The following is a 52,424-nucleotide window of genomic DNA, read 5'->3' on the forward strand; positions in this document are numbered from 1 at the left end:
GTCATCCTCTTCCTGCGCATGAAGGGCGGTGCGGTTTTGACGGAAGAGCTGGAAAAAACGATCCGCAGCCGCATCCGTTCGGGTGCGACGCCGCGGCATGTGCCGGCAAGGATCATTGCCGTCAGCGCCATTCCCCGCACGCGTTCGGGCAAGATTTCCGAAATCGCGGTGCGTGACACCATCCATGGCCGGCCGGTGAAGAATGCCGATGCGCTCGCCAATCCCGAAGCGCTCGAACTTTTCCGCAACCTGCCGCAGCTGAAGGACTAGGCCGATGGAGGATCAACCGAAAACCGTGCTCGTCACGGGTTCCACCAGCGGCATCGGGCTCGCCATCGCCAAACGTTTCGCCGAGGCGGGGTATCTGGTTGCGGTGCATGGCATAGAGACGGCCGAGGAGGCGACGCAGGCGCTGGAGGCGGTCGCGAAGGTGGCGCGGCACAGGCCGGTCTATTTTGCCGCCAACCTCGCCAATTATGATGAAAGCGCCCATCTGCCGGAAACCGTCATCGCCGAATTCGGTCATATTGACGTCCTCGTCAATAATGCCGGCATCCAGAAAGTCGCGCCGATCGACGAGTTCGATTTTGCCGATTTCTCCCACATTGTCGCTATCTCGCTCGACAGTGCCTTTCATACGATCCGTGCGGCTTTGCCGGGCATGAAGGAAAGGGGTTGGGGCCGCATCGTCAACATCGCTTCCGCGCACGGCCTGCGTGCTTCGCCCTTCAAGGGACCCTATGTGGCGACCAAACATGCAGTGGTGGGCCTGACGAAAAGCGTGGCGCTGGAAGTGGCCGAACTCGGCATCACCTGCAACGCCATCTGCCCCGGTTATGTCTGGACGCCGCTTGTCGCCGCCCAGGTTGCCGATCAGGCGCGTGTGCATGGCATGAGCGAGGAGGATGTGGTGAAAAAGGTGATGCTTGCGCCGCAGCCGACCAGGCGGTTTGTGCAACCGGAAGAAGTGGCGGAAATGGCGCTTTATCTCTCCGGCGATATGGCGCGCTCCATCACCGGCACCACCATCTCCATCGATGGCGGCTGGACCGCGAAATAATTCTCGTGCACGCGCTTGAAGCGAACCGTCTCATCGGCTTCCGGCATTGTTGAGCGGTTTCAATCCTGTATAGTTTTCGTGGACGGCGGAGTCAGCGCCGTGTTCACGGAAAAGCGTCATGATGAACACAGGGTCTTTTGAAGCGCCGCTGGCGCGCTCGCGCTTCGACACGCGCCAGGTGCCGAAACGCGACGCCATGGGGCTTTGGCGGGATTCGATCAACGTGCTGTTCGATGCCCGGCTGCGTCGCCCGCAGGATGACGGTTTCTTCGCCAGCGTCGATGCGGCTTTCATCGGCAATGTCGCGCTCGGTCGCACCCAGTCCTCGGCGCAGGATTTCGACCGTTCGCGCCACAAGCTTGCCCGCGACGGCATGGACGGTTTTCTCCTGCAATTCTACGCCAGCGGACAAAGCATGTCGCGGCGTGGATCGGGCGAGACCGCGGGCCCCGGCGACCTCTATCTCATCGATATGGCGCAACCGTTGGCCACTGCGACGACAGACCATGACCATCTCAGCCTCGTCGTGCCGCGCCGGCTGCTGGAAGGCAGGCTTGTCGGTTCCGGCAATCATCATGAACGTGTGCTGCCGGCCGGTCTGCCGCTGGTATCGCTGCTGCGCGAAACGATGACGAGCATCTATCGTCATTTCGACGTGATGAACGCCAGTGAAGGCGCAGCCACGGTCTCGCCGCTTCTGGACCTTGCCGCAGCCGCCATCAACAATCATGTCGGGCACGACAATGCGCAGGGCGTGCAGCGGGCGCTCCGGGCATCCATCAGGCGCTATATCGACAATCACCTTCTCGATCCGGCCCTGTCGGTGGAAAGGGTCATGGGCGAATTCGGCGTATCACGGCGCACCGTCTATCGGCTTTTCGAGCCGCTGGGCGGGTTTTCGGCCTGCATCACCCATCGGCGTCTCGAACGTGCAATGGATTTCCTGCGGGCACCGCAATCGGCACATATGACGATTGCCGAGGTGGCGGCGTCTTATGGTTTCACCAATCCGGAAAATTTCAGCCGCGTCTTCAAGAAGACCTTCGGTCTTTCGCCGCGCCAGATGCGCCATTTCGCGTCGGAAAGCCGTGACGTCACGTCGGATATTCTGAAGCCTGATAGTGCGGAATGGACACGCTGGATCGTGCAGCTCGGCCGCTGATCACGCTTTGCCGAGCTCTATCTGACACTTTATGACGGTTTGTTGGCACAATTCGACCATTCGCTGCGGTTGCGTCGCAACGGGGATGTGCGACTCGTCCAGACGTGCCAAACAAGGGGAAGTTATTTTATCGATATATTGCCTGACAATCATGATGTTGAGAATTCCTGCTTTTCTGGACCTTTGGCGTGGATGGCGCCATGCGGTTAAAAGATACCTTTCCTTTTCCGGCACCCGCTTTCATGCGGGAACATTGCCCCCGCCGTCGGCGAATTCCGATAACCCGCCAGACGATATCCGGGAAACGGATGGCGGTGGAACACGCCTGCCGGTCTCCTGGCTCGGCCTCGGGCAAAGCTTCAGCGCGGTGGATGTGGCAGAGGATGAGCGCGCGGAGAGGCCCCGTTTGCCGGCCGAGTGCGGTTAAAGTCGTTCTCCGGCGATCTGGAACAAAACCCTGACCCAGGGGATTAAATCTGCAGGGTTACAGGGAGTGAAAGACATGGCCAGAGAAAATGCCCACTATCTCGACGGTCGGGATTCCCCGAAAAGCGAGACGGCAACACGGGCACGGCAAGGGTCCCAGGGACGGCCGGTGCTTGTCATTTTGATTGTCAGTGTACTTCTTGCGCTGGTGGTTTGGGCCGTCGTCGAATATTCGGTTTTCGAGCCTGATGAGAACCGGCCGCAAAATTCCCAGATGGAGACCTCACCTGCCCCGCAGGGCTCGACCGGCGCGTCGCAAAACCCATGACCACCATGCCGTGAAATTTTTCACGACAAATGAATGGTTCTTATGGAACCAGATCGCACCCGATTTCATTTCACGCAAAGTGACAGGAATCGGGGGTTTCATTCATGGCAGTCACCGTCACTGCGGTTATTCTCTCGCTGATCGGCCTTGCGCTGTTCGGCTTCGGCTCTCAGCTGGTCATGCTGGGCGGGAGCTTTTATTATGTCCTTTCCGGGCTGGCCTTCCTGTTGACGGCCATCCTGCTCTTCAAGCGCAATCGTGCAGCACTGCACGTCTATGCCGTCTTCATCGTCGCGACCCTTGCCTGGGCCGTCTGGGAAGTTGGTTTCGACTGGTGGCAGCTCGGTCCGCGTGGCGGCATCATCATTCTCATCGGCCTCTGGCTTCTGGTGCCCTGGGTCAGAAAACCACTTGGTTTTGCGAGCCCGACAGGCTTGCGTTACGGCCCGAATGCATGGCCGCTTGGGCTATCGGTTCTCGCCTCCATAGCAGTGGCCGGATATTCCATGGCGCAGGATCCGCATGACAAGCCGGGTTCCCTGCCACAGGAGACCGCATCTGCGGCACCCGTCTATGGCGGCAATGTGCCTGACGGTGACTGGCATCAATATGGTCGCACCCCCTATGGCCAGCGTTATTCGCCGCTGACCCAGGTCAATGTCGATAACGTCTCGCAGCTCAAGGAAGCCTGGCGTTACCAGACGGGCGACGTGAAGCTGCCCGATGATGTGGGTGAGACGACCTATCAGGTCACGCCGCTCAAGGTTGGCAACACGCTTTATATCTGCACGCCGCATAATTGGGCGATTGCCATCGATGCCGCCACCGGCAAGGAAAAGTGGAAATACGACCCGAATGTCGGCCTCAATCCCGACCGCCAGCACCAGACCTGCCGCGGCGTTTCCTATTATGCCGAGCCCAACGCCGCGCAGGGAACGGCCTGCGCCGAGCGCGTCTATCTGCCGACCTCCGATGCGCGGCTGATCGCACTCGATGCCGCAACCGGTCAGGTCTGCACGTCCTTTGCAGATCAGGGTGTCCTGCATCTTGAGCAGGGCATGAAATACAATCCCGCCGGTTATTATTATTCGACCTCGCCGCCGGTCATCGCCGCTGGCAAGATCATCATCGGCGGCGCGGTGAACGACAACTATTCCACGCAGGAACAGTCCGGCGTCATCCGTGCTTTCGATGTGAACAGCGGCGCTTTGATCTGGAACTGGGATTCCGGCAATCCGGAAAAGACCGAGCCGATTGCGGCGGGCGAGACCTATACGACCAACTCGCCGAACAGCTGGTCTGTTCTAAGCTATGACGAAGGTCTCGGCCTCGTCTATGTACCGCTCGGCAACCAGGTGCCGGATCAGCTCGGCATGGGGCGCAGCGAGAATGTGGAGAAATATTCCTCCTCCATCGTCGCGCTCGATATCAATACCGGCAAGGATCGCTGGGTGCGGCAGACAGTTCACCACGATCTGTGGGACATGGATGTTCCGGCCCAGCCGGTGCTTCTGGACATCACCAAGGACGGCCAGAGCGTTCCGGCGCTCGTCGGACCCACCAAGCAGGGCGATATCTACGTTCTCGACCGGCGTACCGGCGAACCGCTTCTGCCGATCACGGAAGAACCGGCGCCGGGCGGTGCCATCCCTGAAGACTTCACATCGCCGACGCAGCCGACGACGGCGCTGTCATTCAAGCCGGAGCCGCTGAAGGAAAAGGACATGTGGGGCGTCTCCATGTTCGATCAGCTCGCCTGCCGTATCCGCTTCCATCAATTGAACTACAAGGGTCGTTACACGCCGCCGTCGCTGACGGGGTCGATCATCTATCCCGGCAATTTCGGCACGTTCAACTGGGGCAGCGTGGCGGTCGATCCTGAACGTCAGGTCATGTTCGGCATGCCGACCTATCTCGCCTTCACCTCGAAGCTGGTTCCGCGCGACCAGATTCCGCCAAAGGGTCAGGACGAGAAGGGCAGCGAGCAGGGCTTGAACCGCAATGACGGCGCGCCCTATGGCGTCTTTATGGGGCCGTTTCTCGGTCCGTTGAAAATCCCCTGCCAGGCGCCGCCATGGGGCTATGTCGCAGGTGCTGACCTTCGCACCGGCGATATCGCCTACAAACACAAGAACGGCACGGTCTACGACATGACGCCGCTGCCACTGCCCTTCAAGGTGGGTGTGCCGGGCATCGGCGGGCCGATGATCACCAAGGGTGGCGTGGCCTTCCTCGGTGCGGCGGTCGACGACTATCTGCGGGCCTACGACCTCACTACCGGCAAGCAGCTCTGGGAAGCGCGTCTGCCGGCCGGTGGCCAGGCAACGCCGATGACCTATGCCCTGGAGGGCGGCAAGCAATATGTCGTGATGGTTGCCGGGGGGCACGGCTCGGTGGGAACCAAACCGGGCGACTATGTGATTGCCTATACCCTCCCATAGAACGGGTAGCCCTTAAGCAAAAAAAACCGGAATGGATGACCATTCCGGTTTTTTTAATTGTGCGGCTGAAACCTGTCATGCCGCTTTCTTCTGGGCCGCCGCATTGATCGAAGTCTTGGCAAGCGATGTCAGCGCATCGTCTGTTTTGGTTTCTTCCTTGAGCGTGGCGTCCAGCAGGGAAACGACGTTGGCGTGTCCCAGCTTTTCCGCCCATGCCTTTAGGGTGCCGTAACGCGCGATCTCATAATGTTCGACCGCCTGGGCCGACGAAATGAGACCGGCATCGAGAGCCGCCGTGCCCTTGAAGTCATCCATGATCTCCTCGCCCTCGGCGATGATGCCCTGGATAGCTTCGCAGGTCTTGCCCTGCGCCCGCTTGCCGATCATTTCGAACACTTCCTGCAGGCGTTCGATCTGTCCCTGCGTTTCTTCCTTGTGCTTTTCAAAGGCCTGTTTCAGCTTGGTATCGGTTGCTGCCCGCGCCATCTTCGGCAGGGCTTTGAGAATCTGCCTTTCGGCGTAATAGATATCCTTCAACGTGTCGTAAAACAGGTCGTCGAGTTTCTTCTCGGCCATTGGTCCTTCTCCCATGTGTGAAAGTGCGTGGCGTGCGCCCGCACGGGAGACAAACCCTTCGCAGCTCCCATGGTTCCGGCTCCGTTGCGCGCAACATTTATATTGCTGCAGGGAACCAACAGGCTTTCCCTAACTTACTGTGCTGAAATTTCGGGAGGAGACACGACTGTGCCCCAAAGCCTTGCAGAAGAATTTTCCATGAATATCTCCATTCCCTTCGAGGTGCTGGTGGTGCGCGTTTTTGGTGCGGTCATCCTGTGCGGCCTGATCGGTCTGGAGCGCGAATTTCACAAGAATACTGCCGGTCTTCGCACCAATATGCTGATCGGTCTTGCAGCGGTCACTTTCTGCGTCATCACCATCCATATGATGGAGACGATGGCGGAGGGTCATGAGGCCGCGCGGCTCGATCCCATCCGGCTGGTGGAGGCCGTGACGGCGGGCATCGCCTTTCTGGCGGCAGGTGTGGTCGTCTATACCAGGGGCGATGTCAAAGGTCTGACGACGGGGGCAAGCATGTGGCTCTCCGCGGCGATCGGCCTTGCCGCCGGTCTCGGCATGTGGCCGCTGGCCATTGTTGCCGCCGGCATCGGCATCCTCGTCTTGTGGACGCTGCGCCGCATACAGGTGGTGGCGGGCATCAAGGACGAATGAACGGCGATCAATCGAACCGGAAGAGATCGGCGTCGGGATCCTTGCCGCCATTGACGGCGGCAGCGATTATCTCGGCGGCGATCTGGCTGAAGGTGATGCCGTTACCCCCGAAGCCCATGACGGCGTAGACGTTCCTCATGCCGGGAACCGCGCCGATCAGCGGCAGGCCGGTGGTGGTGGTACCGAAGGCCGCCGCCCAGCGATATTCCGGCTCTCCGATGTCGATACCAAGGAGACTTTCTATCTTGCGCCGGATTGCGTCCTGTTTGGCAAAGAGCTTTCCTTCAGAAAGGTACGATGTCGGGTTTTCCTCATCTTCGCCCCCTGCGATCAGGCGTCCGTCACGGTCGGTACGCAGGTAGAGATAGGGATCGGAAGCCTCCCAGACGATATGGCTTTTCAGCCAGTCCGGCAGATCGATGCCCTTCCTGCTCGCCAGCGCCCAGGTGGAGATGATCTGATGTTTCGGGCTTTCCAGCGACTTCAGGAATTCGTATCCGGTGCAGAAAACGACATTGCGGGCGGAAAGGATCTTGCCCTGTGCGGTGGCGACGACCACCTCGTCACCGAGGTTTCTGAGATCGGTGATTTCCAGATGGGACACGATTTCCGCACCGGCGCCCGACGTGTGGCGCAAAAGGCCGGCCGTCAGCTGTGCGGGATTGGCGGAGGCCGAAATATCGCTGAGGATAGCCCCAGTCCGATCGATGGCGTAGTCGCTCCTCAATTCGGCGGGGCCAAGGAAGCGCGCCGCAATCCCTGCTTCTTCCCGGGCTGCCGCTTCAGCCTTCAGCGCGCGCGACCCCATTTCGTCGCCGGCGAGATAAAGCGCCTGCTTGCGCGCCATGCTGCAGGATATGCCGAGCGAGGAAACGATTTCCTCAAGACGCAGGACGGCCCGCGCCGAGCGTTGCCACGCCCGATCCGCAGCGTCCCTACCGATCATCTTTCTGAGTTCAGTCAGAGGAGTGTCGATCTCGTGTTGAATCATCGCGGTGCTGGCGACGCTGCTGCCCATTACCGGGTCACGCCGGTCGACGATCAGCATCGACTGGCCCGGCCTGTGCAACGCATGGGCCACAAGCGCGCCGCTGATGCCGGCACCCACCACGATCGTGTCATAATGGTTGGCTTCCGGGGTCTTTCCGCTGCGAATGCCGATGCGGGGCGTATCGGCCCACAGGGGTTTTGATTCCCTGAGGTCCCGTTCCTTCGTCAGTTCCGATGTGTGCATGAAAGTGTCCTGAAAGGTCTCACGGCTCGGTATAGCCGGCGACGTTGATGATGAGTGTTCCGTTTTGGGGATTGTTTCGGAAGAAGAGCGTGCCGGTGTCGCGGGATTCCGAGGCGACATAATCGAATGTCACGTCGGCGCTTTCCAGCGTGGCGGCATTTTGCTGCAGGTCGCCGCGCACATGCACCTGCGCCGCCGTCGTCATCGAGAGGTTGCGAATGTCGAAACTCACCCGGTACTGTCCCGCCTGTGCCTCGACGTCCGTGACGGCAAACTCGAAACGGGCCTTGTCCGGCTTGTAGCGATAGATGTCATAGCCGATCCAGCCGAGCATCGCGACGACAAGAAGCGTACAGACGGCGCCCGTCAGCCACTCCACCCAATGCGGCTTGGGGCTTTCAACATGTTTGCGGCCCTTCGATATGGTCATTTTTTCCTCACAGGATCAGCCGGGCAGAGGCTGCGCCGATCGAAGCGGGAACACCGAGAATGACGGCGGCATTCATGATCTGCGACAGCGAGGTATGGTCGAGACGTTCGAAGGTCCAGAGCGTGTAGATACTGATGGCAATGGCGATGACATAACCGGGCAGGGTGAAGCGCAGGAAGGACTGCCACCATTCCTGCCCCTCGTGCACTTGGTGCGACCCCTTGAAATGAAGCGCATAAACGAAGCCGTGCATGATCGCGATCGAGACCAGGCAAAGCGCCAGAATGTGATAGGGAGTTACTTTGTAGGCAATCAGGATCATTTCTTCCGTCGGGGCGACATTGAGGCTGAGAAAAAGCGCGCCGACCATCATCATGAAGAGTTCGTGCAGATAACCCGTCTCGCCGGAATATTCGCCATCGTCCTCATCCTCGGTGTCGGAATGTTCGCCGAGCTGGCTGCGGCCAAGCAGCGCCCCGATGCTGGCGGGCACGGATTGCAGGGCGATTTTGGCGATGAGATTTGAGGTGGTGAGCTGATCGTTCAAAATGCCGAACAGCAAAAGTACGGCGGCGCTGACGGCAATGCCCAGCCCATAGGCCGTTATCGCGTCGCGTAGCGCCTGTGTCCGGGAATGAATATTTTCAAAGCCGATGCGGCGGGCGAGCAGGAAAAGCAGCGGCAGGTTGAGGATGCAAAGCAGCAGAAGCCGCCAGGAATTGATGTAAAGGCCTAGAAACCACATTTCCATGGTCATCAGCATGGGCAGGGCAAACAGCAGTGCGCCTGCCGTTCCACGTGCCAGACCGATCAGAAATTGCCTGACTTCATCACTATCCGCATCTTTTCGTGTGATTGCCGCCATTCGTCCCCCTGCATGAAGAGATAACGCAGTGGCGTTTTTCCGGTTCCGTTGGTTATTTTGCGGGATCGATGAGTGCTATGCCGAATTCGCGGCGGTAACTGCGCCGCAATTCCGCCGGTGTCTCGCGAATGACGACTTCGAGCGTCGGGCGCACCACCCCCTTCAGGAAATGGCCGCCTTTCGTAGAACCGTCGGCAAAGCCCAGAACAACGTGCAGGTGCGGATTTGGGGTGTCGTTTTCGTCAAGCGTAATATCGCCAAGCAGGCTCAGAACCTCGCTCTGCTCCGTCACGGGAATTTCCTTATATTCGCGCGTCGAAAGGTCGAAAAAAGCGAGCGTCGCAGTTGAAAAGGCACCTATCGCGGTCACCGACGCAGCGTTGATGTTTTCCGATTTTGCGAAGCGGCGGATCGCCTCGAATGCCTCTTCCTCCGGGTCGATGACAAGAATGAAGGCACGTTCGGCACCGGTGACCAGCAATCTACTTTTCATGGATGTCTCCCAATAAAAGTGCCGCCGGCAAGCGGCGGCACAGGAATGTCATGCACCTCAGGCGGCGCGGCGTTCGTGGCGGCCTTCCTCGACCTCCTCGACGATTTTCGCAACGAAGGCATCTAGGTCTTCCGGGCTGCGGGACGTGATGATGCCCTTGTCCGTCACCACCTTTTCGTCCTTCCAGTTGGCGCCGGCGTTTTTCAGGTCGGTCTTGATCGACCAGTAGGAAGTGGCGTTACGGCCGCGCAGGGCATCCGCTTCAACGAGAAGCCAGGGGGCGTGGCAAATCGCAGCCACGACCTTGCCGGACTTGACGAAATCGCGAATGACGCGCATCGCATCCTCGTCGTGGCGCAGGACATCCGGATTGATCTGGCCGCCTGGAAGAACCAGCGCATCGAAGTCATCCGATTTGATGCTCCCGGCGGAAAGATCGACGGCAATGCTGTCGCCCCAGTCCTTTTTATCCCAGCTCCTGATCTCGCCTTCCTTGATTGAGGCGATCTTTACGTCCGCACCCTTGGCCTTCAACTGGTCATAGGGCACGCGCAGTTCGGAGCGCTCATAGCCGTCCGTTGCGAGAATGAGGATCTTTGCAGCGTTGATGGCAGTCATATCTGTCTCCTTATGGGTTCAATCATCCTTGTCGGAATTCACGGAAGGGAGAAAAAATTCCACGTCCTTCAGGCGTTCCTCGTCGAGATTTTCGATGTTGGTCTGCCAAAATCTCTCCGCTTCCGCCGGTTCGTCTTTCCATTGGCGCACGAAGGTCTTGTTGTCGTCGATCATGACCTGGCGGGTTCCGCCGAGCCGCAGATATTCTTCCGCAAGTTTACGCGTTTCGGTCTTTTCCATGTCGCGGCTCCTTATGCGTGGAAAGCGGGGACGGAGGGACGCCGGATGGGTAAGAAGCTCGGCTGCCATTTCGTTGGCCACCGGGAGAAAACGGAAAAATCCCGATGTTCTTCAGCGCCATCGCGTCCGTTTGACACGGCGGCCCTCCTGCCAGAACAACGTGGGCTTTCCTATATGGTTCCCATGTTTTGAAGGGGTGTCATTGCCGGGGCCAAATACATCGCGCGCAATTTTTCCCGGAACAAACGGGCCAGGCCCGCTGTTTTACCCCCGATGCAGGGGAGGCAGCATGGCAGCCGGACAGAGCGACGACGAATATCGCGGCAATAACGAAAACAAGGGTTTCTGGTCGATCGACTTCGGCAATTCGCCCGTCATCGGCACGGCTATTCATGACGGTCATCGCATCCGTCCCGATATAGCCGGCCTGATGGCACTTTCCCCGGACAAGCGGCTGCGGGAAGAAGATCCGTTTACCGGCGCGATGATTGCAGGGATGACCAACCGTATCGTCGTTCATCATTCGCGTTTTGAAATCGATCTCAACCGCGCTGCCGATCAGGCGATCTATTTAAAGCCGGAACAATCCTGGGGCTTGGAGGTCTGGAACGGGCAGCCGCCCGAAGACGCGCTTCGCCAATCGCTCGATTTTCATGCCGACTATTACACGATGCTTGAAGCGGTTCTTTCAACGGTTGAGCGCCGGCATGGCGCTTTCGTGGTGCTGGACGTGCATAGCTATAATCATCGCCGACAGGGCGCTGCCGCGCCGCCAACGGCGCAGGCGGAAGCGCCCGACATCAATATTGGCACCTATTCCATGGATCGTAGCCGCTGGAACGATATCGTCAGTGCGGTGGGCCGTCATTTTGCATCCGCGACCATTGGTGGGCGCCGCCTCGATGTGCGCGAGAATGTGGCCTTTCAGGGCAAAGGAGAGCAGACCCGCTTCATTCATGAGCGCTTTGCGGAGAATGGCTGCGCCATCGCGATCGAATTCAAGAAATTCTTCATGGATGAGTGGACGGGAGAGGCGGATGCGCGCGCGGTGGCGGATATTCGCGACACGATTGCAGCACTTCAGCCGGTCATTGAAGAATGTCTGAGATCGCGGCGATGAATATATCCTCCGCCCGCAATGCGCCGTCCCCCATCGCCGATCTGGTTGATGATGTCGTGTCATGCCTCGAGGCCGGCAAGGCCGTCCGCCGCGATGTCGGAAAAGATGGCCGCCTGCATATCGACCGGCCGCTGCCGTTCCTCTGTCTGCATCTGACGGGCGGCACGAAAGACCTCGCCGCGCGCGATATCGCCGCTGCCCATGCATCCTATCTCATCGCCTCCACCATTCAGGAGGCTGCGCCGCTGATCGAGGCCGTGGGCGCCGCCATGCGGCAGCGTTTCGGCGCTTTCATGGTGATTGATATCGGCGAGCTGGAACATGATATTCTTCTGGCCGACGATTCCCCCTTCCTGCCGCATTATGAAGTTTCCGTCTCCGCCACGGCTGAACCGGAAACGCAAAAGGCGCGCCGGGTCTTCATCAAAGCGGTTTGTGATGCCGAGGTGCGGTTTCGCACGCCGCGCATTATCCGGCCGGAACCGGATGCCGATCCGATCCTCAGGTTTCAGAATGCCGGGCTGGATTTCCCCTGCATCAGCGTGCGTTTTGCGCCGATCTATCGTCAGCCGGAATCCGGAGCGGATTATCCTGGCCTGCGCGAAACGATGATCGCCGATCTTTTCGATGCCGGTTTGCAGGCTTTCTCTTCATTTGCTTCCGGCATGGATGCACTCAAGGTCACCAGCCACCGGGCACTCGGCCGCAAAGCCTTCGTCGATGCAGTCAGACGTGCGGATCGTTCGATCGACGACATTGTCTCTTCCTTCGATTTTCTTCTGTCCGTCACACCGATCAATGCTCGCCGGGCCTTCGAGGAGTTCCGCGATGGCGGCTTTCAATATGCGCCGCGCCTGCTCTATCGGCCGCTCGGTGTCGATGTCGAGGAGCAGAAACGCAAGCTCTATTCGGTCGTTTTCGATCATCTGGAAGACCCGGTGCTCTATCACCTCTACCGGGAAAAACAGCGGGAGATCGATCTGCAGCTGACGATGCTTGCAAGCCTGCACCATCGCACCTTCACCGATTTTTCACGCGCCCTGTATGGCGCCGTGGAACCCGCACTTCTGACACTCGCGCTTGGTGTGCTCAAGGATTGTCCGCGAAAGGAAGAAGGCGGCGAAATCGCCATGGTCGATTGCTACGCGGTCGCCAAGAAGTCGCGGGAGATGGTCGAGACCTATCTGGCGGAAGACCCGGAATTCAAGGCGCGCGTCGAGATCCGTGACGACCTGCCGCCGGGCCTAATGGTGACGGGCGAGAAGCTTCTGATTTCCCGCCACACCGTCATGGAACAGCGCCGTGTCGAGGCGCTGCTGTCGCATGAGATCGGCGTGCATCTTCTCACCTATTTCAACGGCTCGTTTCAGGGCTTGCGGCTCTTTCGCACCGGCCTTTCCGGTTATGAGGGCGTGCAGGAAGGGCTGGCGGTGCTGGCGGAACATCTGGCCGGCGGCATGACGCGCGAGCGCCTGCGGCTGATCGCCGGCCGCGTTATTGGCTGCGCCGCCATGCTGGATGGGGCAAGCTTCGTCGAGACCTTCCGCATCATGACCCGCGACCACGGTTTCGATGAGGCCGGGGCCTTCAACATGGTGCTGCGCATCTATCGCGGCGGCGGTCTTTCCAAGGACGCGATCTATCTGCGCGGGCTGGCGGAGGTGCTGGAGCATCTGCGCAGGGGCGGGGCGCTCGATCCGTTCTGGATGGGCAAGATCGCCGCCGCCCATTTTCCGGTGATGCAGGAGCTGGCCCTGCGCGGCCTGCTTCGTCCGCCGGCTGTCAGACCCGCATTTCTGCTGCCCGCCCGGGCTAATGAGCGGCTGGAAAAAATACGGGCTGGGTTATCCATTGCCGAACTGGCGACATTATAGGAGGGGCTTCATGCGTATCGCATTTTTCGTCAATTCCATCGAAACCGAGGGACCGAACTACGCGACCGGCCTGCTTGCCATGGCGGCGCTCAATCGCGGCCACGAGGTGGTCTATCTGACGCCCGGCGATTTCACGTTGCGCTCGGACGACAGCCTGACCATCCATGCCACGGTGCTGCCGAAGGCGAAATACAAGAAATCGGATGCGTTTCATGCTGCCCTGCAGGACAAGGCGCTGGAACGGCGGACCATGGATGTGGAGGAAATCGATGCGTTGATGCTGCGCAACGACCCCTCTCTCGACCAGACCACACGGCCATGGGCGGTGCATGCCGGCATCCTGTTCGGGCGGCTTGCCGAACAGCGTGGCGTCGTGGTTCTGAACGATCCCGAAGGTCTGGCGCTCGCGCAGAACAAGCTCTATTTCCAGAGCTTTCCCGAAATCGTCCGCCCGACCACGATCATTTCGCGCAATGTCGAGGAAATCCGCGCCTTTGCCGACGCGCACCCCAAGGGCGTCATCGTCAAGCCGCTGCAGGGCTCCGGCGGCAAGAATGTCTTCAAGATCGGCTCCAGCAAGGAGACCAATCTCAACCAGATTTTCGAGGCGGTGAGCCTCGAAGGTTATCTGATCGCGCAGGCCTATCTGCCGGCCGCCAAGGATGGTGATATCCGCTTCTTCATGATGAATGGCCGCCCGCTGATGCGCGACGGTCAATATGCCGCCCTGCGCCGCGTGCCGGCGAAAGGCGATCTGCGCTCCAACATTCACGCCAAGGGCACCGCCGAGGCGGTGAAAGTGACGGACGAAATCGTGGCGCTTGCCGATATGATGCGGCCGAAGCTGGTGGAAGACGGCATGTTCCTTGTCGGGCTGGATATCGTTGGCGACAAGATACTGGAAGTGAACGTGTTTTCCCCGGGTGGCCTTTCCAATATCCGCGATCTCACGGAGATGGATTTCAGCGACACGATCATTGAGGCCGTCGAAACCAAGATCACCATGCAGAGCGCTTCCGGCGGCACCATCTCCAACCGCCTGCTGGCGACGTTGTGAGGTTATTCTCGTAATTCGGCCGGGTGCATCTCGCGATACCAGGCGACGAGGGCCTTGATGCCCTCTTCGACCGGGGTTTGCGGCACATAACCGGTCAATGCCTTCAGAAGGTCGGGCGAGGCGAAGGTGCGGGGAACATCGCCCTGCTGCATCGGCAGCATGTTGCGGATCGCGGGTTTCCCGACCGCCTTTTCGACCGTCTCTACGAAATGCATCAGTTCCACCGGCTGGCCGCCGCCAATATTGACCACGCGGAAGGGCGCGTGGTGCGAGAGCGTATCGGTGACGCCTTCCTGCGTGACGCGGTTTTCCTCGGACGGGATAACCGTGCTCAACCGGACGATGCCCTCGACCAGATCGTCGATATAGGTGAAGTCGCGGCTCATATTGCCTTGCCCGTAAATATCGATCGGCCGGCCGTTGGAAACGGCGTCGACGAATTTGATCGGCGCCATGTCCGGCCGTCCCCATGGACCGTAGACCGTGAAGAAGCGGAAGGCGGTGGTGGGCAGCTTGTGCAGATGGGCATAGCTGTGCGCCATCAGCTCCATCGATTTTTTGGTGGCGGCGTAAAGCGTCATCGGCTCGTCGGCCTTGTCGCTTTCCGCAAAGGGGATTTTTTCGTTGGCGCCGTAGATGGAGGAGGTCGATGCCAGCATCAGGTGCTTGACCTCAAGGCTTCTGGCGAGCTCCAGCATGTTGAACGAGCCGATGAGATTGGAATCGATATAGGCGCGCGGATTTTCAAGGCTGTAACGGACGCCTGCCTGTGCGGCGAGGTGGATGATGATCTCAGGTTCGGCGGCCTCAGCCGCGCGCTTCAGCGCATCTGTATCTTCCAGCATGCCGATTTCGGCCCGGAAGCCGTTGGAGCGGGAAAGAATGGCGTGGCGTTTTTCCTTGAGGCTGACATCGTAATATTTCGTCATGCCGTCGAAACCGGTCACGAAATGGCCGGCGTCCAACAGTCGCTTCGCAACATAAAAGCCGATGAAGCCAGCCGTGCCGGTAACCAGATAACGCATGATGATTATATCCCGAATTCGTTGGTGCGTTTGCGGTCTGACCGAAGCGCAGAAAACCTTTTAATGAAATGGCGAAAACGAAACCTCTATGCGCCCTTGTCGAAACCGCCTTCATGCGGACGGCCGACCGCGGCATAGATGAAACCATGCGCGGCGACCTCATCCGTGCGGTAGATATTGCGCAGATCCACCAGCACCGGATGTTTCATGATCGCTTTCAGGCGCGGCAGGTCGAGCGCACGGAACTGGTTCCATTCCGTCACGATCACCACGGCGTCGGCATCTTCCGCCGCCTCGTAGGGGCCGGCCGCGTATTCGATGTCTTCCATCAGATGGCGGGCATTCGCCATGCCTTCCGGATCGTAACCGACGACTTTCGCACCGCCGTCCTGCAGGGTCTGGATGATGGCGATTGCCGGGCTGTCGCGCATGTCGTCGGTATTCGGTTTGAAGGTGAGGCCGAGCACAGCGATCTTCTTGCCGCGCACATCGCCGCCCACCGCATTGATGACCTTGCGGCCCATGGCGCGCTTGCGATTGTCGTTAATGGCGATGGTGGTCTCGATCAGTCGCACCGGCGCGTCATAATCCTGCGCGGTCTTGGCGAGCGCCAGCGTGTCCTTCGGGAAACAGGAGCCGCCATAACCGGGGCCGGCATGCAGGAATTTGGGGCCGATGCGGCCATCGAGGCCGATGCCGCGCGAGACATCCTGCACATTGGCGCCGACCTTTTCGCAGAGGTCAGCCATCTCGTTGATGAAGGTGATCTTCATCGCCAGAAAGGCGTTGGCGGCATATTTGATTAGTTCGGAAGCGCGTCTTGTGGTGAAGAGCAGCGGCGACTGGTTGAGATAGAGCGGGCGGTAAACCTCGGTCATGACGGGGCGGGCGCGCTCGTCCGAAAGGCCGACGACGATGCGGTCCGGCCGCTTGAAATCCTCGATGGCCGCACCTTCGCGCAGGAATTCCGGGTTGGAGACAACCGCAAAATCGGCCGAAGGGTTTTCCTCGTGGATGATACGCTCCACCTCATCACCTGTGCCGACGGGAACGGTGGATTTGGTGACGATGACCGTGAAGCCGTCAAGCGAATGGGCGATCTCTTTTGCCGCCGCATAGACATAACCAAGATCGGCATGGCCATCGCCGCGCCGCGAGGGCGTGCCGACCGCGATGAAGACGACATCGGCATTGGCAACGGCTGCGGAAAGATCGGTGGTGAAGCTCAACCGCCCGGCCTTTGCATTGTTGGCGACAATGGTCTCCAGACCCGGTTCGAAGATTGGAATATGGCCGTTTTTCAGGGCCTCGATCTTCTCCGGCATCTTGTCGACGCAGACCACATCATGGCCGAAATCCGCAAAACACGCGCCGGACACAAGGCCGACATAACCCGAACCGATCATCACAATCCGCATTCTTTTTCCTTTCGGTTAGCGAGGCCATGGTAACGCAGCAATATCAGCCGGGGAAATCGGCGGATGAAAATCGCACGATAATATTTAGCCGCCTTCACGCCCGCCGCCAAGCGCCACGATCAACACCGGCTAACCTCTTTCCATGACGGTGATGTGATGGCCATGGCGGGACAAATTTGCCGCACCCTGCAGCCATTTTCATCGGTTGGGTTCAATCGGGCAATTTTGCCGTTTTTCCGGCTTGCACTCATAGGTAGCCGGGTCTAGCCATAGGGCTGAGGATCAAATCTGCCAGACTGTCTGTCCCTTGAAGGGGCGTCCGGGTCGCGTTCCACGCGGCCGGGGGATGCTTTGCATTGCGGTCGGTGTTTGGGGACGTTCAAATGCAAAAGGGTTTTCTGCTCGGTCTGTTCGCTTATGCGACCTTTTCCATGGGCGATGCCACCATCAAGTCGCTTGGATCGCAGATCAGCGTTTTCGAAATCGGCTTCTTCAGCATTCTATTTTCCGGCATTTTCATTTTCTTCAGTAAACCACGGGAGGAAAGGTGGCGTGAATTCTGGCGCATGAGCCGGCCCTTTGCCGTGCACGGGCGTGCCATTTCCGGCCTCTTCGCCGGTATTTTTGGCATCTACGCCTTCACCACTATTCCACTGGCGGAAGCCTATGCGCTGATCTTCCTGTCGCCGCTTTTTGTGACCGTGCTTTCCGCCGTGGTGCTGAAGGAAAATATCGGTCCATGGCGCTGGGCGGCGGTTCTGGCGGGTATCGTCGGCGTGATCCTCGTCGTGCGGCCAGGCTTCAAGACGCTGGAACTCGGGCATTTCGCCGCCATCGGCGTTGCCTTCCTGGCGGCGATGACCATCGTTTTGCTGCGCTCGCTTGCCGGCAAGGAAAAGCGCACCTCGATCATGGGCGTGCTGCTGATCTACGGCCTCACCTTCAATGGCATTGCCTCCATCCCCGAATTCGTCATGCCCAACCTGCACCAGCTTCTGGCCTTCGCCTTCATCGGCCTTTGCACGGCCACGGGGCAGATCACCCTTCTGGTCGCAACCCGCATCGCGCCAGCAAGCCAGATCGCGCCATCGCATTATTCGCAAATCCTCTGGGCCGTGGCGATCGGCATGGCTTTCTTCCACGAATATCCGGATGCGGTCGCCGTGCTTGGTCTGGCCGTCATCGCCGCATCGGGACTGCTGACGATGATCCGCGAAAAGGTGAGGCTCGGCACCGTGCGCTGGAACCCGTTTTTCCGCAATCGCCTCTGAATTCACCCTTGATCGGAAACAGTGCGTCAACCGAAGCGCGGCTTGTGAAGCGGTGGCAACCCGGCCCATAAGGCTTTCATCTTTAGATGAACGGAGAGCCGCAAATGCTCGTGGATGGAAAATGGACCGCCGAATGGCATCCGGTGCAGGCGACCGACAAGAAAGGCGGCTTCGTTCGCCAGACCTCCGGCTTCCGCAACTGGGTGACACCTGACGGCTCGGCGGGGCCGACGGGTGAGGGCGGCTTTGCGGCCGAAAGTGGCCGTTATCATCTTTACGTCGCGCTGATCTGCCCATGGGCATCGCGCACGCTGATCGGCCGAAAGCTGAAGAAGCTGGAAGAGGTGATTTCCGTTTCCGTTGTCGAGCCCGCCCTTTCCGACGAGGGCTGGAAATTCGGCGACTATCCGGGCGCGGATCGCGATACGCTCAACGGCTTCACCTATATGCACGAGGTCTATACCAGCGCGGATCCGCATTATACCGGCCGCGCCACCGTGCCCGTGCTTTGGGACAAAAAGACGAAAACCATCGTCAACAACGAATCCGCCGATATTCTGCGCATGCTGAATTCCGGTTTCGGCGATCTGGCCGATAATGGCGTGGACCTGTATCCGGAAGCTTTGCGCGATGAGATCGATGCTCTCAATGACCACATCTATCCGCGCCTCAACAACGGCGTTTACCGGACCGGTTTCGCCACCACGCAGGTCGCCTATGAAGAGGCCTTCGCCGATGTGTTCGCGACGCTTCAGGAGCTCGAAAGCCGCCTCGTCTCAGGCGGACCTTTCCTTTTCGGCGATCACCTGACCGAAACGGATGTCCGGCTCTTCGTGACGCTGGTGCGTTTCGATGCCGCCTATTACGGCCTGTTCAAATGCAATCTTCGCCGTATCGCCGATTATCCCGCCCTTCAGGCTTATATGATGCGGGTGCTGACCATTCCGGGCGTGCGCGACACGGTCAATATCGACCATATCAAGCGCGGTTATTATTCCATCAAGGCGCTCAACCCGACCCGCATCGTGCCCGTCGGTCCCGATCTTCCCGGGCTGTATGACGTTTCACTCAGCCCTTCGAGCTGAGTGAATGATGGATTACACTGGTTTGCCGACCTGATCGAGCAGCCAGGCCTGAAAGGCGCGGGCCAGCGCATTGTCCTGCCGTCCTTCCGGCAGGGCGACGTAATAGCTCTTGTCAGTCTGCAGGGGAATGTCGAAGACGATTTCGAGGCGGCCGGAGGCGATCTCCGCCTCGATGAGATATTTCGGCAGAAGGGCAAAGCCGATGCCGCTTGCGGCGGCCTCGATGATCATCGAGAACTGGTCGAAACGGCTGCCCTGATAGGCATTGTCAGCCGTAACCCCGTTCATCTCCAGCCATTCCGTCCATAGTTTCGGCCGCGTCGTCACATGTAGCAGCGGCTGCCCGGTCAGATCCTGTGGTTGGCTCACGCCGGCGCGGCGTAGCAGGGCGGGGCTTGCGACCGGCACGATCACCTCGTTGCACAAAAATGTGCAGGTACCATGCGCCCAGACCGGCTGGCCGTAGTGAATGGCGAGGTCGAACCCTTCTTCGTCGAAGTCGAAGGGATGCGAGCGCGAGCCGATGGTGATCGTTATTTCCGGATTGGCGTTGATGAAGCGGTGGAGGCGCGGCATAAGCCAGCGGCTGCCAAAGGTGGGTAATGTCGCGACGGAAAGCGATGCGTGCGATGTTCCGGCTGAAACCGCGCGCACCATCAACTGTTCGGATTGCTGCAGCAGGCGCCGCACATCGGGCAGGAATTTACGCCCCGCTTCGGAAAGCACGACCCGCCTGCGGATGCGCTCGAAAAGCTGCATTCCCGTCTGCGCTTCGAGTTCGCCGATCTGCCGGCTCACCGCGCTCTGCGTGAGGTTGAGTTCTTCCGCCGCACGCGTAAAATTGCCGTGCCGTGCCGCGCATTCGAACGCCTGCAGGGTAACGATGTCAGGGACCAGTCTTCTGCGCGGATCCATTCCATTCTCGCATCAACTTACCCGCTTTCCTCATTGGAAAAGGGTCATTATGGCCATATATGATTACGGGAAAGAATGGAACGGTGCAAAACGCCAGTTTCACATAACGAATGGCAAATTCGGGGAAAGAAGAGTGACGGGAGTTGAAAGCGCCGTATCAAAACGGCCTTTCCTCCCCTTTTAAGCCAAAAGGACGATGGACATGGATGCGACCACGAAGCTCGACGTGAAACAGGAAGCCGCGGCCCTGCTCGACAGGATGGGTGTTGCCCGCGATCTTTACACCGGCGGCGATATGGCCTCCTTCAGCCCGGTGACGGGTGAACAGGTCGCGAGCCTGAAGACCGTTTCGGTCGAAGGTGTCGCAGCCGTGATCGACCGGGCCGATGCCGCCTTCAAGGTATGGCGCAATGTGCCGGCGCCTCGCCGTGGCGAACTGATCAGACTGCTCGGCGAAGAACTGCGCGCCTTCAAGGCCGATCTCGGCCGTCTCGTCTCGCTGGAAGCGGGCAAGGTTCCCTCTGAGGGCCTCGGCGAAGTGCAGGAAATGATCGATATCTGCGATTTCGCGGTCGGCCTTTCCCGCCAGCTTTATGGTCTCACCATCGCCACCGAACGCCCCGGCCACCGCATGATGGAAACCTGGCATCCGCTCGGCGTCGTCGGTGTCATCTCCGCCTTCAACTTCCCGGTCGCGGTGTGGTCGTGGAATGCGGCGCTCGCCATCGTCTGCGGCAATTCGGTGGTCTGGAAGCCTTCGGAAAAGACGCCGCTCACGGCGCTTGCCGTGCAGGGCATCTTCGAGCGCGCCGCCGCCCGTTTCGGCGATGCGCCGGAAGGTCTCTCGCAGCTTCTGATCGGCGACCGCGCCGTGGGTGAAGCTCTGGTAGACAATCCCAAGGTGCCGCTCGTCTCGGCCACCGGCTCCACCCGCATGGGCCGCGATGTCGGCCCGCGTCTGGCGAATCGCTTCGCCCGCGCCATTCTGGAACTGGGCGGCAACAATGCCGGTATCGTCTGCCCTTCCGCCGATCTCGACATGGCGCTGCGCGCCATCGCCTTCGGCGCCATGGGCACGGCCGGCCAGCGCTGCACCACGCTTCGCCGTCTCTTCGTGCATGACAGCGTTTATGATCAGCTCGTGCCGCGTCTGAAAAAGGCCTATGCCTCCGTTTCCGTCGGCAACCCGCTGGAAACGTCCGCACTCGTCGGCCCGCTAGTCGACAAGGCGGCTTTCGACGGCATGCAGAAGGCCCTCGAAGCGGCGAAAGCCCATGATGGCGTGGTGAATGGTGGCGGTCGTGTGGATACGGGTGCGCCGGATGCCTATTACGTCAAGCCGGCGCTTGTCGAAATGCCGAAGCAGGCGGGGCCTGTGCTGGAAGAGACTTTCGCGCCGATCCTTTACGTGATGAAGTATAGCGATCTCGATCAGGCGATAGACGATCATAACGCCGTGGCTGCTGGTCTTTCCTCATCGATCTTCACCCGCGACATGCAGGAATCGGAACGGTTCCTTTCGTCGGAAGGCTCGGATTGCGGCATTGCCAACGTCAATATCGGTACCTCGGGTGCGGAAATCGGTGGCGCCTTTGGCGGTGAGAAGGAAACCGGCGGCGGGCGTGAATCCGGTTCGGATGCGTGGAAGGCCTATATGCGCCGCGCCACCAACACCATCAACTACTCCAAGGCGCTGCCGCTGGCGCAGGGCGTTTCCTTCGATATCGAATAATCGCGTTCCTATAGACAAATTGATCCATCATGCCGGCGCGGCTCCATCCGCGCCGGCATTTCTATTCGATGGGTCGGATGAGGGCGTCCGCGACGATTTGCGGAAAAGAGGCATTTGCGCGGAATTTTATTCCCGCAATATTGCTGATATTGAATTATCGTCTCTCTATCGTTTTAATCGAAAATCCTAGCATTGCTCCATATCGCAACCCGGCAAGAGCGCCGGTGATAAGGAGATGAAATGCCAGCCGTCACCCGCCGCGCCCTTTCCGCCAGCATTCTTGTTGCCGCCGCATTCTCCGTCCTGCCGCTGCAGGCGCAGGCGGCGGAAGAGCTGAAGATCGGTTATCAGAAAACCGGCCTGCCGGTGATCGCCCGTCAGCAGGGTGTCATCGAAAAGGCGCTTGAGGCCAAGGGCGTGAAGGTTTCGTGGGTCGAATTCACCGCTGGTCCGCCGCTTGTTGAAGCCCTGAATGTCGGCTCCATCAATGTCGGCTGGACGGGCGACGCGCCGCCGATCTTCGGGCAGGCAGCAGGTTCGGCCATCGTTTATGTCGCGGCCCTTCCTTCGAACGGCAAGGGTGAGGCGATCTTCACAAAGCCCGAAAGCGGCATCAAATCGGTTGCCGATCTCAAGGGCAAGAAGGTTGGCGTCGGCAAGGGCACCAGCGCGCATAATCTGCTGGTGGCGGCAATTGAGAAGAATGGCCTGAAATTCAGCGATATCGAGGTGGTTTATCTCAGCCCTGCCGATGCCGCGGCAGCTTTCGCCAGCGACAAGATCGACGCCTGGGCCGTCTGGGATCCGTTCTATGCGATTGCCGAAACCCGCTACAAGCCGGTCACTCTGGCCCGCACGAGCGATGTGCTTGCCGTCAGCACCTATTTCCTCGCCAATCGCGATTACGCCAAATCCAATGCGGATACGATCAACATCACCATCGATGCTCTGGGCGAGGCGGCGAAATGGTCCGCTGCCAACCGCGACAAGGTCGCCGCAGCTTTGCATGAGGTGACGGGCGTGCCGCTGGAGGCGCAGACGCTCGCCGCGAACCGCTCGGAATTCGGCATTACCAAGATCGACGACAAGATCGTCGCCAGCCAGCAGGAAACCGCCGACCGCTTTTATCGCCTCGGCCTGATCCCGAAACAGATCAGCATCAAGGATGCCGTCTGGTCTGGCGCGACGAACTGATCCCCGACCGGAGGCTTCGCCATGAGCATCAGAAGGCGCATCGAGGTTGGAAGCATCACGGGCTGGCTGCTTCCCGCCATCATTCTTGCAGGCTGGGAAGCGGCCTCCCGCATAGGGCTTATTTCAGGAAATGTCCTTCCAGCCCCTTCCTCCGTTGCGGAAGCCTTCTGGCGGCTTTTGCTTTCGGGTGAGCTTGTCGCCAATATCGGCGTGAGTTCCGCCCGTGCGCTTGTGGGTTTCGCCATTGGCGGCTCTATCGGCTTCATCTTCGGGCTGGCCAATGGCCTTTCCAAATTCTCCCGCAGCTTCACCGATACGACGCTGCAGATGATCCGCAACATTCCGCATCTGGCGCTCATTCCGCTGGTCATCCTGTGGTTCGGCATCGATGAGGAGGCGAAGCTCTTCCTCGTCGCTCTCGGTGTGTTTTTCCCGATCTACATCAACACGCTGCTCGGCATTCAGGGTGTCGATCCGCAACTGGTGGAGATGGGCCGCACCTATGGCATGTCGCCCTTCACGCTGTTCCGGCGGGTCATTCTGCCCGGCGCGCTGCCCGCCATTTTCACCGGCCTGCGTTATGCGCTCGGCATCATGTGGCTGACGTTGATCGTCGCCGAAACCATCTCCTCCTCGTCCGGCCTCGGCTATATGGCCATGCAGGCGCGCGAGTTCCTGCTGATCGACGTCGTCGTGCTGTCGATCCTCATCTATGCGCTTCTCGGCAAGCTGGCCGACAGTTTCGCCCGCTTCCTCGAAAGCATCTTCCTGCAATGGCATCCAGCCTTCAAGAAAGTCTGAGGTAACCCATGTCGACCGGCAATGTGACGACGCTGAGACGCCCGGATGCCCCGCCATCCCTTCCGTCGCAGGGGAAAATCGAACAACGTGAGAAGACGGCAGAAGGCAAGGTCGCCTTCAGCTTCCGCAATGTGGCGAAGAGCTTCGGCGACAAACCGGTTCTGCGCGGCATCGATCTCGATGTGCGGGAAGGCGAGTTTCTGGCCATCATCGGCAAGAGCGGCTGCGGCAAGAGCACGCTCCTGCGCATTCTGGCCGGCCTAGACACGCCGACCACCGGAACCGTCTCGAAGGATGCATCGAGCCGCACCCGAATGATGTTTCAGGAGCCGCGTCTTCTGCCGTGGGAGCGGATAGCGAGCAATGTCTCCGTGGGGCTGACCGGCATCGCCCAGGGCGAGGCGGCGCAGGAACAGGCGCTTACAATTCTCGAAGAGGTCGGTCTGAAAGACCGGGCTGGCGAATGGCCCTATGTGCTTTCCGGCGGCCAGAAGCAGCGCGTTGCCCTGGCGCGTGCGCTGGTGGCCCATCCGCAAATTCTGGCGCTGGATGAACCGCTTGGCGCGCTTGATGCGCTCACCCGCATTGAAATGCAGCTTCTGCTGGAGCGCATCTGGCGCAAGCAGAAATTCACTGCCGTTCTCGTCACGCATGATGTTTCGGAAGCTGTCGCCCTTGCAGACCGTATCGTCGTCATCGATGAAGGGCGCATCGCGCTTGATCTGGATGTGAAGCTGCCGCGTCCGCGCCGCCACGGCACCGCCGAATTCGCCCGGCTGGAGGAGCAGGTCCTGAACCAGCTTTTCGGGCGTGGCGAGATTGGCGGATAAGAATTGACCGGCAGGGCCAGGACCCTGCCGGATTATATTTATCAGCCGATGCTCATCAGGCTGGCATTGCCGCCGGCGGCCGTGGTGTTGACGCTGACCGAGACTTCTTCCACCAGCCAGTCGAGCGTATAGGGCTGGCTTTCACCGGAAAGCGCTTCCGTTGTCGCAGCCTGAACCAGAACCAGCGGGCCGGGCAGGGCGGCGATCTTCTTGTTGATCGTTACGACACGCTCCGCATCACCTTCGATCAGCGCGCCGGCGAAGGGTGCGGATTTTTCCCAGTTGTCAGCCCAGGCGATGCGCGAGGTGACGGTTGCCGGCAATCCATAGATCGCTTTTTCCAGTCCCGACGCATTGTCGATGACGACCGAGTTGCCGGTGGCAAGCGCTGCCGCCAGCTGGCGATACAGCCCCTGTTCCGTAGCGGGGATCAGCAGAACCTTGCCGCGCGGATGCAGCGCATAGACATTGCGCTCCCCGACCGGGCCTGCCAGTTCTGTTTCAAAGCCGAGGCCGGAAAGGGCCGCAGCCTGCCTTGCGGCCTCAGCCGCGATGGTCTGGCCGTTTTCATCCAGCCAGCGGGCAAGATCGACGGCCGCCTGGTCCTGCTGGCTGGCGACACGATCAATCTTCGGCGCGGTTTGTGTCACGCGGCCAAGATAGAGCGGCCCGCCGGCCTTGGGGCCGGTGCCGGAAAGGCCACGTCCGCCGAAGGGCTGAACGCCGACGACCGCGCCGATGATGTTGCGGTTCACATAAAGATTGCCGGCGGCGACGCGCGACAGGACGTGCTGGATCGTATCGTCAAGACGGGTATGCAGGCCGAAGGTGAGGCCGTAACCGGTGGCGTTGATCTCGTCGATCAGCCGGTCGAGATTGTCACGCTTGAAGCGGATGACGTGCAGCACCGGTCCGAAGACTTCGCGTTTCAGATCGGCGAGCGATTTCATCTCGATGATCGTCGGCGGCACGAAAGTGCCCTTGCCGGTCTCACCCGCAAGCGAAATCTGTTCGATCCGATGGCCGAGCCCGCGCATGCCATCAATGTGCTTTTCGATGATGCCCTTCGCCTCGGCGGTAATGACGGGGCCGACATCGACGGAGAGCTTGTCGGTGCGGCCGATGCGCAATTCATGCAGCGCGCCTTTCAGCATGGTCAGCGTGCGGTCCGCCACATCCTCCTGCAGGCAGAGGATGCGCAGCGCCGAGCAGCGCTGGCCGGCGCTGTCGAAAGCGGATGCAATGACATCGGCGACCACCTGCTCGGCAAGTGCGGAGGAATCGACGATCATGGCGTTCTGGCCGCCGGTTTCGGCGATCAGCGGCACCGGCTGGCCATTGGCGAGAACCCGGCCGGCAAGCTGGCCCTGAATAAGCCGCGCCACTTCCGTCGAACCCGTGAACATCACGCCGGCCGTCAAGGGTGAACCAACAAGTGCGGCCCCCGTCTTGCCGTCGCCCGGCAGAAGCTGCACGGCGTCCTGTGGAACGCCTGCCTCATGCAGCAGGCGCACACCCTGCGCCGCGATCAGCGGCGTTTCTTCGGCGGGCTTTGCCAGCACCGGATTGCCGGCAACCAGCGCCGCCGTCACCTGACCGATGAAGATGGCGAGCGGGAAATTCCACGGGCTGATGCAGACGACCGGGCCGAGCGGTGTTTCGCCGGATTTGAAGTTCCTGCGGGCTTCCGCTGCGTAATAACGCAGGAAGTCGATGGCCTCGCGCACCTCGGCAATCGCGTTGGGCATGGATTTTCCCGCTTCGCGCATGATGAGGCCGAGCAGGGCGGGCATTTCAGCCTGCATCGCGTCGGCGGCCCGCTCCAGGCAGGCGGCACGTTCTTCCACCGGGGTGGAGGGCCAGCTTGAGGCTGCCGCCCGCTGCATGGCCGCCTCGACATCGCCTTCAGTCGGCTCCGTCACATGGCCGACGATATCATTGTGGTCGCCGGGATTGAGAACCGGGCGCGTGTTGCCACTTGCCTGCGGCGCGGTGGCTTTCCATTCCGTCGCAGCACCTGCCTTCAGGGTTTTGTCCAGTGCGGCGAGCGTCGTTTCGCTGGAAAGATCGAGACCGGCGGAGTTTTTGCGTTCCGGGCCGAACAGGCCTTCGGGGGCGGCGATGCGGTCGTGACGCGCGCCGGGAACAGTATAGGCCTTGACGACGGCAACCGGGTCTTCCAGCAGGGAGTCCACCGGCACGGCAGGATCGGCGATGCGGTTGACGAAGGAAGAGTTCGCACCGTTCTCCAGCAGGCGGCGGACGAGATAGGCCAGCAGCGTCTCATGCGTGCCGACGGGGGCGTAGAAGCGGCAGGGCCGATCGAGCTTCTTCTTGCCGACGACTTCGCTGTAAAGCGGTTCGCCCATGCCATGCAGGCACTGGAACTCATAGTCGCCGAGTTTGAAGCCGGGGCCGGCGAGATGGTAGATCGTCGCCATGGACTGCGCATTGTGGGTCGCAAATTGCGGGAAGACCAGATCGCGTGCGGCGAGCAGCTTTCGGGCGCAGGCAATGTAGGAGACGTCGGTGTGGACCTTGCGGGTGAAGACCGGGAAGTCCTCCAGCCCCTCCACCTGCGCGCGCTTGATTTCGGCATCCCAATAGGCGCCCTTGACGAGACGCACCATGATGCGCCGGCCCGAACGGCGGGCGAGATCGATGATGTAGTCCAGAACGAAGGGGCAGCGGCGGCCATAGGCCTGCACGACGAAACCGAGGCCGTTCCAGCCGGCGAGGTCCCTGTCGAGCGCCAGCTCTTCCAGAAGATCGAGCGACAGTTCCAGCCGGTCGGCTTCCTCGGCATCGATGTTGAGGCCGATATCATATTTCTTGCTGAGCAGCATCAGCGATTTGACGCGCGGCAGCAGCTCCGCCATCACGCGTTCGGCCTGCGCGCGGGCGTAACGCGGATGCAGCGCCGAAAGCTTGATGGAAATGCCCGGACCGCCATAGATGCCGCGGCCGGCAGACGCCTTGCCGATGGCGTGGATGGCGTTTTCGTAGTCCTTGTAATAACGCTCCGCATCCTTGGCGGTGGTCGCGGCTTCGCCCAGCATGTCGTAGGAATATTGGAAGCCCTGTTCTTCCAGCGGCTTCGAACGCTTGATCGCTTCACCGATGGTTTCGCCGGTGACGAATTGCTCGCCCATCATGCGCATGGCCATATCGACGCCGCGACGGATGACGGGTTCGCCCGCCCGGGCGATCAGCTTGGTCAGCGCCGCCGAAAGGCCGCTATCATTGACCGTCGAGGTCAGCTTGCCGGTGATGACGAGACCCCAGGTGGCGGCGTTGACGAAAAGCGAACGCCCGCCGCCAATATGGGACTTCCAGTCACCGCGCGCGATCTTGTCGCGGATCAGCGCGTCGCGGGTGGCGGTGTCGGGAATGCGCAGCAGCGCTTCGGCGAGGCACATCAGCGCCACGCCCTCATGGCTGGAGAGCGAATATTCCTGCACCAGCCCTTCGACGCCGGTGCCCTTGGTCTTGGCGCGCAATGCCTCGATCAGTTTGCGGGCCGTGTCGCGAATGGCTTTCGTCTCTTCAGCCGTCACCGTTGCGGCCTCGATCAGCGGCGCCAGGCATTCTTCCTCCGGGCGGCGATAGGCGGCGGTGATCGCCTTGCGCAGCAGGCTCTGCTCGCGCACCGGCTGCGCGAAATTCTGGAAAATGCCGTCCACCGCTTGCTGCGTGTTGACGTCGGCGTTGTTTACACTGGCGTTGATTGCACCATCGGCCATTCTGAAAACCCTGAAAAAGCTGTTGAAGACAGACCGTCGGCGGCAGCGTGTCCTCCACCCGCCGCTTTTCATCCTGGCGAGTACAATACCATCGCTGCAAAAATTGCTATGGCCCTATTTTCAGTATAAAACAGGCAATACGAACTTTTATTATTCACATTTGGCGTTAAATCACATGGCAAATAGTCAAAAAACAGACGATCTGGATCACTTCGATCTCAAGATTCTCGAGGCGCTCAGCGAAGACGGGCGCATGTCGGTCCTGCAACTGTCGAAACGCGTCGGCCTTTCCAAGACGCCTTGCCAGACGCGGCTCAAGCGGCTGGTCGACGAAGGTTATATTCTCGGCTTCCGCGCCATGCTCAATCCACAGAAACTCGGCGTCGATCACATCGCCTTTGCCGAGGTCAAGCTTTCCGATACGCGTGAAAAGGCGCTGGAGGAATTCAACGCGGCGGTGCGCAAGATCAAGGAAGTCGAGGAATGTCACATGATCGCCGGCGCCTTCGATTATCTGCTGAAGGTCCGTACCAGCGATATCCGCAAATATCGAAGAGTGCTCGGTGAAAAAATCTCAAGCCTGCCATCGGTTTCCAACACCTCGACATTCGTGGTGATGCAATCGGTCAAGGAAACCGGCATCTAAGGAAGCGGGCAAAGAAAAACGGGCAGATGCAGGCCTGCCCGTTTATTGCCGTCTGCGTTCAGTTCTCTCAGCGCGCCGTGGCAGCGGCGGTGACCGCGCTCATCTGCGCGTCGGGACCGAACTCGTTTTCGTTTTCAATGCCGAGAAGCTCCTGCAGGCGCAGCCTTGCACGGCTGACCCGGCTCTTGATCGTGCCGACCGGGCAGCCGCAGATTTCGGCGGCTTCCTCGTAGGCAAAACCCGAAGCCCCGATCAGCAGGATCGCTTCGCGCTGATCGTCCGGCAATTTCGCAAGGGCGGCGCGGAAATCCTGCAGGTCGACCGATCCGTGCTGTTCAGGAGGCACCGACAGGCGCGAGGTATAGACCCCGTCCGTATCCTGCACTTCGCGCCCGGACTTGCGGATCTGGCTGTAGAACTCGTTGCGCAGGATCGTCACCAGCCATGCCCGCATGTTGGTGCCAGGCTGATAGCTGTCCTGTTTGGCCCAGGCCTTCATGATCGTGTCCTGCACGAGATCGTCTGCACGGTCCCTTGAGCGGATAAGCGAAATCGCGAAGGCACGCAGGTTCGGCAGCGCCGCCAGCATTTCCCGTTTGAAGTTGTATTCTGTCTGCTCCGGCTCTTTCGCCATCATTCCTCCGAAGCCTTTATTTTGGCTTTGCTTTCGGCTTCATCGAGTTTTTCGAGAAGATCGAGGAATTTATCAGGGATGCCTTCATCCTGAACGGCATCGTAAAGCTCCCTGAGCTTGCGGGAAATCACCGCCCGCCCGGAGTGCGGAACCTGGGGGGCGGCCGAATTGTCCGGCTGATCTTGGTCCGATTGAAATATGTTCATAACGTCCGGTATTCCTTTTGTGTCGAGCAAAGAATGCGTGATGAAAAAAATAGTTCCGACGCTTCGGAACTTTTTTTGCGATGCGCACGTTGCTATCTTGGGTTTGCGTTGCAGGCCGCATGAAAGGGGAGAATTCCATGTCAGTTTCTACACGCATCGCACCGCACCTGCCATATCTGCGCAGGTTCGCGCGTGCCGTTTGCGGCTCACAATCCACGGGCGATGCCTATGTTGCGGCAACACTCGAAGCTCTGATTGCCGATATCAGCATCTTCCCGCAGACAAGCAGCGATCGGGCTTCGCTCTATCAATTGTTCGTATCGATCTTTAGTTCCGTCACGATCAATATTAAGGCTGACGAAAACCTGTCGGGATGGGAAAAACGCGCCTCTGCGAACCTCTCCGCCGTCCCGCCTCTCGCCCGTCAGGCTTTCCTTCTGACCACGGTCGAGGAGTTCACGCCTTCGGAAGCAGCAGAGGTTCTGAAAGTGTCCGAAGAACGCGTCGGCCAGTTGATCGACGAGGCGGCCTCGGAAATCGCGCGTCAGGTGGCGACCGATATCATGATTATCGAGGATGAACCTCTGATCGCCATGGATATCGAGCAGATGGTCACCGATCTCGGCCACCGCGTCACGGGCATTGCCCGCACGCATACCGAGGCGCTCGACCTCTTCCATCGCACCCAGCCGAAGATGATCCTTGCCGACATCCAGCTTGCCGATGGCAGTTCCGGCCTCGATGCAATGAAGGACATCCTCCAGATGACGTCCCTGCCGGTGATTTTCATTACGGCTTTTCCGGAGCGACTTCTGACGGGTGAACGTCCTGAACCGACTTTCCTTGTTACCAAGCCGTTTAACCCGGATATGGTGAAAGCGCTTATCAGCCAGGCTCTGTTTTTCAACGAAAGCTCTCGCGTCGCGGCGTGAAGTTTGCCGAAACCGCGGATGAACTGGGAACCAGTGGGGTTCCCGGGCGTTGGCGGTTACGGTCGTGGGACTTTCCCACGGCTTTCTGCAAGGAGACGAATTTGCATCGGCTGGCATGGCATAACGCGGAAAGGAACGAGAGTGAGCTTCACGATTCGCTCGTCCTTGCGTTGCTCGATTCGGGTGAAACAGTCATGCTGCAGGACTGGAACCGCGATTACATATTCGTGGCCAACCTGCCGGATGTCTGGCGTTTGCCGGCAGATTCCCATCCAACTGATGAGAATCTGTTCGGCGACGATCTCTCCGCGCGGCTTGCCGAACTTAAAAAGGATATGAATGCCGCGGGTAGCCGGGGCATGCTGGAAGTGAATGCCGGAAACGACCGGGTCTTCCAGTTTCAGGTCTATTCCACCTTCAACCAGTCGAACCAGACGGTGCTGAAAACCACCATAAGGGAGGTAACGGCGGAAAGGCGGCGCGAGCAGCTTTTGCGCTCGCTGCTGCGTGAAGTCAGCCACCGTTCCAAGAATCTCCTGGCGATCATCCAGAGTCTTGCGGGCCAGACGGCCCGTTTCAGCCTCACCAAGGATGATTTTCTGCGCAAATTCCGGGGACGGTTGCATGCCCTTGCCCAAAGTCAGGATCTCATCACGGATTCCGACTGGAGGGGCGCGCGCATATTCGAGCTTCTTCGTCAGCAGTTTGACCTTTATGTGCCGGAATATCCGAACCTCATCCACATGGAGGGGGAAAACCTGCTGCTCAATCCGAATGGCGCGCTCTATATCGGGCTCGCCTTCCATGAGCTGGTGGTCAATACGGTCAGCCATAGCGGCAATCTTGCCTATCATCCGCCGATATCGCTGCAATGTCGCCAGGAAGATGATTCCTACATCGTTGAATGGATAGAGCCGATCAAGCCGTCGAAAGAGCCGGCGGAGACCCGGCGCGGCAGCTTCGGCAGCGTTGTGCTTGAAAAGGTGGTTCCATCCGCACTGGGCGGAAGCGCCGAATACCAGCTGACACGGGAACGGATCGTATACCGGCTGAAATTTCCCACTGGCGACAGCGCAGACTCTTGAGATAATTGCCGGATGTGCGGGTCAGGCCTGGCAGGTATGACCCGGCTTCGATCTTGCGGAAAGCGCAATAAAAAAGCACGGCTCGTATGAGAGCCGTGCTATTTTTATAACAGGTTTTCAGGGGCGAAACCTGTTTATTTTCAGCCAAGCTTCAGGCGGGGACGGGGGAATTGCTTGGCCTGCAGTAAGAATGCCTGTGGCTGGATTCGGTTCCCCTCAAATCTATTTTTTTTGACAGAGGCCAAATTCACCTGCCGTTTACACCGGCACATGGGTCCTGAGACCCTTAGTGCGCCGGTTCGGACCGCCTCGGAATGAAGTAGCGCATTGGTGCTTCGAGCGACCATTCGAAACCGGTTTCGCGATATTCCGTTGTCACCTGTCCGCCAAACGCGCCTTCGGCGTGCCGTTTGATGACGGTGGTGCCAAAACCCTTGCGGGTCGGCTCCGTTGCCGGCGGGCCACCCGTCTCGGTCCAGATGAGATGGATCATCTGCCTTCCGTCTTTTTCAAGCGTCTTCCAGCTCAGGGTGATCTTTCCCAAGGGAACCGACAGCGATCCATATTTGATGGAGTTCGTCGTCAGCTCATGCACCACAAGGCCAAAATTCTGTGCCGCTTCGGGAGAAAGCATGAAATCTTCTCCCGAAAGCGCGAAACGCTCGGAAACCGTACCGAAAACGTCGAGATGGGTCTCTATCAGCTTGCGGATAGGCAGGCCCTGCCACTGAACTTCCGCCAAGGCCCGGATCGACATTCCCAGACCGCGCAGACGGTGATCCACCTCTTTCTGGAATTCCGGGATGCTTTTATTCTCCCGTCCCAGCTGCCGGATCATCGCCTGAACCAGCGTCAGAATGTTCTTGGAGCGGTGAACGAGTTCGTGCAGCAGCAATTGCAGCCGCTCCTCCGACTGGCTTCTGTCGAAGGAGGCGTTGGAGAGCGCAATGGCAACCTGGTTGGCCTCCTTGATCTTGGTATCGACGGGGGCCACGATCTCGCCTTCACCGATGCGCTCGGCCATATGGGTCAGGTCGCGAATGGACATGCGCAATTGCCGGCCGACCAGATAGGCGCCGCCGATGGCGATCAATACGAGCATCAGGCTGCCGATCATCATCTGCCGCCAGGTATCCACCAGCGCCGCCTGGCTTGCAGCAAGCGGCCCCCACATCACGATCTTCCATTGCCAGCCCGGTAATTGCGCATAGGCGTAGAGATTGCCCTTGCCGTCGAAAAAATTGCCGCTAAAGGCCTGCATTTCCGAAAGGACGGCGGGGGTGACGAATGGCTTGCCCACCTCTGCCTCAACCTGTGAACTGGAAACAACAACGCGATTTGTACCGTCGATGATGGCGACCGCCCAGTTGCGCGGCAGGTTTTCGGTGGGAATGAGCCGGCTGAGGTCGCTGGCGTTCTGCGTCAGGATCAGGGCGTCTCCGGCCGAACCCAGATCCGGGTTGAGCGGCATCGTAACGTTGAATACCCATTCCTTGCTGGTTGCGCCGAAAAACATGTCCGAGACGGTGATGCGGCGGGATTCGATCGCCTTTTCGAGATTGGCCTCGGCCGGCACCTTGCCCAGTGGCTGGCCATAGGGCACGCGCGTATTGAGGCGCTGCTGGCCGTCCTTGGTGGCGAGAATGGCGAAAAGTCCTTCCCGCTTCAGACTTTCGGCAACACGTCCCTGAAAGGCGGAAAGATTGCCGCTTTCAAGCTCCGGGAATTGCGACAGCAGGTTGAGTGAGGTGGCGATTTCCTGCAGGCGGCGATCGATATTACGGCTGACGACCCGCGCGTCCTCAATGGTCTCGCGCTGCAGGTCATCGCGTTTTTCGGCTTCGAGGCGCAGCATCAGATAGCCGCCGAAAAGAATGAGCGGCAGTGTAATGACGGTTGCCATCACCACCAGATAGGTGCCGATGGAGGCGGTCGGAAAAAAATTCGCGCTGCGCCGACGCAAAGCCGAGATCATGTCTTTCAGTTCTTTGCCGGATTGAGGCATACAAAAACTCCGGCAGTTACGTCCTTGTTACGTCAGGGATAATACCGTGCCAGTCCCCTTTAGCAATGCCTGATTTTTACCCTCGGTTGTCGCGACACGCCCCAATTGCGTCGGTGTGATTGAAAAAATCGGAACTATTTCAACGATCAACCCGTTTGCAAAACGAACCGGCCAAGCAGCGGAAGCAAAACTCGTTACCGCCGGGCCAGTTGAGAACGATGAAAGGAAGGTACGAAAATGGCAAAGAAACTGAACATACTCGTCACCGCCGCCCTGATGGGCACGACGGCTTTCGCGCCGCTTGCCATCGCTCAGGGCACCGCCCAGCCTGCACCGGCAAGCCCGAGCGCGCAGACCGAGCCGGCAACGCCGCCTGCTACCCCCATGGCGCCTACGGCTCCTGCGGCCAATGACAGTGCGGCAGCAACGACGGGCGGCGCCTACATCACCGAGCAGGGTGAAACGCAGATCAGCGCCAATGATTATATCGGCAAATCGGTCTACACCGCCGCCGATGAAAGCATCGGCAATGTCACCAACCTCATCATGGAGCAGGATGGCGGCCTCGTTGCAGCCGTGATCGGCGTCGGCGGCTTCCTCGGCATCGGTGCCAAGGATGTGGCCGTTCCCATGGACAAGGTGACAATGACGCGTAACGCGCAGGATGGCACGATCCGTCTGACGACGACGGAGACGGCGGAAACGCTGAAGGCGGCACCGGAATTCAAGACGCTGGAACAGAAGGCCAGCGAAAAGAATGCGGCAACGCCGGCTGCACCTGACAGCACGACTACTTCCGCTACAAAGCCTTAATCCCATACCTGGGAGGCAGGAGTGGGACTGGCTGACAGTAGCCGTCTCGCGAGAGGCACCGGCCAGAAGGCCGGTGTCTTTTTTTGCAGGTAACGATTGGCCCGCTCAGTCCCCGGCGTTGCGCGAGGAATGCCAGGCCCAGGCGGATTTGATGATGTCGGCCAGTGAATAACGCGGTTCCCAGCCGAGAACAGCCTTTGCCTTGTCATTATTGGCGACAAGGGTGGTGGAATCGCCATCGCGGCGGTCTGTATATTCAACCGGGAAGGGGCGGCCGGACACTTCAGAAATCGCCGCCAGCAATTCCTTCACCGTCGTGCCGGTGCCGGTGCCGAGGTTGAGTTCGACGGTTTCACCGCCCGCCAGCAGATAATCCACCGCCCGCACATGGGCGTCGGCCAGATCGAGAATGTGGATATAGTCGCGCACGCAGGTGCCGTCACGGGTGTCGTAATCCGTGCCGAATACCTTGAAGCCCTGACGCCGGCCGAGTGCCGCTTCGATGGCAAGCGGAATCGCATGGGTTTCCGGCTTGTGCCATTCGCCGATGCGGCCTTCGAAATCGGCGCCCGCGGCATTGAAATAGCGCAGCATCACCGAGCGCAGCCCCTTATAGGTGCTGTAATCCTTCAAAGCCTGCTCAACCACCCATTTGGTGCGGCCATAGGGGTTGATCGGCGCCTGCCGGTGCGTCTCGTCGATCGGCACCTGTTCCGGCAACCCATAGGTGGCGCAGGTGGAGGAGAAAACAAAGGCCGTGACGCCGGCATCGATGGCGGCCGAGAGAAGGTTGAGCGAGCCGATGACGTTGTTGTCGTAGAAGGCAACCGGCTGTTTCACCGATTCGCCGACTTCGATCAGTGCTGCAAAATGCAGGACGGCTTCCGGCTGGTGTTTGGCAAAGACTTCGTCCAATCGCGCCCGATCGCGAATATCGCCCTGTTCAAAGGGTCCCCACCGGACAAATTCCTCATGCCCATTGGACAGATTGTCGAAAACGACCGGTTCATACCCTCTTTCGGATAAAAGAAGGCAGGTATGCGAACCAATATAGCCGGCACCGCCGACGACAAGGACTTTCTTCTTCATCAATCGCCTTTCAGAAAAAACACGCGGACGCGCCGAGACTGTATGTCACTTTGTTCAAATAAGGGCGGCCTGGCAGCAAGCGCTAACAACCAATCTATCCATCGCGGGTAACATAAAAAAAACTGCGCATCCATGGTTAGGATGCGCAGCAACTAATGAGAGCTTGACGAAGAGTCGAAACGCGCCCGAAGGTGTCTATTTCTTTTTCCGCGTATTGGCCCTCGTTGCCAGAAAACCGGCGGCCATGGCGACGGCAAGCGTCGCATAGGGCCGCGCCTGGATCGCCAGCGTCAGCAGCGATTGCAGGGCCAGGGGTGCTGCGGTTAGGGGCGCAGCCGTCAAAGGCGCGACGGGCCGCGCCGCGTAGGCTCTGGGACGTTTGACGATTGCCAATGCCACCAGCATGATGACACCGAGCAGGAAGGCTGTGCCGGCGACGACGAGCGCGGCAGGACCGGCACCGACATGCCGGGCAAGGTAGATCGACCCCGCAACCACGGCGGCGACAAAAGCGATCAGAAAGAAGACACCGGTCAGCACCCACAGGATGATGGTGGCGCGCAGACGCCGGGTGACGACGCGTCCTTCGCGCTGGGTGTCTCCCAGATAGACCAGCAATGCCTCAAGCATGATGCGGCCTTATCGACGCGTAAGGAGGGCGAGCAGGAAGCCCACGCCCACGGCAATACCGAGGGACTGGAGCGGGTTTTTCTGGACCTGATCCGTCAGATTGTCGTTCAGCGAAGAAATTTCGTTGCGAACGCTATCCGCCATCTCGCCGGATGCAGTCAGGGCATCGTCGGCAACGCGGGCGGCCTGTGCCTTCAGTTCATGCGAGGCGCCGACGCCAAGCGCCTTAACGCTCTTGGCAAGATTTGCCAGATCTTCGCGAAGCTGGGCAAGCTGTGCCGCCACTTCGGCTGCATCACCGTTTTCGAGGGATTGCTGGATCTTGTCATTGACGCTGCTACGCACGCTTGCCATAGGTGAAGTCCTTCCTGGAACATCGTTGATGGAAATTGCGACAGGCCAAACCGACCGCCGCAGCAGGTGAATTCCGTCGCTCAATAACCTGGGTTTGCGCAACCGAAACACCTGCCTGTCCGCCATTCAAACGCGCCGATGCTTGCTTGGTTCCGCGCCCGGTATGTTTTCTTCGCGGGCATTTAAGGGCCGGGGGCAATTTTCCGGGAATTCGGTGCCGGACATTTGTTTTCCTGTCACAAGCATCATATAAGGCCCATCATCGAGACGTACCTTGACTTCAATCAATATGTGAAACGACATGCTTCAGACGCCTTATTACCTCATCGACAAGACAAAACTTCTTCGCAACATGGAGAAGATTGCCTATGTGCGGGAAAAATCCGGCGCCAAGGCGCTGCTGGCGCTGAAATGCTTCGCCACATGGTCGGTGTTCGATTTCATGTCGCAATATATGGACGGCACCACCTCGTCCTCGCTTTATGAAGTCCGCCTTGGCCGCGAGAAATTTGGCGGTGAAACGCACGCCTATTCCGTCGCCTATGCCGATTACGAAATCGACGAGGTGATCTCGAATGCGGACAAGATCATCTTCAACTCCATCGGCCAGCTGGAGCGTTTCGCGGAGAAGGCGTCGGGTATCACCCGGGGTCTGCGCCTCAATCCGCAGGTCAGCTCCTCGAGCTTCGATCTTGCCGATCCCGCGCGTCCCTTCAGCCGTCTTGGCGAATGGGATGTCGCCAAGGTCGATAAGGTCATGGACCGTATTTCCGGTTTCATGATCCACAATAATTGCGAGAACGGCGATTTTTCGCTGTTCGACCGCATGCTGACGCAGATTGAAGAAAAATTCGGATCGCTGCTATCGCGTGCTGAATGGGTGAGCCTCGGTGGCGGCATTCACTTCACGGGCGACAATTATCCGCTCGACCAGTTCTGCGACCGTCTGCGCGCCTTTTCGGAAAAATATGGTGTGCAGGTCTATCTGGAGCCGGGCGAAGCCTCGATCACCAAGAGCACGACGCTGGAAGTGACGGTTCTCGACACGCTGTTCAACGGCAAGAATCTCGCCATCGTCGACAGCTCCATCGAAGCGCACATGCTCGATCTGCTGATCTACCGCGAAACCGCCAAGGTTTCGCCGAACGAGGGCGAGCATCCCTACATGGTCTGCGGCAAGTCCTGCCTTGCGGGCGATATTTTCGGCGATTTCCGCTTCGACAAGGAGCTGAAGGTCGGTGACCGCATCTCCTTCCAGGATGCGGCCGGCTACACCATGGTCAAGAAGAACTGGTTCAACGGCGTGAAAATGCCGACCATCGCCATCAAGGAACTGGACGGCACCGTTCGCGCCGTTCGTGAATTCGACTTTGCCGATTTCGAGCAAAGCCTGTCTTAAACCCTGTTTTTAACATGAAACGAAGCTCATCCCTGCGGGGAAAAGGAGGCATCACCTGAAATGAAGAAGAACGTTCTGATCATCGGCGCCGGTGGCGTAGCACAGGTCGTGGCGCATAAATGCGCCCAGAACAGCGATGTATTGGGAGACATTCATATTGCGTCACGGACTTTGGGAAAGTGCCGCAAGATTGTCGAGTCCGTACGCGAAAAGAAGAGCCTCAAGACAGATGTGAAACTTGAGGCCCATGCGCTTGACGCTATGGATATCGAGGCGACGAAAGCCTTGATTAAACAGACCGGTGTTGAAATCGTCATCAACGTCGGTTCGTCTTTCGTCAACATGTCCGTTCTTCGGGCCTGCATGGACACAGGTGTTGCCTATATGGACACGGCGATCCACGAGGATCCCACCAAGATTTGCGAGGCGCCGCCGTGGTACGGAAACTACGAGTGGAAGCGTGCGGAAGAATGCAAGGAAAAGGGCGTTACCGCCATTCTCGGCGTCGGTTTCGACCCGGGCGTGGTCAATGCCTATGCCCGTCTCGCCAAGGATGATTATTTCGACAAGGTCACTTCGGTCGATATCGTTGATATCAATGCCGGCAGCCATGGCCGCTGGTTCTCGACGAATTTTGACCCGGAAATCAACTTCCGCGAATTCACCGGCGTCGTCTATTCCTGGCAGAAGGGCGAGTGGCAGACGAACCAGATGTTCGAAGTCGGTCAGGAATTCGACCTGCCTGTCGTCGGCAAGCAGAAGGCCTATATGACCGGCCATGACGAGGTCCATTCGCTCTCCAAGAACATGGACGGTGCCGATGTGCGCTTCTGGATGGGCTTCGGCGATCATTATATCAACGTCTTCACCGTGCTGAAGAACCTCGGTCTCCTGTCCGAAAAGCCGGTCAAGACGGCTGAAGGCCTTGAAGTCGTGCCGCTGAAGGTCGTCAAGGCCGTACTGCCCGATCCGTCTTCGCTGGCGCCCGACTATGTCGGCAAGACCTGCATCGGCGATATCGTCAAGGGCATCAAGGACGGCAAGGAACGCGAAGTCTTCATCTACAATGTGGCCGACCACAAGGAAGCCTATGAAGAAGTCGGCTCGCAGGGCATTTCCTACACAGCCGGCGTTCCCCCCGTCGCCGCCGCCATGCTCATCGCCACCGGCGAATGGGACGTGAAGCAGATGGCCAATGTGGAAGAACTGCCGCCGAAGCCGTTCCTGAACATTCTGAACAAGATTGGTTTGCCGAACCGCATCAAGGATGAAAACGGCGATCGGGCGCTGGAATTCTGATTGACGGCGTTCTGAGAAATCGAGACAAAATAAAAGCCCCGCGAAAGCGGGGCTTTTTGTTGTTTTGAAGTGTTCAACCCTCTGCACCGTCATCCTCGGGCTTGACCCGAGGATCCATAACCCTTTGAAATCAATGGATCCTCGGGTCGAGCCCGAGGATGACGTCGCGTGTGGAGAGGCTTTTCCTCAGCCCTTTGTCGGCTTCGGTCCGCGCTTTTCGAACGGCTTGTCCTTCTTGCCCTCGTATTTCGGCTTGTCGCCGAAGGGCTTTTTCTTTTTCCAGGGCTTGTCGTCGCCCTTGCGGTCGTCGCGAGGGGCGCCCGCATTGTCGGATTTGCTGAACTTCCGCTGCGCCTTGGCAGGCCTTGTGTCTTCGCGGACATTGCCGGTCATCTCCGGCTTGCCTTCCAGCGCCTTCAGACGAATGCCCTTCTCCAGCATCATGTCCTTGCCGATGGCGGAGGTGAAACGATCAACGGCGTCTGCCGCCAGTTCCACAAAGGTTTCCGTCTGCTGCATGCGGATCGCACCGATATCCTGACGGGTGATCTTGCCGAAACGGCAGAGCATCGGGATGAGCCAGCGTGGCTCAGCACTCTGCTTGCGGCCGACCGAAAGCGAAAACCATGCGCTGTCGGCGAAATCGGAGCGTTCGCGGCGCGGTGCGTTGTTTTCGACCGTCTCAAAGCTGTCGCGGCGCGGCTTGCGGGCGTTGTCCAGCGCGACTTCGAAGATGTCTTCCGGTGCCGAGCGTCCGGCGTGATAAAGACGCACGAAAGCGGCGGCGACTTTTTCCGCGCCATGCTGTTCGAGCAGCTTCGTCACGAAATCGCGTTCGTCCTCAGCCACGGCTTCGCTGAGTGTCGGATCGGCCAGAAGCCTCGCGCCGTCGCGCTCGACGATCTCTTCGACGGAGGGCGGGCGAACCCATGCGGGGCTGACCTTGGCGCCTTCGAGAAGACGTTCGGCCTTGCGGCGCTGGCTCACGGGCACGATGATGGCGCTGACACCCTTCTGCCCGGCACGGCCGGTACGGCCCGAGCGGTGCAGAAGCGTTTCGGAATTGGTCGGCAGGTCGGCGTGGATGACGAGTTCCAGCCCCGGCAGGTCGATGCCGCGGGCGGCAACGTCGGTCGCCACGCAAACACGGGCGCGGCCGTCACGCATGGCCTGCAGCGCGTGCGTGCGCTCGTTCTGCGTCAGTTCGCCGGAGAGGGCCACGACCGAGAAGCCGCGATTGTTCAACCGGGCCGTCAGATGGTTGACGGCGGCGCGGGTGGAGCAGAAGACGATGGCGTTGCGGGCTTCGTAAAAGCGCAGCGCGTTGATGATGGCGTTCTCGCGATCGGACGGCGACACCAGAAGCGCGCGATATTCGATATCCACATGCTGCTTCTGTTCGGAAGCGGTGGCGATGCGCACTGCGTTCTTCTGGTAGCTTTCGGCCAGCTTGGCAATGCTGCGCGGCACGGTGGCCGAGAACATCAGTGTGCGGCGATCGTCGGGCGATTCTTCCAGAATGAATTCCAGATCCTCACGGAAACCGAGATCGAGCATCTCGTCGGCCTCATCCAGCACCACGGCGCGGATGGACGACAGATCGAGTGCGCCACGCTTGATATGGTCGCACAGACGGCCGGGTGTGCCAACGACGATATGGGCGCCGCGCTCCAGCGCCCTGCGCTCATTGCGGATATCCATGCCGCCGACGCAGGATGCGATCGACACGCCGGCGAATTCATAAAGCCATTCCAGCTCGCGCTTGACCTGCATGGCCAGTTCGCGGGTCGGGGCAATGGCAAGTGCCAGCGGTGCGGAAGCCTGACCGAAGCGGGTGTTTTCCGAAAGCAGCGTGGTCGCCAGCGCGATGCCGAAGGCGACCGTCTTGCCGGAGCCGGTCTGCGCGGAAACCAGCGCGTCCTTGTCGGCAAGTTCCGGTGACAGCATCGCCTGCTGCACGGGGGTCAAGTCTTTGTAGCCGCGTTTTTCCAACGCCTGCGCGATCGCCGGGGCGATACCCTGGGTGTCTGTCATCTACCGTCTTTCGGATATGAAGCTGCCCGCATCCGCCCGAAACCAATAGGTCCTAAAGTCTCCGGGGCAGCCGATACAGGCCATTTCGGCCATCTGGCCGGTTGCATTGCCGCGCTCATACTGCGAATGCGCCGGTTTGTACAGTGCAGTGCGGTACGCTCTTTCATCCTCTTATGGATGGCGACCCGTTCCATCCGGCCATCTTCTTTTGCCGGCTGCTCTAAAAAAGGCGTACCGCATGGTTCATAAACGGCATTGCGTGCCCCCCGCCTTTTCGCTAAGAGACCCGCAACTTGAGGCTCTTTGTCAGGAAGAGCCGACTGGGTTTGTTCTTGTCCGTCCGCTCTTCGAAGGAGCCGGCGGGAAAATGGGATGGTACTGGTCAAGGCTATGGCTCGCATTGTCATGAAATTCGGCGGCACGTCCGTCGCGAACCTCGAACGCATTCACAATGTCGCGCGGCATGTGAAACGCGAAGTGGATGCCGGCCATGAAGTGGCCGTGGTCGTTTCCGCCATGTCCGGCAAAACCAACGAATTGGTGGACTGGGTGCAGAATGCTGCGAAAGTGGCCGGCGCCAACGCCGCCTCCTTCTACGATGCGCGCGAATATGACGCGGTCGTCGCATCCGGCGAACAGGTGACATCAGGTCTTCTGGCGATCACGCTGCAATCCATGGGCATTAATGCGCGCTCCTGGCAGGGCTGGCAGATCCCGATCCGCACCGACAATGCGCATGGCGCCGCCCGCATTCTCGAGATCGATGGGTCGGATATCATTCATCGCATGGGCGAGGGCCAGGTGGCCGTCGTTGCCGGTTTCCAGGGCATTGGTCCGGACAATCGCATTGCGACGCTCGGCCGCGGCGGCTCGGACACGTCCGCCGTTGCGATTGCCGCCGCCGTCAAGGCGGATCGTTGCGACATCTATACGGATGTCGACGGTGTCTACACGACCGATCCCCGCATCGAGCCCAAGGCTCGCCGCATGAAGAAGATCGCTTTCGAGGAAATGCTCGAAATGGCGTCTCTCGGCGCGAAGGTTCTGCAGGTTCGCTCGGTCGAGCTTGCGATGGTACACAAGGTGCGCACCTTCGTTCGCTCCAGTTTCGAGGATCCCGATGCGCCGGGCATGGGCGACCTCATCAACCCGCCCGGTACTTTGATTTGTGACGAGGATGAAATCGTGGAACAGGAAGTCGTAACCGGCATCGCCTATGCCAAGGATGAAGCACAGATCTCGCTGCGCCGCGTGGCCGACCGTCCGGGCGTCTCCGCTGCGATCTTCGGGCCGCTCGCTGAAGCGCATATCAACGTCGACATGATCGTGCAGAACATCTCCGAAGACGGTTCGCGCACCGACATGACCTTCACCGTTCCCTCGGGTGACGTTGTCAAGGCTCTGAAGGTTCTGGACGAGAACAAGGCCCAGATCGGCTTCGACGTCGCGCAGAACGAGACGGGTCTTGCCAAGGTTTCCGTCATCGGTATCGGCATGCGCAGCCACGCCGGCGTTGCCGCCAGCGCTTTCAAGGCACTTGCCGAGAAGAACATCAACATCAAGGCGATCACCACCTCCGAGATCAAAATTTCGATCCTGATCGACGGCGCCTATGCCGAACTTGCGGTTCGCACTTTGCATTCCGCCTACGGTCTCGATAAGAGCTAAGCCGAGACATCGGTTCCCGATGCTCCGATTCTTCGGGGTTGCGTTCTTCCGATGTGGCGTTTCATGAAAGCGTGTCCCTTGCGGGACGCGCTTCTCTCGCTATAAATTTTTAAATGACGTTTTGATTCCCGAATATTATGACATTCGGATCGGAAGCGTCGGGGAGCAAACGCGATGAGAGACCTTTCCGCAGGTCCGCGCGTCCTGCTCAAGCGGCTGCGCGAAATGATGGCGGAGCACCTTGAACCGCAGGACCGCCTGGACCAGATCGTTCGCCAGATAGCCAGCAACATGGTGGCGGAGGTTTGCTCGGTCTACGTGCTGCGCTCCGACAGCGTGCTGGAGCTTTACGCGACAGAAGGTCTCAACAAGGATGCCGTGCATCTTGCCCAGCTGAAAATGGGGCAGGGTCTTGTCGGCACCATCGCCGCTTCCGCCCAGCCGCTCAATCTTTCCGATGCGCAGGCGCATCCCGCATTCCGTTATCTTCCTGAAACCGGTGAGGAAATTTATCATTCCTTCCTCGGTGTGCCGATTTTGCGTTCCGGTCGCACTCTTGGCGTTCTTGTGGTCCAGAACAAGGCCAGCCGAACGTACCGGGAGGATGAAGTTGAAGCGCTCGAGACAACCGCGATGCTTATCGCTGAAATAGTGGCGAGCGGCGAGTTGAAAAAGATTACCCGCCCCGGTGTTGAGCTGGACCTGACGCGCGCCGTTTCCATCGATGGCGACGCCTATGGCGAAGGCATCGGTCTTGGCCATGTCGTCTTGCACGATCCCCGCATCGTCGTCACCAATCTCTTGAACGAAGATGCGGATACGGAAATCCGTCGTCTTGCCGATGCCATCGGGTCACTTCGCCTGTCGATCGATGACATGTTGCAGCGCCGCGACGTGCCGACGGAAGGCGAGCACCGCGAGGTTCTGGAAACCTACCGCATGTTCGCCCACGACCAGGGCTGGGTGCGGCGCATGGAAGAGGCGATCCGCAACGGCCTGACGGCGGAAGCGGCGGTTGAGAAGGTGCAGAGCGACACCAAGGCGCGCATGATGCGCCTGACGGACCCTTATCTTCGCGAGCGCATGCATGATTTCGACGATCTCGCCAACCGGCTGCTGCGCCAGCTGATCGGTTTTGGCGGGCGTGGACCGGAGCAGGATTTCCCTCTTGACGCCATCGTTCTGGCCCGCGCCATGGGTGCTGCCGAACTGCTCGATTACCCGCGTGAAAAACTGCGCGGTCTGGTGCTCGAAGACGGTGCCGTGACAAGCCATGTCGTCATCGTCGCGCGTGCCATGGGCATTCCGATCATCGGGCAGGCCACGGGCATCGTCGCACTTGCCGAAAACAACGATCCCATCATCATCGATGGCGACGATGGTCAGGTGCATCTGCGTCCCATGTCGGATCTGCAGCGCGCCTATGAGGAAAAGGTGCGCCTGCGCGCCCGGCGGCAGGAGCAGTTCCGCGCGCTGCGCAATGTCGAGCCGATCACCAAGGATGGCCAGAAGGTCAATCTCAAGATGAATGCGGGCCTTTTGGTGGACCTGCCGCAGCTGGACGAATCCGGCGCCGACGGCATTGGCCTGTTCCGCACCGAGCTGCAATTCATGATCGCCTCCAACATGCCGAAGGGCGAGGAGCAGGAGGCGTTCTACCGTTCCGTTCTGCGGCAGGCAAAGGGCAAGAGCGTCACCTTCCGCACGCTCGATATCGGCGGCGACAAGGTCGTTTCTTATATGCGCGGTCAGGAAGAGGAAAACCCGGCACTGGGCTGGCGGGCGATCCGCCTGTCGCTCGACCGTCCAGGCCTGATGCGCACGCAGATGCGCGCGCTGCTGCGTGCCGCTTCGGGTGCTGAACTGCGCATGATGCTGCCGATGGTGACGGAGGTTTCCGAAATCCGCGCCGCGCGCGATCTTCTCCAGAAGGAAGTGCAGCATCTCTCGAAGTTCAGCCATGCGCTGCCGAAAAAACTGCAATTCGGCGCGATGCTGGAAGTGCCGTCTTTGATGTGGCAGCTCGATGAGCTGATGCAGGAGGTGGATTTCGTTTCCGTCGGTTCCAACGACCTGTTCCAGTTTTCCATGGCGGTCGATCGCGGCAATGCAAGGGTTTCGGATCGTTTCGACAATCTCGGCAAGCCGTTCCTGCGCATCCTGCGCGATATCGTGCGTGCGGGTGAAAGGCACCATACCTCCGTCACGCTTTGCGGTGAAATGGCAAGCAAACCGCTTTCGGCCATGGCCCTGATCGGCCTCGGTTTCCGCTCGGTTTCCATGTCGCCGACGGCGATCGGTCCGGTCAAGGCCATGCTGCTCGGGCTTGATGCCGCGCGCCTTGCCGATGAGCTGAATGCCGCGCTGGACGATCACAATTCGCTGGAAAGCGCGCGCGAGGTGTTGTTACGCTTTGCCGCGACGCATTCCATTCCCATTTAGAGCATTTCCAGGAAAAGTGGATCCCGGTTTTCCGTCCGGAAATGCGTTAAAGCAAAAAGTTAGAGCGTTTTCGCGTTTCGAAGAAAAGCGAAAACGCTCTAAAAGACCTGTTTCATTATTGGAGTGACTGGTGGCGAAGCTTCCCGTCGAAAAAATGCGCGAGTTGGAAAGGCGTTTCGGCGAGATCGAAGCGCGTATGTCGGCCGGCCCTGCAGCGGATGTTTATGTGAAGCTGGCTTCGGAATATTCCGAACTTGAGCCGGTGGTGAAGAAAATTCGCGAATACGAGAAGGCGGTCTCGGAGGCAGCCGATCTCGAGGCGCTGCTTGCCGACAAGACGACCGACAAGGACATGCGCGATCTGGCGGAGATGGAGCTGTCGGAGGTCGAGGCCCGTATCGGCGAGCTTGAGAAGGACATGCAGGTCCTGCTGCTTCCGAAGGATGCCGCCGACGAGAAAAGCGCGATCCTTGAAATCCGTGCCGGCACAGGCGGGTCCGAAGCCGCACTTTTCGCCGGCGACCTGTTCCGCATGTATGAGCGCTTCGCATCGACCAAGGGCTGGAAAGTCGAGGTTCTTTCCGCCAGTGAAGGCGAAGCGGGCGGTTACAAGGAAATCATCGCCACCATCAGCGGGCGAGGGGTGTTCTCCAAGCTGAAATTCGAATCCGGTGTGCACCGGGTGCAGCGTGTGCCGGAAACGGAAGCGAGTGGCCGGATCCACACCTCAGCGGCCACCGTCGCCGTTCTGCCGGAAGCGGAAGATATCGACATCGAAATCCGCCCGGAAGACATCCGCATCGATACGATGCGCGCTTCCGGCGCGGGCGGCCAGCACGTCAACACCACCGACTCGGCGGTTCGCATCACCCATCTTCCGACGGGTCTGATCGTCACCAGCTCGGAAAAATCGCAGCACCAGAACCGCGCCAAGGCCATGCAGGTTCTGCGTTCGCGGTTATACGATATCGAACGCCAGAAGGTGGACAATGAACGCTCTGCCGACCGCAAGAGCCAGGTTGGTTCCGGCGATCGTTCCGAGCGTATCCGCACCTATAATTTTCCGCAGGGGCGCGTTACCGATCACCGCATCAATCTGACGCTCTACAAGCTTGACCGGATGATTGAAGGTGAGATCGACGAACTTCTCGATGCGCTGATTGCCGACTATCAGGCTGGTCAGCTTGCCCAGCTTGGCGAACAGCAGCTTTGAGTGGCGGCGCTGACGGAACGGTTTCGACCGAGCTTGCCGCAGCCCGCAAACGGCTGCAGCTGGCGGGCGTCGCCGACCCGCTTCTTGATGCGCGCCTGCTGATTGCCGAGGTGAGCGGCTTTTCATTGACTGACTTCGTGATGAAGCCGGATCATCCTGTCACGCCGGAAGAAAGTGTGCGGATTGCCGCCATGATCGAGAGGCGAGCCGGGGGTGAGCCGGTCCATCGCATTCTCGGCCACCGGGAATTTCATGGTCTTGATCTTCTTCTGTCTAAGGAAACGCTCGAACCCCGTCCGGATACGGAAATTCTCGTCGACACGCTTCTACCGGCTTTGAAGAGAGCCGTTGCCGATAAGGGCAGTGCGCGGATACTGGATTTGGGTACCGGAACGGGTGCGATCTGTCTGGCGCTTCTGAAGGAATGCCCGCAGGCGCTGGGTATCGGCAGTGACATTTCGACCGATGCGCTGGAAACGGCGGCCAAGAATGCCGCCCGGAACGGTCTCGGCTCGCGTTTTGAAACCATGCGCAGCGACTGGTTCGAAAAAATCTCTGGCAGCTTTGACATAATTGTGTCGAATCCGCCTTATATAAGAAGCGATATAGTCACAACGCTCGACCGAGAGGTTCGTCATTACGATCCGATGGCGGCGCTGGATGGAGGTCAGGACGGCCTTGCACCGTACCGCCTTATTGCTGCCGATGCAGGCCGCTTTCTTGTGGAAAACGGGATTGTCGGTGTGGAGATCGGTTTCGATCAAAGGCTTGATGTTTCCGCTATATTTGCTTCCCACGGCTTCTCTCTTCTCGATGCTGTGAAGGATTATGGTGGCAACGACAGAGTTTTGACCTTCCGGAGATAGTTATCAGCGATATGTCTGCGGATTTTTTGCAAGGATATTTTGCACAGCAAAAGAAAAGGCTTGGATTTCCGCATGAAGCGGGATAGTTTGCGGCCACATGCAGGGTGGCTGAGGACGAACGCAGATTCGTCAGGGTATGGGTCAGTCCCGAAGCGGGTTCTTTTGAGAATCCTGAAGGCTGGGCGTTTCCGGCATGTGAATCAGTAAACTTTGTTCGCAGACGGCTCGGTGCAGCATTTGCGCAGCCGGTCGTCATACGCGAGGTCTTGTCCGGAGTTATCTTCGACGAGGCGCGTGTGAGAGCAATTTCAGGAAAAATTTCCAGCGGGTTTCCGTCCGGAATTGCATGAAAACAACCAGATTGTCAGCAAAACAGAATTCAGGTGAGCAATTGATGAGGCCAGGACAGCAAAACAAGCGCGGCCGGGGGCGTGGAAGCAACAACAATAACAATAATAATGGTGGCGGTGGTAACAACAACTTCAACCGCAAGGGCGGAAACCCGCTCACCAGGACTTATGACAGCTCCGGCCCCGATGTGAAAATCCGTGGCACAGCCCAGCACATAGCGGAAAAATACGCTGCCCTTGCCCGGGACGCGCAGAGTTCTGGTGACCGCGTGATTGCGGAAAACTATCTGCAGCACGCCGAACACTACAATCGCATCATCGCCACGGCTCAGGCCCAGATGCAGGAACGTTTCCAGCGCGATGACCGTGGTGAATACAATGCCACGGATGCCGACGAGATGGATGGAAACGAAGGTGACGACAGCGTCGTTGCATCGCAGCAGCATTCCGAACAGTCTGAGCGCGTGCAGCAGCCGGAACGCCAGGAGCGCGCCGAGCGGTCGGAACCGCGCCAGGAGCGTCAAGAGCGCCGCGAGCGCCCGGATCGCCGTGAACGGCAGGAGCGTCAGCCCCGCCAGCCGCAGGTCTCGGTCGAGCAGCCCCCGGTTTACGATGCCAGCCAGGCTCCGCAGCCGGTGATCGAAGGCACGCCCATGGAAGTGGCGGTCGAGGAAGAGCAGCAGCAGGCTGAGGCTCCGGCAACCGAGCGCGCACCGAAGACCCGCCGTGCCACGACGCCGCGCCCACGTCGTCCGCGCCGTGCCGCAACTGCGGAAGGTGCTGAAGGCGAAGAGGCTCCGGCCGGCGAGGAAGCAACACCTGCAACGCTTGAAAACGCTGCCGAATAAGCAGGGTAGTCAAGAAATACGCGATTGAAAAACTCCGGCTTGCCGGAGTTTTTTCGTTTCCGGGATGGAGCATGAGTGGCAGCCAGGGTGATTGCCGCGAACGGATATGACACTTGTCAAATCCAGCCAAAATTTCCGGGGCAGCGGTTTCCCTCCCCTTTAAACCGATGAAACTGCCTCCCATATTCGTGCAGGAAGGTCAGATGCCTGCATTCAGCAGCAACTGTCCTTCGAGAGGCGGCGATCGTGAAATCCTTTTAAAACGCGACTGTCGTAGCGGGGCTTGCCTTTGAGGGAGCCTCAACCCTAACACCCGGAGCCGTGCCGAAAGCGGGCGGGCCGGTTTATGGAGGTTCGACTATGAATATTGAAAAATACTCCGAGCGCGTTCGCGGTTTTCTGCAATCGGCACAGACCTTTGCGCTGGCGGAAAACCATCAGCAGTTTTCGCCCGAACACGTTCTGAAGGTTCTGCTCGATGACGAGCAGGGCATGGCGGCATCGCTGATCGAGCGGGCCGGTGGCGATGCCAAGGAAGCGCGCCTTGCCAATGATGCGGCGCTGGCGAAATTGCCCAAGGTTTCCGGCGGCAATGGCGGCCTTTCCCTGACCGCTCCGCTTGCGAAGGTGTTCTCAACCGCGGAAGACCTTGCCAAGAAGGCGGGCGACAGTTTCGTCACCGTGGAGCGTCTTTTGCAGGCCTTGGCGATTGAAAGCTCCGCCACCACTTCGGCTTCCCTGAAGAAGGCCGGTGCAACCGCGCAGGCGCTCAATCAGGTCATCAACGACATCCGCAAGGGCCGCACGGCTGACAGCGCCAATGCCGAACAGGGCTTTGACGCACTGAAGAAATATGCGCGCGATCTGACGGAGGAAGCCCGCGAAGGCCGGCTCGATCCTGTCATTGGTCGTGACGACGAAATTCGCCGTACCATTCAGGTGCTGTCACGTCGCACCAAGAACAATCCCGTCCTGATCGGTGAACCCGGCGTTGGTAAAACGGCGATTGCCGAAGGCCTTGCGCTGCGCATCGTCAATGGCGATGTGCCGGAAAGCCTGAAGGACAAGAAGCTGATGGCGCTCGATATGGGCGCGCTGATCGCCGGTGCGAAATATCGCGGTGAATTCGAAGAGCGCCTGAAGGCTGTGCTTAATGAGGTACAGGCCGAAAATGGCGGCATCATCCTGTTCATCGACGAGATGCACACGCTGGTCGGCGCCGGTAAGGCCGATGGCGCGATGGATGCGTCCAACCTCCTGAAGCCCGCTCTTGCCCGTGGCGAGTTGCATTGCGTTGGTGCCACCACGCTCGATGAATACCGCAAGCACGTGGAAAAGGATCCGGCCCTTGCCCGCCGTTTCCAGCCCGTTCTGGTGGATGAGCCGACCGTGGAGGATACGATCTCGATCCTGCGCGGATTGAAGGAAAAATACGAACAGCATCACAAGGTCCGTATCTCGGATTCGGCCCTAGTTGCGGCTGCGACGCTTTCCAATCGCTATATCACCGACCGCTTCCTGCCCGACAAGGCAATCGATCTGATGGACGAGGCCGCGTCGCGTCTTCGCATGCAGGTGGATTCCAAGCCGGAAGAGCTGGACGAACTGGATCGCCGCATCATCCAGCTCAAGATTGAGCGCGAGGCCCTGAAGCAGGAAACGGACCAGTCGTCCGTCGACCGCCTCAAGAAGCTCGAGGACGAGTTGGCCGATACGGAAGAAAAGGCGGATGCGCTGACGGCTCGCTGGCAGGCGGAAAAGCAGAAGCTCGGCCATGCCGCTGACCTCAAGAAGCGGCTGGACGAAGCCCGCAACGAACTGGCGATTGCCCAGCGCAACGGCCAGTTCCAGCGCGCCGGTGAGTTGACCTATGGCATCATTCCGGGTCTCGAAAAGGAACTGGCTGCGGCGGAAGCCCGCGATAGCAGCGGTGCCGGCTCGATGGTTCAGGAGGTGGTGACGGCGGACAATATCGCCCATGTCGTTTCCCGCTGGACTGGCATTCCGGTCGACAAGATGCTGGAAGGCCAGCGCGAAAAGCTGCTGCGCATGGAAGACGAGCTTGCCAAGTCCGTTGTCGGGCAGGGTGAAGCCGTTCAGGCGGTTTCCAAGGCGGTTCGCCGTTCGCGCGCCGGTCTTCAGGATCCCAACCGGCCGATCGGTTCGTTCATCTTCCTCGGCCCGACCGGTGTGGGCAAGACCGAGCTGACCAAGTCCTTGGCCCGCTTCCTGTTCGACGACGAAACCGCGATGGTTCGGCTCGACATGTCGGAATATATGGAGAAACACTCCGTTGCCCGGCTGATCGGTGCGCCTCCCGGCTATGTCGGTTATGAAGAGGGTGGGGCGCTCACGGAAGCGGTTCGCCGCCGGCCCTATCAGGTCGTGCTGTTCGACGAGATCGAAAAAGCGCATCCGGATGTGTTCAACGTCCTGTTGCAGGTGCTGGATGATGGCCGCCTGACGGACGGCCAGGGCCGCACTGTCGATTTCAAGAACACCATCATCATCATGACCTCGAACCTCGGTTCGGAATTCATGACGCAGATGGGCGACAATGACGATGTGGATTCGGTTCGTGACCTGGTGATGGAGCGGGTCCGGTCGCATTTCCGGCCGGAATTCCTCAACCGTATCGACGATATCATCCTCTTCCACCGCCTGCGGCGCGACGAAATGGGTGCAATTGTCGAAATCCAGCTGAAGCGCCTCATCGCGCTGCTCGGTGATCGCAAGATTTCGCTCGAACTGGATGAGGATGCCCGTAACTGGCTTGCCAATAAGGGCTACGATCCGGCTTATGGCGCGCGTCCGCTGAAGCGGGTGATCCAGAAGGCGGTTCAGGACAGGCTTGCCGAAATGATCCTCGGCGGCGAAGTGCCGGATGGATCGCGGGTCAAGGTGACTTCGGGCACCGACCGGCTGCTGTTCAAGGTCAAGCCCCCCAAGGGCGAGGCCGAAACCGAAACGGCCGATGCGGCATAAAATAAAAGGGCTCCAGAAACGGAGCCCTTTTCATTTGACCGGTGTTGCAGGCCGCAAAGGTTCAGTAAATTACCGGCTTGCCACCTGATTGGGCTTTTCATCAATATTCAGCAGATTGTCGATGCGTTTTCTCTCATCGGAAAAACGCGCAAGCGCATCGCCCGACAGCGACTTGCCGCCCGGCAGGCGTACCTTCATCGCATCCACCTTGGTGCCGTTGACGATCAGCTCGTAGTGCAGATGCGCGCCGGTCGAAAGGCCGGTCGATCCAACATAACCGATGACCTGGCCCTGCCGGACCTTGGAACCTTCGGTGACGCCCTTGGCGATGGCG

At 59.4% G+C, this 52,424-nt stretch carries 47 protein-coding genes (2 of these 47 running past the window's edge); 27 read left to right on the plus strand and 20 right to left on the minus strand.

From position 1 onward, the window contains the following. From FY152_20270 to FY152_20290, 5 genes are all read left to right on the plus strand, one after another. Positions 1 to 270, plus strand: the 3' portion of a protein-coding gene (locus FY152_20270; GenBank protein ID UXS34465.1) for an acetoacetate--CoA ligase. 1,686 nt of this gene lie to the left of the window's left edge; 270 of the gene's 1,956 nt are visible here — the last part of the coding sequence; its start codon lies off the left edge, out of view; the stop codon is at positions 268 to 270. A gap of 4 nt (positions 271 to 274) precedes the next feature. Further along, positions 275 to 1,060, plus strand: a complete 786-nt coding sequence (locus tag FY152_20275) for a 3-hydroxybutyrate dehydrogenase (GenBank protein ID UXS34466.1) — start codon at positions 275 to 277, stop codon at positions 1,058 to 1,060. 118 nt (positions 1,061 to 1,178) lie between these two features. After that, positions 1,179 to 2,222 (plus strand): helix-turn-helix domain-containing protein, encoded by a 1,044-nt coding sequence (locus FY152_20280; protein UXS34467.1) that lies wholly within the window; start codon positions 1,179 to 1,181, stop codon positions 2,220 to 2,222. 502 nt (positions 2,223 to 2,724) lie between these two features. After that, the gene (locus tag FY152_20285) at positions 2,725 to 2,976 is read left to right on the plus strand and encodes a hypothetical protein (protein UXS34468.1); all 252 of its coding nucleotides are present in this window, start codon (positions 2,725 to 2,727) and stop codon (positions 2,974 to 2,976) included. A 104-nt stretch (positions 2,977 to 3,080) separates the two neighbouring features. After that, positions 3,081 to 5,417, plus strand: a complete 2,337-nt coding sequence (locus FY152_20290; protein UXS34469.1) for a glucose/quinate/shikimate family membrane-bound PQQ-dependent dehydrogenase — start codon at positions 3,081 to 3,083, stop codon at positions 5,415 to 5,417. Positions 5,418 to 5,492: 75 nt separating this feature from the next. Here FY152_20290 and FY152_20295 read toward each other — a convergent pair whose 3' ends face one another. Then, entirely contained in the window at positions 5,493 to 5,993 is a 501-nt protein-coding gene (locus FY152_20295; protein UXS34470.1) for a ferritin-like domain-containing protein, read from the minus strand. Positions 5,994 to 6,161: 168 nt separating this feature from the next. Between FY152_20295 and FY152_20300 the strand changes: the two genes are divergently transcribed. Beyond that, the gene (locus FY152_20300; protein UXS34471.1) at positions 6,162 to 6,647 is read left to right on the plus strand and encodes an MgtC/SapB family protein; all 486 of its coding nucleotides are present in this window, start codon (positions 6,162 to 6,164) and stop codon (positions 6,645 to 6,647) included. Between the two features lie 7 nt (positions 6,648 to 6,654). Here FY152_20300 and FY152_20305 read toward each other — a convergent pair whose 3' ends face one another. From FY152_20305 to FY152_20330, 6 genes are read right to left on the minus strand one after another with little or no spacing between them, the layout of a single operon-like run. After that, positions 6,655 to 7,881, minus strand: a complete 1,227-nt coding sequence (locus tag FY152_20305) for an FAD-binding oxidoreductase (GenBank protein UXS34472.1) — start codon at positions 7,879 to 7,881, stop codon at positions 6,655 to 6,657. Between the two features lie 19 nt (positions 7,882 to 7,900). Continuing rightward, on the minus strand, positions 7,901 to 8,311 hold the full coding sequence (locus FY152_20310; protein UXS34473.1) for a TIGR02588 family protein: 411 nt from the start codon (positions 8,309 to 8,311) through the stop codon (positions 7,901 to 7,903). Positions 8,312 to 8,318: 7 nt separating this feature from the next. After that, entirely contained in the window at positions 8,319 to 9,176 is an 858-nt protein-coding gene (locus FY152_20315) for a TIGR02587 family membrane protein (protein UXS34474.1), read from the minus strand. A gap of 52 nt (positions 9,177 to 9,228) precedes the next feature. Beyond that, entirely contained in the window at positions 9,229 to 9,669 is a 441-nt protein-coding gene (locus FY152_20320; protein ID UXS34475.1) for a DNA-binding protein, read from the minus strand. A gap of 57 nt (positions 9,670 to 9,726) precedes the next feature. Next, positions 9,727 to 10,287 (minus strand): type 1 glutamine amidotransferase, encoded by a 561-nt coding sequence (locus FY152_20325; protein ID UXS34476.1) that lies wholly within the window; start codon positions 10,285 to 10,287, stop codon positions 9,727 to 9,729. Positions 10,288 to 10,305: 18 nt separating this feature from the next. Beyond that, on the minus strand, positions 10,306 to 10,527 hold the full coding sequence (locus FY152_20330) for a hypothetical protein (GenBank protein ID UXS34477.1): 222 nt from the start codon (positions 10,525 to 10,527) through the stop codon (positions 10,306 to 10,308). A gap of 289 nt (positions 10,528 to 10,816) precedes the next feature. On the opposite strand from FY152_20330, the gene FY152_20335 reads away from it, so the two are divergent. From FY152_20335 to FY152_20345, 3 genes are read left to right on the plus strand one after another with little or no spacing between them, the layout of a single operon-like run. After that, positions 10,817 to 11,647, plus strand: a complete 831-nt coding sequence (locus tag FY152_20335; GenBank protein ID UXS34478.1) for an N-formylglutamate amidohydrolase — start codon at positions 10,817 to 10,819, stop codon at positions 11,645 to 11,647. Further along, positions 11,644 to 13,521 carry a flavohemoglobin expression-modulating QEGLA motif protein gene (locus tag FY152_20340; GenBank protein UXS35126.1) on the plus strand — a complete coding sequence of 626 codons (1,878 nt, stop codon included), beginning with the start codon at positions 11,644 to 11,646 and terminating at the stop codon, positions 13,519 to 13,521. The genes FY152_20335 and FY152_20340 overlap by 4 nt, the downstream gene beginning before the upstream one ends. 10 nt (positions 13,522 to 13,531) lie before the next feature. After that, a complete protein-coding gene (locus tag FY152_20345; protein ID UXS34479.1) occupies positions 13,532 to 14,578 on the plus strand; it encodes a glutathione synthase in 1,047 nt (348 codons plus the stop codon). Positions 14,579 to 14,580: 2 nt separating this feature from the next. Here FY152_20345 and FY152_20350 read toward each other — a convergent pair whose 3' ends face one another. Both FY152_20350 and FY152_20355 read right to left on the minus strand, forming a co-directional pair. Continuing rightward, positions 14,581 to 15,603, minus strand: a complete 1,023-nt coding sequence (locus FY152_20350) for an NAD-dependent epimerase (GenBank protein UXS34480.1) — start codon at positions 15,601 to 15,603, stop codon at positions 14,581 to 14,583. A gap of 86 nt (positions 15,604 to 15,689) precedes the next feature. Continuing rightward, positions 15,690 to 17,021 carry a UDP-glucose/GDP-mannose dehydrogenase family protein gene (locus tag FY152_20355; protein ID UXS34481.1) on the minus strand — a complete coding sequence of 444 codons (1,332 nt, stop codon included), beginning with the start codon at positions 17,019 to 17,021 and terminating at the stop codon, positions 15,690 to 15,692. Positions 17,022 to 17,404: 383 nt separating this feature from the next. Between FY152_20355 and FY152_20360 the strand changes: the two genes are divergently transcribed. Next, complete coding sequence (locus FY152_20360; GenBank protein ID UXS34482.1) at positions 17,405 to 18,292, plus strand: DMT family transporter; 888 nt, start codon at positions 17,405 to 17,407, stop codon at positions 18,290 to 18,292. A 104-nt stretch (positions 18,293 to 18,396) separates the two neighbouring features. Then, entirely contained in the window at positions 18,397 to 19,377 is a 981-nt protein-coding gene (locus tag FY152_20365; GenBank protein ID UXS34483.1) for a glutathione S-transferase family protein, read from the plus strand. Between the two features lie 12 nt (positions 19,378 to 19,389). On the opposite strand, the gene FY152_20370 is transcribed toward FY152_20365, so the two are convergent. After that, positions 19,390 to 20,292 (minus strand): LysR family transcriptional regulator, encoded by a 903-nt coding sequence (locus FY152_20370; GenBank protein ID UXS34484.1) that lies wholly within the window; start codon positions 20,290 to 20,292, stop codon positions 19,390 to 19,392. A 196-nt stretch (positions 20,293 to 20,488) separates the two neighbouring features. Between FY152_20370 and FY152_20375 the strand changes: the two genes are divergently transcribed. The 4 genes from FY152_20375 to FY152_20390 all read left to right on the plus strand — a co-directional run bounded on the left by FY152_20375 (position 20,489) and on the right by FY152_20390 (position 24,849). Next, positions 20,489 to 22,024, plus strand: coding sequence for an aldehyde dehydrogenase family protein (locus FY152_20375; protein ID UXS34485.1), 1,536 nt, complete (start codon positions 20,489 to 20,491; stop codon positions 22,022 to 22,024). A 240-nt stretch (positions 22,025 to 22,264) separates the two neighbouring features. Continuing rightward, the gene (locus FY152_20380) at positions 22,265 to 23,218 is read left to right on the plus strand and encodes an aliphatic sulfonate ABC transporter substrate-binding protein (protein UXS34486.1); all 954 of its coding nucleotides are present in this window, start codon (positions 22,265 to 22,267) and stop codon (positions 23,216 to 23,218) included. 21 nt (positions 23,219 to 23,239) lie between these two features. Next, on the plus strand, positions 23,240 to 24,019 hold the full coding sequence (locus FY152_20385) for an ABC transporter permease subunit (GenBank protein ID UXS34487.1): 780 nt from the start codon (positions 23,240 to 23,242) through the stop codon (positions 24,017 to 24,019). Positions 24,020 to 24,027: 8 nt separating this feature from the next. Beyond that, positions 24,028 to 24,849, plus strand: a complete 822-nt coding sequence (locus tag FY152_20390; GenBank protein UXS34488.1) for an ATP-binding cassette domain-containing protein — start codon at positions 24,028 to 24,030, stop codon at positions 24,847 to 24,849. 41 nt (positions 24,850 to 24,890) lie between these two features. On the opposite strand, the gene putA is transcribed toward FY152_20390, so the two are convergent. After that, entirely contained in the window at positions 24,891 to 28,592 is a 3,702-nt protein-coding gene (gene putA, locus FY152_20395; protein ID UXS34489.1) for a trifunctional transcriptional regulator/proline dehydrogenase/L-glutamate gamma-semialdehyde dehydrogenase, read from the minus strand. A 175-nt stretch (positions 28,593 to 28,767) separates the two neighbouring features. Here putA and FY152_20400 point away from each other — a divergent pair, with 175 nt between their 5' ends. Then, entirely contained in the window at positions 28,768 to 29,238 is a 471-nt protein-coding gene (locus tag FY152_20400) for a winged helix-turn-helix transcriptional regulator (protein UXS34490.1), read from the plus strand. A gap of 67 nt (positions 29,239 to 29,305) precedes the next feature. On the opposite strand, the gene FY152_20405 is transcribed toward FY152_20400, so the two are convergent. Beyond that, positions 29,306 to 29,872, minus strand: coding sequence for an RNA polymerase sigma factor (locus FY152_20405; GenBank protein ID UXS34491.1), 567 nt, complete (start codon positions 29,870 to 29,872; stop codon positions 29,306 to 29,308). Then, complete coding sequence (locus tag FY152_20410; protein ID UXS34492.1) at positions 29,872 to 30,078, minus strand: hypothetical protein; 207 nt, start codon at positions 30,076 to 30,078, stop codon at positions 29,872 to 29,874. Before FY152_20410 ends, FY152_20405 begins: the two co-directional genes overlap by 1 nt. A gap of 137 nt (positions 30,079 to 30,215) precedes the next feature. Between FY152_20410 and FY152_20415 the strand changes: the two genes are divergently transcribed. Together FY152_20415 and FY152_20420 are read left to right on the plus strand one after the other, a co-directional pair. Continuing rightward, positions 30,216 to 31,010 carry a response regulator gene (locus FY152_20415; protein ID UXS34493.1) on the plus strand — a complete coding sequence of 265 codons (795 nt, stop codon included), beginning with the start codon at positions 30,216 to 30,218 and terminating at the stop codon, positions 31,008 to 31,010. A gap of 101 nt (positions 31,011 to 31,111) precedes the next feature. Further along, positions 31,112 to 32,095, plus strand: a complete 984-nt coding sequence (locus FY152_20420) for a sensor histidine kinase (GenBank protein ID UXS34494.1) — start codon at positions 31,112 to 31,114, stop codon at positions 32,093 to 32,095. 286 nt (positions 32,096 to 32,381) lie between these two features. Here the strand turns inward: FY152_20420 and FY152_20425 are convergent, their stop codons facing one another. Beyond that, the gene (locus tag FY152_20425) at positions 32,382 to 34,100 is read right to left on the minus strand and encodes a histidine kinase (protein ID UXS34495.1); all 1,719 of its coding nucleotides are present in this window, start codon (positions 34,098 to 34,100) and stop codon (positions 32,382 to 32,384) included. A gap of 237 nt (positions 34,101 to 34,337) precedes the next feature. Here FY152_20425 and FY152_20430 point away from each other — a divergent pair, with 237 nt between their 5' ends. Then, on the plus strand, positions 34,338 to 34,913 hold the full coding sequence (locus tag FY152_20430; protein UXS34496.1) for a photosystem reaction center subunit H: 576 nt from the start codon (positions 34,338 to 34,340) through the stop codon (positions 34,911 to 34,913). A 105-nt stretch (positions 34,914 to 35,018) separates the two neighbouring features. On the opposite strand, the gene galE is transcribed toward FY152_20430, so the two are convergent. The 4 genes from galE to FY152_20450 form a co-directional block, all read right to left on the minus strand. Continuing rightward, entirely contained in the window at positions 35,019 to 36,002 is a 984-nt protein-coding gene (gene galE / locus FY152_20435) for a UDP-glucose 4-epimerase GalE (protein UXS34497.1), read from the minus strand. 195 nt (positions 36,003 to 36,197) lie between these two features. Next, positions 36,198 to 36,632: a hypothetical protein gene (locus FY152_20440; GenBank protein ID UXS34498.1), complete on the minus strand. Its 435-nt coding sequence runs from the start codon at positions 36,630 to 36,632 to the stop codon at positions 36,198 to 36,200. Positions 36,633 to 36,641: 9 nt separating this feature from the next. After that, positions 36,642 to 36,986, minus strand: coding sequence for a DUF883 family protein (locus FY152_20445; GenBank protein ID UXS34499.1), 345 nt, complete (start codon positions 36,984 to 36,986; stop codon positions 36,642 to 36,644). A 126-nt stretch (positions 36,987 to 37,112) separates the two neighbouring features. Next, positions 37,113 to 37,289: a hypothetical protein gene (locus tag FY152_20450; protein ID UXS34500.1), complete on the minus strand. Its 177-nt coding sequence runs from the start codon at positions 37,287 to 37,289 to the stop codon at positions 37,113 to 37,115. Here FY152_20450 and nspC point away from each other — a divergent pair. Next, positions 37,288 to 38,385: a carboxynorspermidine decarboxylase gene (gene nspC / locus FY152_20455; GenBank protein UXS34501.1), complete on the plus strand. Its 1,098-nt coding sequence runs from the start codon at positions 37,288 to 37,290 to the stop codon at positions 38,383 to 38,385. The two genes, FY152_20450 and nspC, sit on opposite strands and share 2 nt — an antisense overlap. 60 nt (positions 38,386 to 38,445) lie before the next feature. Then, positions 38,446 to 39,684, plus strand: a complete 1,239-nt coding sequence (locus tag FY152_20460; GenBank protein UXS34502.1) for a saccharopine dehydrogenase family protein — start codon at positions 38,446 to 38,448, stop codon at positions 39,682 to 39,684. A 186-nt stretch (positions 39,685 to 39,870) separates the two neighbouring features. Here the strand turns inward: FY152_20460 and FY152_20465 are convergent, their stop codons facing one another. Further along, on the minus strand, positions 39,871 to 41,718 hold the full coding sequence (locus FY152_20465; GenBank protein ID UXS34503.1) for a DEAD/DEAH box helicase: 1,848 nt from the start codon (positions 41,716 to 41,718) through the stop codon (positions 39,871 to 39,873). A 390-nt stretch (positions 41,719 to 42,108) separates the two neighbouring features. Here FY152_20465 and FY152_20470 point away from each other — a divergent pair, with 390 nt between their 5' ends. From FY152_20470 to clpB, 6 genes are all read left to right on the plus strand, one after another. After that, a complete protein-coding gene (locus tag FY152_20470; protein UXS34504.1) occupies positions 42,109 to 43,386 on the plus strand; it encodes an aspartate kinase in 1,278 nt (425 codons plus the stop codon). 174 nt (positions 43,387 to 43,560) lie between these two features. Next, complete coding sequence (gene ptsP, locus FY152_20475) at positions 43,561 to 45,828, plus strand: phosphoenolpyruvate--protein phosphotransferase (protein UXS34505.1); 2,268 nt, start codon at positions 43,561 to 43,563, stop codon at positions 45,826 to 45,828. A 130-nt stretch (positions 45,829 to 45,958) separates the two neighbouring features. Then, positions 45,959 to 47,041 (plus strand): peptide chain release factor 1, encoded by a 1,083-nt coding sequence (gene prfA, locus FY152_20480; protein UXS34506.1) that lies wholly within the window; start codon positions 45,959 to 45,961, stop codon positions 47,039 to 47,041. Further along, the gene (gene prmC, locus FY152_20485) at positions 47,038 to 47,907 is read left to right on the plus strand and encodes a peptide chain release factor N(5)-glutamine methyltransferase (protein ID UXS34507.1); all 870 of its coding nucleotides are present in this window, start codon (positions 47,038 to 47,040) and stop codon (positions 47,905 to 47,907) included. Before prfA ends, prmC begins: the two co-directional genes overlap by 4 nt. Positions 47,908 to 48,301: 394 nt before the next feature. Then, positions 48,302 to 49,105, plus strand: coding sequence for a DUF4167 domain-containing protein (locus FY152_20490; GenBank protein ID UXS34508.1), 804 nt, complete (start codon positions 48,302 to 48,304; stop codon positions 49,103 to 49,105). Positions 49,106 to 49,465: 360 nt separating this feature from the next. Beyond that, positions 49,466 to 52,090: an ATP-dependent chaperone ClpB gene (clpB, locus tag FY152_20495; GenBank protein UXS34509.1), complete on the plus strand. Its 2,625-nt coding sequence runs from the start codon at positions 49,466 to 49,468 to the stop codon at positions 52,088 to 52,090. Between the two features lie 69 nt (positions 52,091 to 52,159). Here the strand turns inward: clpB and FY152_20500 are convergent, their stop codons facing one another. After that, a protein-coding gene (locus tag FY152_20500; protein UXS34510.1) for a M23 family metallopeptidase crosses the window boundary here: on the minus strand, positions 52,160 to 52,424 show its 3' portion. The gene runs 1,682 nt beyond the window's last position; 265 of the gene's 1,947 nt are visible here — the last part of the coding sequence; the start codon falls outside the window, past its right edge — the gene reads right to left on this strand; its stop codon occupies positions 52,160 to 52,162.

It is taken from the genome of Agrobacterium tumefaciens (assembly GCA_025560025.1).
GTDB lineage: Bacteria > Pseudomonadota > Alphaproteobacteria > Rhizobiales > Rhizobiaceae > Agrobacterium.

Bases quoted from the DNA above. Each gene is read 5' to 3' on its own strand.
- FY152_20275 (UXS34466.1), top strand. From the start codon at position 275: ATGGAGGATCAACCGAAAACCGTGCTCGTCACGGGTTCCACCAGCGGC.
- FY152_20280 (UXS34467.1), top strand. From the start codon at position 1,179: ATGATGAACACAGGGTCTTTTGAAGCGCCGCTGGCGCGCTCGCGCTTC.
- FY152_20285 (UXS34468.1), top strand. From the start codon at position 2,725: ATGGCCAGAGAAAATGCCCACTATCTCGACGGTCGGGATTCCCCGAAA.
- FY152_20290 (UXS34469.1), top strand. From the start codon at position 3,081: ATGGCAGTCACCGTCACTGCGGTTATTCTCTCGCTGATCGGCCTTGCG.
- FY152_20295 (UXS34470.1), bottom strand. From the start codon at position 5,993: ATGGCCGAGAAGAAACTCGACGACCTGTTTTACGACACGTTGAAGGAT.
- FY152_20305 (UXS34472.1), bottom strand. From the start codon at position 7,881: ATGCACACATCGGAACTGACGAAGGAACGGGACCTCAGGGAATCAAAA.
- FY152_20310 (UXS34473.1), bottom strand. From the start codon at position 8,311: ATGACCATATCGAAGGGCCGCAAACATGTTGAAAGCCCCAAGCCGCAT.
- FY152_20315 (UXS34474.1), bottom strand. From the start codon at position 9,176: ATGGCGGCAATCACACGAAAAGATGCGGATAGTGATGAAGTCAGGCAA.
- FY152_20320 (UXS34475.1), bottom strand. From the start codon at position 9,669: ATGAAAAGTAGATTGCTGGTCACCGGTGCCGAACGTGCCTTCATTCTT.
- FY152_20325 (UXS34476.1), bottom strand. From the start codon at position 10,287: ATGACTGCCATCAACGCTGCAAAGATCCTCATTCTCGCAACGGACGGC.
- FY152_20330 (UXS34477.1), bottom strand. From the start codon at position 10,527: ATGGAAAAGACCGAAACGCGTAAACTTGCGGAAGAATATCTGCGGCTC.
- FY152_20335 (UXS34478.1), top strand. From the start codon at position 10,817: ATGGCAGCCGGACAGAGCGACGACGAATATCGCGGCAATAACGAAAAC.
- FY152_20340 (UXS35126.1), top strand. From the start codon at position 11,644: ATGAATATATCCTCCGCCCGCAATGCGCCGTCCCCCATCGCCGATCTG.
- FY152_20345 (UXS34479.1), top strand. From the start codon at position 13,532: ATGCGTATCGCATTTTTCGTCAATTCCATCGAAACCGAGGGACCGAAC.
- FY152_20350 (UXS34480.1), bottom strand. From the start codon at position 15,603: ATGCGTTATCTGGTTACCGGCACGGCTGGCTTCATCGGCTTTTATGTT.
- FY152_20355 (UXS34481.1), bottom strand. From the start codon at position 17,021: ATGCGGATTGTGATGATCGGTTCGGGTTATGTCGGCCTTGTGTCCGGC.
- FY152_20360 (UXS34482.1), top strand. From the start codon at position 17,405: ATGCAAAAGGGTTTTCTGCTCGGTCTGTTCGCTTATGCGACCTTTTCC.
- FY152_20365 (UXS34483.1), top strand. From the start codon at position 18,397: ATGCTCGTGGATGGAAAATGGACCGCCGAATGGCATCCGGTGCAGGCG.
- FY152_20370 (UXS34484.1), bottom strand. From the start codon at position 20,292: ATGGATCCGCGCAGAAGACTGGTCCCTGACATCGTTACCCTGCAGGCG.
- FY152_20375 (UXS34485.1), top strand. From the start codon at position 20,489: ATGGACATGGATGCGACCACGAAGCTCGACGTGAAACAGGAAGCCGCG.
- FY152_20380 (UXS34486.1), top strand. From the start codon at position 22,265: ATGCCAGCCGTCACCCGCCGCGCCCTTTCCGCCAGCATTCTTGTTGCC.
- FY152_20385 (UXS34487.1), top strand. From the start codon at position 23,240: ATGAGCATCAGAAGGCGCATCGAGGTTGGAAGCATCACGGGCTGGCTG.
- FY152_20390 (UXS34488.1), top strand. From the start codon at position 24,028: ATGTCGACCGGCAATGTGACGACGCTGAGACGCCCGGATGCCCCGCCA.
- putA (UXS34489.1), bottom strand. From the start codon at position 28,592: ATGGCCGATGGTGCAATCAACGCCAGTGTAAACAACGCCGACGTCAAC.
- FY152_20400 (UXS34490.1), top strand. From the start codon at position 28,768: ATGGCAAATAGTCAAAAAACAGACGATCTGGATCACTTCGATCTCAAG.
- FY152_20405 (UXS34491.1), bottom strand. From the start codon at position 29,872: ATGGCGAAAGAGCCGGAGCAGACAGAATACAACTTCAAACGGGAAATG.
- FY152_20410 (UXS34492.1), bottom strand. From the start codon at position 30,078: ATGAACATATTTCAATCGGACCAAGATCAGCCGGACAATTCGGCCGCC.
- FY152_20415 (UXS34493.1), top strand. From the start codon at position 30,216: ATGTCAGTTTCTACACGCATCGCACCGCACCTGCCATATCTGCGCAGG.
- FY152_20425 (UXS34495.1), bottom strand. From the start codon at position 34,100: ATGCCTCAATCCGGCAAAGAACTGAAAGACATGATCTCGGCTTTGCGT.
- FY152_20430 (UXS34496.1), top strand. From the start codon at position 34,338: ATGGCAAAGAAACTGAACATACTCGTCACCGCCGCCCTGATGGGCACG.
- galE (UXS34497.1), bottom strand. From the start codon at position 36,002: ATGAAGAAGAAAGTCCTTGTCGTCGGCGGTGCCGGCTATATTGGTTCG.
- FY152_20440 (UXS34498.1), bottom strand. From the start codon at position 36,632: ATGCTTGAGGCATTGCTGGTCTATCTGGGAGACACCCAGCGCGAAGGA.
- FY152_20445 (UXS34499.1), bottom strand. From the start codon at position 36,986: ATGGCAAGCGTGCGTAGCAGCGTCAATGACAAGATCCAGCAATCCCTC.
- nspC (UXS34501.1), top strand. From the start codon at position 37,288: ATGCTTCAGACGCCTTATTACCTCATCGACAAGACAAAACTTCTTCGC.
- FY152_20450 (UXS34500.1), bottom strand. From the start codon at position 37,289: ATGTCGTTTCACATATTGATTGAAGTCAAGGTACGTCTCGATGATGGG.
- FY152_20460 (UXS34502.1), top strand. From the start codon at position 38,446: ATGAAGAAGAACGTTCTGATCATCGGCGCCGGTGGCGTAGCACAGGTC.
- FY152_20465 (UXS34503.1), bottom strand. From the start codon at position 41,718: ATGACAGACACCCAGGGTATCGCCCCGGCGATCGCGCAGGCGTTGGAA.
- FY152_20470 (UXS34504.1), top strand. From the start codon at position 42,109: ATGGCTCGCATTGTCATGAAATTCGGCGGCACGTCCGTCGCGAACCTC.
- ptsP (UXS34505.1), top strand. From the start codon at position 43,561: ATGAGAGACCTTTCCGCAGGTCCGCGCGTCCTGCTCAAGCGGCTGCGC.
- FY152_20490 (UXS34508.1), top strand. From the start codon at position 48,302: ATGAGGCCAGGACAGCAAAACAAGCGCGGCCGGGGGCGTGGAAGCAAC.
- clpB (UXS34509.1), top strand. From the start codon at position 49,466: ATGAATATTGAAAAATACTCCGAGCGCGTTCGCGGTTTTCTGCAATCG.